The organism is Streptomyces sp. CA-181903 (assembly GCF_050937075.1).
In the GTDB taxonomy this organism is placed as follows: Bacteria; Actinomycetota; Actinomycetes; order Streptomycetales; family Streptomycetaceae; genus Streptomyces.
Genome location: NZ_JBNJLY010000002.1, coordinates 1 through 55,228, shown reverse-complemented (window position 1 = coordinate 55,228; position 55,228 = coordinate 1). Strand labels below are relative to the sequence as shown.

57 protein-coding genes and 3 pseudogenes (1 of these 60 cut by a window edge) are annotated in these 55,228 nt (G+C 72.2%); 30 read left to right on the top strand and 30 right to left on the bottom strand.

Going from position 1 to position 55,228, the window contains the following annotated elements:
• The 3 genes in view from ACQEVS_RS33165 to ACQEVS_RS33155 are tightly spaced (each overlapping or abutting the next) and all read left to right on the top strand, a layout consistent with a single transcriptional unit that may run on beyond the window.
• Positions 1 to 203 carry the 3' portion of an XRE family transcriptional regulator gene (locus tag ACQEVS_RS33165; protein WP_433028414.1) on the top strand. Its footprint begins 82 nt before the window's first position, so the window shows 203 of its 285 coding nt (coding positions 83-285); its start codon lies beyond the left edge, outside the window; its stop codon occupies positions 201 to 203.
• Entirely contained in the window at positions 200 to 1,987 is a 1,788-nt protein-coding gene (locus ACQEVS_RS33160; RefSeq protein ID WP_433028411.1) for a helix-turn-helix domain-containing protein, read from the top strand. Before ACQEVS_RS33165 ends, ACQEVS_RS33160 begins: the two co-directional genes overlap by 4 nt.
• Positions 1,987 to 2,559, top strand: coding sequence for a transcriptional regulator (locus ACQEVS_RS33155; protein ID WP_433028408.1), 573 nt, complete (start codon positions 1,987 to 1,989; stop codon positions 2,557 to 2,559). Before ACQEVS_RS33160 ends, ACQEVS_RS33155 begins: the two co-directional genes overlap by 1 nt.
• A gap of 238 nt (positions 2,560 to 2,797) precedes the next feature.
• On the opposite strand, the gene ACQEVS_RS33150 is transcribed toward ACQEVS_RS33155, so the two are convergent.
• Entirely contained in the window at positions 2,798 to 3,784 is a 987-nt protein-coding gene (locus tag ACQEVS_RS33150) for an alpha/beta fold hydrolase (protein WP_433028405.1), read from the bottom strand.
• Between the two features lie 145 nt (positions 3,785 to 3,929).
• On the opposite strand from ACQEVS_RS33150, the gene ACQEVS_RS33145 reads away from it, so the two are divergent.
• Positions 3,930 to 4,559, top strand: coding sequence for a helix-turn-helix domain-containing protein (locus tag ACQEVS_RS33145; RefSeq protein WP_433028402.1), 630 nt, complete (start codon positions 3,930 to 3,932; stop codon positions 4,557 to 4,559).
• Between the two features lie 198 nt (positions 4,560 to 4,757).
• Here ACQEVS_RS33145 and ACQEVS_RS33140 read toward each other — a convergent pair whose 3' ends face one another.
• From ACQEVS_RS33140 to ACQEVS_RS33130, 3 genes are all read right to left on the bottom strand, one after another.
• Complete coding sequence (locus tag ACQEVS_RS33140; protein WP_433028399.1) at positions 4,758 to 5,339, bottom strand: hypothetical protein; 582 nt, start codon at positions 5,337 to 5,339, stop codon at positions 4,758 to 4,760.
• Between the two features lie 175 nt (positions 5,340 to 5,514).
• Positions 5,515 to 5,643 (bottom strand): hypothetical protein, encoded by a 129-nt coding sequence (locus tag ACQEVS_RS33135; RefSeq protein ID WP_433028397.1) that lies wholly within the window; start codon positions 5,641 to 5,643, stop codon positions 5,515 to 5,517.
• The gene (locus tag ACQEVS_RS33130) at positions 5,609 to 6,976 is read right to left on the bottom strand and encodes a Helicase associated domain protein (RefSeq protein ID WP_433028394.1); all 1,368 of its coding nucleotides are present in this window, start codon (positions 6,974 to 6,976) and stop codon (positions 5,609 to 5,611) included. The genes ACQEVS_RS33135 and ACQEVS_RS33130 overlap by 35 nt, the downstream gene beginning before the upstream one ends.
• Positions 6,977 to 7,138: 162 nt before the next feature.
• On the opposite strand from ACQEVS_RS33130, the pseudogene ACQEVS_RS33125 reads away from it, so the two are divergent.
• From ACQEVS_RS33125 to ACQEVS_RS33115, 3 genes and pseudogenes are all read left to right on the top strand, one after another.
• Positions 7,139 to 10,269, top strand: a pseudogene (locus ACQEVS_RS33125) (Tn3 family transposase).
• A 293-nt stretch (positions 10,270 to 10,562) separates the two neighbouring features.
• Positions 10,563 to 11,240 (top strand): hypothetical protein, encoded by a 678-nt coding sequence (locus ACQEVS_RS33120; protein WP_433028392.1) that lies wholly within the window; start codon positions 10,563 to 10,565, stop codon positions 11,238 to 11,240.
• Positions 11,237 to 12,388: a terpene synthase family protein gene (locus ACQEVS_RS33115; RefSeq protein ID WP_433028389.1), complete on the top strand. Its 1,152-nt coding sequence runs from the start codon at positions 11,237 to 11,239 to the stop codon at positions 12,386 to 12,388. The genes ACQEVS_RS33120 and ACQEVS_RS33115 overlap by 4 nt, the downstream gene beginning before the upstream one ends.
• 51 nt (positions 12,389 to 12,439) lie before the next feature.
• On the opposite strand, the gene ACQEVS_RS33110 is transcribed toward ACQEVS_RS33115, so the two are convergent.
• Entirely contained in the window at positions 12,440 to 13,762 is a 1,323-nt protein-coding gene (locus ACQEVS_RS33110; RefSeq protein ID WP_433028386.1) for a cytochrome P450, read from the bottom strand.
• A 301-nt stretch (positions 13,763 to 14,063) separates the two neighbouring features.
• Here ACQEVS_RS33110 and ACQEVS_RS33105 point away from each other — a divergent pair, with 301 nt between their 5' ends.
• The 3 genes from ACQEVS_RS33105 (at position 14,064) to ACQEVS_RS33095 (ending at position 17,599) form a co-directional block, all read left to right on the top strand.
• Complete coding sequence (locus tag ACQEVS_RS33105; RefSeq protein WP_433028383.1) at positions 14,064 to 14,435, top strand: recombinase family protein; 372 nt, start codon at positions 14,064 to 14,066, stop codon at positions 14,433 to 14,435.
• Between the two features lie 123 nt (positions 14,436 to 14,558).
• Positions 14,559 to 16,331, top strand: a complete 1,773-nt coding sequence (locus ACQEVS_RS33100) for a DUF4158 domain-containing protein (protein WP_433028380.1) — start codon at positions 14,559 to 14,561, stop codon at positions 16,329 to 16,331.
• Complete coding sequence (locus tag ACQEVS_RS33095; protein WP_433028377.1) at positions 16,223 to 17,599, top strand: transposase; 1,377 nt, start codon at positions 16,223 to 16,225, stop codon at positions 17,597 to 17,599. Before ACQEVS_RS33100 ends, ACQEVS_RS33095 begins: the two co-directional genes overlap by 109 nt.
• 85 nt (positions 17,600 to 17,684) lie before the next feature.
• On the opposite strand, the gene ACQEVS_RS33090 is transcribed toward ACQEVS_RS33095, so the two are convergent.
• From ACQEVS_RS33090 to ACQEVS_RS33050, 9 genes are all read right to left on the bottom strand, one after another.
• A complete protein-coding gene (locus ACQEVS_RS33090) occupies positions 17,685 to 18,698 on the bottom strand; it encodes a protein-L-isoaspartate O-methyltransferase family protein (protein WP_433028374.1) in 1,014 nt (337 codons plus the stop codon).
• 83 nt (positions 18,699 to 18,781) lie between these two features.
• Positions 18,782 to 19,195, bottom strand: coding sequence for a lasso peptide biosynthesis B2 protein (locus ACQEVS_RS33085; protein WP_433028466.1), 414 nt, complete (start codon positions 19,193 to 19,195; stop codon positions 18,782 to 18,784).
• A gap of 5 nt (positions 19,196 to 19,200) precedes the next feature.
• A complete protein-coding gene (locus ACQEVS_RS33080) occupies positions 19,201 to 19,503 on the bottom strand; it encodes a PqqD family peptide modification chaperone (RefSeq protein ID WP_433028371.1) in 303 nt (100 codons plus the stop codon).
• The gene (locus ACQEVS_RS33075) at positions 19,487 to 21,325 is read right to left on the bottom strand and encodes an albusnodin/ikarugamycin family macrolactam cyclase (RefSeq protein ID WP_433028368.1); all 1,839 of its coding nucleotides are present in this window, start codon (positions 21,323 to 21,325) and stop codon (positions 19,487 to 19,489) included. The genes ACQEVS_RS33080 and ACQEVS_RS33075 overlap by 17 nt, the downstream gene beginning before the upstream one ends.
• A gap of 162 nt (positions 21,326 to 21,487) precedes the next feature.
• Positions 21,488 to 21,622 (bottom strand): hypothetical protein, encoded by a 135-nt coding sequence (locus tag ACQEVS_RS33070; RefSeq protein WP_433028365.1) that lies wholly within the window; start codon positions 21,620 to 21,622, stop codon positions 21,488 to 21,490.
• A 1,622-nt stretch (positions 21,623 to 23,244) separates the two neighbouring features.
• Positions 23,245 to 24,633 carry a hypothetical protein gene (locus tag ACQEVS_RS33065; RefSeq protein ID WP_433028362.1) on the bottom strand — a complete coding sequence of 463 codons (1,389 nt, stop codon included), beginning with the start codon at positions 24,631 to 24,633 and terminating at the stop codon, positions 23,245 to 23,247.
• 649 nt (positions 24,634 to 25,282) lie between these two features.
• Positions 25,283 to 26,407, bottom strand: a complete 1,125-nt coding sequence (locus tag ACQEVS_RS33060; RefSeq protein ID WP_433028359.1) for a hypothetical protein — start codon at positions 26,405 to 26,407, stop codon at positions 25,283 to 25,285.
• Positions 26,408 to 26,456: 49 nt separating this feature from the next.
• Entirely contained in the window at positions 26,457 to 26,783 is a 327-nt protein-coding gene (locus ACQEVS_RS33055; protein WP_433028356.1) for a hypothetical protein, read from the bottom strand.
• A gap of 575 nt (positions 26,784 to 27,358) precedes the next feature.
• A complete protein-coding gene (locus ACQEVS_RS33050; RefSeq protein WP_433028353.1) occupies positions 27,359 to 27,508 on the bottom strand; it encodes a hypothetical protein in 150 nt (49 codons plus the stop codon).
• 1,225 nt (positions 27,509 to 28,733) lie between these two features.
• On the opposite strand from ACQEVS_RS33050, the gene ACQEVS_RS33045 reads away from it, so the two are divergent.
• The gene (locus ACQEVS_RS33045) at positions 28,734 to 29,024 is read left to right on the top strand and encodes a hypothetical protein (protein WP_433028350.1); all 291 of its coding nucleotides are present in this window, start codon (positions 28,734 to 28,736) and stop codon (positions 29,022 to 29,024) included.
• Between the two features lie 137 nt (positions 29,025 to 29,161).
• On the opposite strand, the pseudogene ACQEVS_RS33040 reads toward ACQEVS_RS33045, so the two are convergent.
• The 10 genes and pseudogenes from ACQEVS_RS33040 to ACQEVS_RS32995 all read right to left on the bottom strand — a co-directional run bounded on the left by ACQEVS_RS33040 (position 29,162) and on the right by ACQEVS_RS32995 (position 36,699).
• Positions 29,162 to 30,615, bottom strand: a pseudogene (locus ACQEVS_RS33040) (DUF2637 domain-containing protein).
• A gap of 576 nt (positions 30,616 to 31,191) precedes the next feature.
• Complete coding sequence (locus ACQEVS_RS33035; protein ID WP_433028347.1) at positions 31,192 to 31,398, bottom strand: hypothetical protein; 207 nt, start codon at positions 31,396 to 31,398, stop codon at positions 31,192 to 31,194.
• 11 nt (positions 31,399 to 31,409) lie between these two features.
• On the bottom strand, positions 31,410 to 31,652 hold the full coding sequence (locus ACQEVS_RS33030; RefSeq protein ID WP_433028344.1) for a hypothetical protein: 243 nt from the start codon (positions 31,650 to 31,652) through the stop codon (positions 31,410 to 31,412).
• A gap of 526 nt (positions 31,653 to 32,178) precedes the next feature.
• Positions 32,179 to 32,601: a hypothetical protein gene (locus tag ACQEVS_RS33025; RefSeq protein WP_433028341.1), complete on the bottom strand. Its 423-nt coding sequence runs from the start codon at positions 32,599 to 32,601 to the stop codon at positions 32,179 to 32,181.
• Between the two features lie 32 nt (positions 32,602 to 32,633).
• Positions 32,634 to 34,739 (bottom strand): FtsK/SpoIIIE domain-containing protein, encoded by a 2,106-nt coding sequence (locus tag ACQEVS_RS33020; protein ID WP_433028338.1) that lies wholly within the window; start codon positions 34,737 to 34,739, stop codon positions 32,634 to 32,636.
• Positions 34,739 to 34,927, bottom strand: coding sequence for a hypothetical protein (locus ACQEVS_RS33015; protein ID WP_433028335.1), 189 nt, complete (start codon positions 34,925 to 34,927; stop codon positions 34,739 to 34,741). The genes ACQEVS_RS33020 and ACQEVS_RS33015 overlap by 1 nt, the downstream gene beginning before the upstream one ends.
• A gap of 1 nt (position 34,928) precedes the next feature.
• Positions 34,929 to 35,681 (bottom strand): hypothetical protein, encoded by a 753-nt coding sequence (locus tag ACQEVS_RS33010; protein WP_433028332.1) that lies wholly within the window; start codon positions 35,679 to 35,681, stop codon positions 34,929 to 34,931.
• Positions 35,678 to 35,953, bottom strand: a complete 276-nt coding sequence (locus ACQEVS_RS33005) for a hypothetical protein (RefSeq protein WP_433028329.1) — start codon at positions 35,951 to 35,953, stop codon at positions 35,678 to 35,680. The genes ACQEVS_RS33010 and ACQEVS_RS33005 overlap by 4 nt, the downstream gene beginning before the upstream one ends.
• Before the next feature lie 84 nt (positions 35,954 to 36,037).
• Positions 36,038 to 36,166, bottom strand: a complete 129-nt coding sequence (locus ACQEVS_RS33000) for a hypothetical protein (protein ID WP_433028326.1) — start codon at positions 36,164 to 36,166, stop codon at positions 36,038 to 36,040.
• The gene (locus ACQEVS_RS32995; protein ID WP_433028323.1) at positions 36,163 to 36,699 is read right to left on the bottom strand and encodes a hypothetical protein; all 537 of its coding nucleotides are present in this window, start codon (positions 36,697 to 36,699) and stop codon (positions 36,163 to 36,165) included. Before ACQEVS_RS32995 ends, ACQEVS_RS33000 begins: the two co-directional genes overlap by 4 nt.
• A 212-nt stretch (positions 36,700 to 36,911) precedes the next feature.
• On the opposite strand from ACQEVS_RS32995, the gene ACQEVS_RS32990 reads away from it, so the two are divergent.
• The 7 genes and pseudogenes from ACQEVS_RS32990 to ACQEVS_RS32960 all read left to right on the top strand — a co-directional run bounded on the left by ACQEVS_RS32990 (position 36,912) and on the right by ACQEVS_RS32960 (position 42,175).
• On the top strand, positions 36,912 to 37,160 hold the full coding sequence (locus ACQEVS_RS32990) for a winged helix-turn-helix domain-containing protein (RefSeq protein ID WP_433028320.1): 249 nt from the start codon (positions 36,912 to 36,914) through the stop codon (positions 37,158 to 37,160).
• Positions 37,157 to 37,642, top strand: coding sequence for a UTRA domain-containing protein (locus tag ACQEVS_RS32985; protein ID WP_433028463.1), 486 nt, complete (start codon positions 37,157 to 37,159; stop codon positions 37,640 to 37,642). The genes ACQEVS_RS32990 and ACQEVS_RS32985 overlap by 4 nt, the downstream gene beginning before the upstream one ends.
• Before the next feature lie 1,049 nt (positions 37,643 to 38,691).
• On the top strand, positions 38,692 to 39,096 hold the full coding sequence (locus ACQEVS_RS32980; RefSeq protein ID WP_433028317.1) for a hypothetical protein: 405 nt from the start codon (positions 38,692 to 38,694) through the stop codon (positions 39,094 to 39,096).
• Positions 39,068 to 40,485: pseudogene (gene dnaB, locus ACQEVS_RS32975) on the top strand (replicative DNA helicase). Before ACQEVS_RS32980 ends, dnaB begins: the two are co-directional and overlap by 29 nt.
• 417 nt (positions 40,486 to 40,902) lie before the next feature.
• Complete coding sequence (locus tag ACQEVS_RS32970; RefSeq protein ID WP_433028314.1) at positions 40,903 to 41,076, top strand: hypothetical protein; 174 nt, start codon at positions 40,903 to 40,905, stop codon at positions 41,074 to 41,076.
• A gap of 209 nt (positions 41,077 to 41,285) precedes the next feature.
• Entirely contained in the window at positions 41,286 to 41,615 is a 330-nt protein-coding gene (locus ACQEVS_RS32965) for a hypothetical protein (RefSeq protein WP_433028311.1), read from the top strand.
• Between the two features lie 347 nt (positions 41,616 to 41,962).
• Entirely contained in the window at positions 41,963 to 42,175 is a 213-nt protein-coding gene (locus ACQEVS_RS32960; protein WP_433028308.1) for a hypothetical protein, read from the top strand.
• Positions 42,176 to 42,263: 88 nt separating this feature from the next.
• On the opposite strand, the gene ACQEVS_RS32955 is transcribed toward ACQEVS_RS32960, so the two are convergent.
• Complete coding sequence (locus tag ACQEVS_RS32955) at positions 42,264 to 42,689, bottom strand: NUDIX domain-containing protein (protein ID WP_433028305.1); 426 nt, start codon at positions 42,687 to 42,689, stop codon at positions 42,264 to 42,266.
• Positions 42,690 to 42,719: 30 nt separating this feature from the next.
• A complete protein-coding gene (locus tag ACQEVS_RS32950; protein WP_433028302.1) occupies positions 42,720 to 43,463 on the bottom strand; it encodes an NUDIX domain-containing protein in 744 nt (247 codons plus the stop codon).
• Between the two features lie 204 nt (positions 43,464 to 43,667).
• On the opposite strand from ACQEVS_RS32950, the gene ACQEVS_RS32945 reads away from it, so the two are divergent.
• The gene (locus ACQEVS_RS32945; RefSeq protein ID WP_433028299.1) at positions 43,668 to 44,177 is read left to right on the top strand and encodes a hypothetical protein; all 510 of its coding nucleotides are present in this window, start codon (positions 43,668 to 43,670) and stop codon (positions 44,175 to 44,177) included.
• Between the two features lie 358 nt (positions 44,178 to 44,535).
• Complete coding sequence (locus ACQEVS_RS32940; protein ID WP_433028296.1) at positions 44,536 to 44,913, top strand: hypothetical protein; 378 nt, start codon at positions 44,536 to 44,538, stop codon at positions 44,911 to 44,913.
• Between the two features lie 101 nt (positions 44,914 to 45,014).
• Here the strand turns inward: ACQEVS_RS32940 and ACQEVS_RS32935 are convergent, their stop codons facing one another.
• Complete coding sequence (locus tag ACQEVS_RS32935; protein ID WP_433028293.1) at positions 45,015 to 45,386, bottom strand: DUF6415 family natural product biosynthesis protein; 372 nt, start codon at positions 45,384 to 45,386, stop codon at positions 45,015 to 45,017.
• A gap of 251 nt (positions 45,387 to 45,637) precedes the next feature.
• Here ACQEVS_RS32935 and ACQEVS_RS32930 point away from each other — a divergent pair, with 251 nt between their 5' ends.
• Together ACQEVS_RS32930 and ACQEVS_RS32925 are read left to right on the top strand one after the other, a co-directional pair.
• Positions 45,638 to 46,924, top strand: coding sequence for a Tat pathway signal protein (locus ACQEVS_RS32930; protein ID WP_433028290.1), 1,287 nt, complete (start codon positions 45,638 to 45,640; stop codon positions 46,922 to 46,924).
• On the top strand, positions 46,921 to 47,469 hold the full coding sequence (locus tag ACQEVS_RS32925; protein WP_433028287.1) for an N-acetyltransferase family protein: 549 nt from the start codon (positions 46,921 to 46,923) through the stop codon (positions 47,467 to 47,469). The genes ACQEVS_RS32930 and ACQEVS_RS32925 overlap by 4 nt, the downstream gene beginning before the upstream one ends.
• Before the next feature lie 69 nt (positions 47,470 to 47,538).
• Here ACQEVS_RS32925 and ACQEVS_RS32920 read toward each other — a convergent pair whose 3' ends face one another.
• Together ACQEVS_RS32920 and ACQEVS_RS32915 are read right to left on the bottom strand one after the other, a co-directional pair.
• Positions 47,539 to 47,781 carry a hypothetical protein gene (locus tag ACQEVS_RS32920; protein ID WP_433028284.1) on the bottom strand — a complete coding sequence of 81 codons (243 nt, stop codon included), beginning with the start codon at positions 47,779 to 47,781 and terminating at the stop codon, positions 47,539 to 47,541.
• Complete coding sequence (locus ACQEVS_RS32915) at positions 47,778 to 47,960, bottom strand: hypothetical protein (RefSeq protein ID WP_433028281.1); 183 nt, start codon at positions 47,958 to 47,960, stop codon at positions 47,778 to 47,780. The genes ACQEVS_RS32920 and ACQEVS_RS32915 overlap by 4 nt, the downstream gene beginning before the upstream one ends.
• A gap of 288 nt (positions 47,961 to 48,248) precedes the next feature.
• Between ACQEVS_RS32915 and ACQEVS_RS32910 the strand changes: the two genes are divergently transcribed.
• The 4 genes from ACQEVS_RS32910 to ACQEVS_RS32895 all read left to right on the top strand — a co-directional run bounded on the left by ACQEVS_RS32910 (position 48,249) and on the right by ACQEVS_RS32895 (position 50,521).
• On the top strand, positions 48,249 to 49,400 hold the full coding sequence (locus tag ACQEVS_RS32910) for a hypothetical protein (RefSeq protein WP_433028278.1): 1,152 nt from the start codon (positions 48,249 to 48,251) through the stop codon (positions 49,398 to 49,400).
• 75 nt (positions 49,401 to 49,475) lie between these two features.
• Positions 49,476 to 49,934, top strand: coding sequence for a protein kilB (locus ACQEVS_RS32905; RefSeq protein WP_433028275.1), 459 nt, complete (start codon positions 49,476 to 49,478; stop codon positions 49,932 to 49,934).
• Between the two features lie 116 nt (positions 49,935 to 50,050).
• Positions 50,051 to 50,281: a hypothetical protein gene (locus ACQEVS_RS32900; protein ID WP_433028272.1), complete on the top strand. Its 231-nt coding sequence runs from the start codon at positions 50,051 to 50,053 to the stop codon at positions 50,279 to 50,281.
• A gap of 51 nt (positions 50,282 to 50,332) precedes the next feature.
• Positions 50,333 to 50,521, top strand: a complete 189-nt coding sequence (locus ACQEVS_RS32895) for a DUF6233 domain-containing protein (protein WP_433028269.1) — start codon at positions 50,333 to 50,335, stop codon at positions 50,519 to 50,521.
• A 196-nt stretch (positions 50,522 to 50,717) separates the two neighbouring features.
• Here the strand turns inward: ACQEVS_RS32895 and ACQEVS_RS32890 are convergent, their stop codons facing one another.
• Positions 50,718 to 50,855 carry a hypothetical protein gene (locus ACQEVS_RS32890; protein WP_433028266.1) on the bottom strand — a complete coding sequence of 46 codons (138 nt, stop codon included), beginning with the start codon at positions 50,853 to 50,855 and terminating at the stop codon, positions 50,718 to 50,720.
• Between the two features lie 260 nt (positions 50,856 to 51,115).
• Here ACQEVS_RS32890 and ACQEVS_RS32885 point away from each other — a divergent pair, with 260 nt between their 5' ends.
• The 4 genes from ACQEVS_RS32885 (at position 51,116) to ACQEVS_RS32870 (ending at position 53,593) form a co-directional block, all read left to right on the top strand.
• Positions 51,116 to 51,460 carry a hypothetical protein gene (locus ACQEVS_RS32885; protein ID WP_433028264.1) on the top strand — a complete coding sequence of 115 codons (345 nt, stop codon included), beginning with the start codon at positions 51,116 to 51,118 and terminating at the stop codon, positions 51,458 to 51,460.
• Positions 51,461 to 51,533: 73 nt separating this feature from the next.
• Positions 51,534 to 51,779: a hypothetical protein gene (locus ACQEVS_RS32880; protein ID WP_433028261.1), complete on the top strand. Its 246-nt coding sequence runs from the start codon at positions 51,534 to 51,536 to the stop codon at positions 51,777 to 51,779.
• A 560-nt stretch (positions 51,780 to 52,339) separates the two neighbouring features.
• The gene (locus ACQEVS_RS32875) at positions 52,340 to 52,477 is read left to right on the top strand and encodes a hypothetical protein (RefSeq protein ID WP_433028258.1); all 138 of its coding nucleotides are present in this window, start codon (positions 52,340 to 52,342) and stop codon (positions 52,475 to 52,477) included.
• A gap of 507 nt (positions 52,478 to 52,984) precedes the next feature.
• Entirely contained in the window at positions 52,985 to 53,593 is a 609-nt protein-coding gene (locus ACQEVS_RS32870) for a hypothetical protein (RefSeq protein WP_433028255.1), read from the top strand.
• Positions 53,594 to 55,228 lie beyond the last annotated feature (1,635 nt).

The window sequence follows — 55,228 nt, the reverse complement described above, 5'->3', positions numbered from 1 at the left end:
CCGTGGTGTTGGGCCTGACGCAGACGCAGATCTCGCGTCGGCAGTCCGGGGTCACCTCGTGGACGCTGCGTGATGTCGAGGTCCTGGCCGGGTACTACCAGATCGCCGTGCTGGATCTGTTGGCGGGCCCGGTCCGGGCATGCGAGACGCTGCCCGCCGCCCGGTGGCGCAACACCAACGCCGGGAAGGGAGCAGGCCGGTGAGTGATTTCGAGGCGGTCGACTCGCTGCTCGCTGTCGTCGGTCCGGAAGCCGGGCTCCCTTCTCCCCGGGTGCGCCAGGACTTGCGGGAGCGGGCTCGTTTGTCCAAGGCGCAGGTGGCCCGGGCTCTCGGGGTGAGTCCGTCCACGGTTGCCGCTTGGGAGGGCGGCCGCGACCCGGTCGGGGAGATCCGGACCAAGTACGCCTACCTCCTGGACGGACTGGCCGTCAAATTCGCCCCCGGCACGGGCTCCGGCTCCGCCCCCGGCTCGGGCTCCGGCGCCGTCCCGGTCATGCCGTCTGCCGCGGAGCAGGCCGTGGCCCGGACCCCTGCCGCGGCGGACATCCCTCCGTCGTCCCCGGCGCCCGGACAAGGCGGTGACGGTGATGAGGTGGAGGTCCTCGCCGTGTCCGAGCCGTGTGTGCTGTGTGGGCAGCCGGCCGGGACCCGGGTGGCAGGTTTCGCCCAGCACCTCCCCCCGGCCGACTGCCAGCCCACCACCGTTACGCCCGCCACCGCCCAGCCCATCACCGCCCAGCCCATCACTGCCACGCCCGCCACCGTCACGCCCGCCACGGTCACGCCCGGCAAGCCCACGCCCGCCCAGCCCGCCACCGCCATGCCCGCCACGGTCACGCCCGGCAAACTCACCACTGCCACGCCCGGCAAGAAGGTCCCCGTGTCGCCCGCCCAGCCCGTCACCGCGTCCGCCCGGATCAGGGCTGCTGCGGCCGTCGAGCCGGTGGCCCGCACCTCGTATACGGCGACGCGTCCCGCCGAGCGTGCCAAGGGCCCGGCCCGGCGCGCGTTTCAGGAGCCTTCCGGCCCCGGGGGCCTGATCGCCCGGTCGGTGCAGGCCGTGCTCGCCGAGTATCACGGTGACGTGGAGGCAGCCACGGCCGTACTGCTGAAGCGGGCGATCCCGGATGCGATGCGGTTGCTGGACGAGACCCGCAAGGGTGCCCGCTACGACATCGTCGCCCACCCCTGGATCCCGGACATCCTCAAAAAGCAGTCATCCCGCGGTGCGGACCAGATCTGGGAGGCCCGCCCGAAGTGGACCCGCCACGAACTGCCGCCGGGGAAGCATGAGGTGACGGCGCTGGACATCAACGGCGCCTACCTCTCCGCCCTCAAAACCCACCTCCCCCTCGGCCGGCTCGAACACTCCGCCGGCCTCCCGCACGACCGCCGCCGCGCCGGCGTCCACCTGATCACCCCACCTGCCTGGGAGCACGAAGCGGTCCTGCCGAATCCGATCGGCCGGCGCGACGAGCCGGGCCCCCTGTGGGTCACCGAACCGACCCTGCGCCTGCTGCTGCGCCTGTCGGGTCCGAAACACCGGCTGTGCGCGCCGCCGGAGATCCACGAGTCCTACACCTCCGGCGCCACGGAGAACCTGCTGGAGAAGTTCCGCATCGCCCTGAAAGACGCCCGCGATGCGGCGATCGCCGAGGGCGACGAGGTGACGCTGGAGTATGTGAAGGCGATGTACTCCAAGTTCGTCTCGACGATGGGGGAGTCGCACTACAACCGGGAGCTCTACCGCCCGGACTGGATGCACATCATCCGCTCCCAGGCGTTCGCCAACCTCTGGCTGAAAGCGCTCAAGGCCCACGACGAGGGCCTGGCGGTCGTGCGCGCCATGGGCACCGACGAACTCCACGTCCTCGGCGACTGGCGGCGTGTCTTCCCCGAAGGCCGCGGCGTTACCGAGGTCAAGGTCAAGGACACCTACACCGCCGGCACTGAGCACACGGACACGCAAGGGGAGGGAGAGGAGTAGTGCCGCAGAAGAACCTCGACTTCGGGAAGTTCGGCGCCCGGGGCATCAAGGGCAGCGATGCCGTCGCCCGCAAGCTCGACGAGCTCGCCGGCGGCATCGCCACCCCGGTGACCGCCCGGCGCGGCTGGATGGCGCGCCTGCACTACCTGACAAGGTCGGCCAAGAGCCGTCAGGCCGCGCGGGAGGCCGGGCTGACGGTCACCGACCGCACCCTGAAGGCATGGCTGGAGGGCAAGAGAACACCGTCGAAGGCCAGCCTGGCCCGCATCGATGCCGCCTACCGGGCGGTGCGCCGGCTCAACGTCGCCCGGCACCTGCTCAGGCGTCTGAACCGGGAGGGGCGCGGGACGAGGGTGGAGATCCACCCCCTGAACCAGTCGCAGGTCCCGCGCCCGCTGCAGCGGGTGGTGGAGTACCGCACTCTGAACGTGCGCCGCTGGGACAAGATCGTCGGCTCCTGGGCGGCCGGCGACCACCAGGGCCTGGATGCGGCCTGGGACGACACGATCGTCGACCTGGGCTCGCAGTGGGGCCAGTACGAGTACGTCACCAACGTCGGGTTCGCCGCGTAGAAGACCCCCACAAAGGGCGCCCGGATCCACAGAGGTTCTGAGCCGAAGCACGGCAGATGTCACCCAGGACGCTTGCCGTCACCGGCGTCAGGGAGCACGAGCGGTGCGGCTGCTCGGCATCACCGAACAGACCGGCCCTCCCTCGCCGCGGCCCACCCGCACCGCACTGCCACGCACCGCACCGCCACGCACCGCCACGCACCGCAATGCACCGCCACGCCGCCCCCGTAGTGCCTGTTCAGCCCTGAATGGTGGCGAGCCAGTCGGTCAGTAGGCTGTTGACCTCGTCGGGGCGTTCCTGCTGGGTCCAGTGGCCGCAGCCGTCCAGGAGGTGGGAGGCGGACAGGGCAGGGAGGGTGGTGGGGTAGGCGTCGATGGCGTCGGCCATCCAGGTGGTGGAGGCGTCCAGTGCGCCGCCGATGAACAAGGCGGGCTGTTTGACCGGGGCTCCGCGGTGGGGCGCGAGGTCTTCCCAGTCGCGGTCCATGCAGCGGTAGCGGTTGAGGGCGCCGGTCAGGCCGGTGCGCTCGAACTCTCCGGCGTAGACGTCGAGGTCCTCCTCGTTCAGCCAGGCCGGGAGCGGGCCGGCGGGGAAACGGTCGCGCAGCCGGCCGCCCGGGGTGACGAAGTGCGGGTCGGGCTCGCTCTCGGCCGGCATGGTGTCGCCGGACAGGGCCGCGTAGAAGCCTGCGAGCCAGCCCCGGACGTCGGGCTCGATCTCCGCCTCGGCGCGGCCGGGCTTCTGGAAGTAGGAGACGTAGAACTCCTGCCCGGGGCCGCCGATTTGGCCGAAGACGTCGGTGGGCCGGGGGCCGCCGGGCGGCGTGTAGGGGACGCTCAGCAAGCCGACCGCGCGGAAGACTTCGGGGTGGAGCAGGGCGGAGACGGCGGCGATGGGGGAGCCCCAGTCGTGGCCGACGATCACCGCGCTGTCCTCGCCGAGGGCGCGCACGACGGCCACGTTGTCCTGCACCAGGTCGAGCATCCGGTAGGCGTCGGCCGCGGCGGGCTTGGAGGAGCGGCCGTAGCCGCGTACGTCGATCGCCACGGCCCGGTAGCCGGCCGCGGCGAGGGCGGGGAGCTGGCGGCGCCAGGAGTACCAGGACTCGGGGAAGCCGTGCACGAGCAGGACCAGCGGTCCGGTGCCCTGCTCTACCAGGTGCAGGCGCCCGGCAGGGGCCGCGACGGTGCGGTGGCGCAGTGCGGCGGTCGGCGTTGATCGCATGGGGACTTCTCCTCGGTTCGCGCTCGGCCGGCGGGTACTCGTCGATCATGCGGTGCGGCGGCCACTCGACGCGATCAGCCTTGCCATTCTGGCAAGCTTGCGGGAGAAGGCGGTGAAGCGGCGCGGTGGGAAGGAACGGCCAACGGTGGCAGGTGACGACGTGGCCCGGACGCCGGCGGCGATCGGGCCGCGGCTGCGGGCCGTGCGCGAGCGCCGTGACGTCACACTGGCCGAGGTCAGCCGCGCGACCGGTATCTCGCCCAGTACGCTGTCGCGGATCGAGACCGGCCGGCGCAAGCCCACCCTGGAGGTGGTGCTGCAACTGGCAAAGGAATACCGGCTCTCCCTGGACGAACTGGTCGGCAGCGCACCCGTCCCTGCGGCCGGGCCCCGCGGCACGACGCCGCACAGTCTCGGCCACGACAAGGCGGTGCTGCCGCTCACCCGCTACGTCGGCGGCCTGCACGCCCACAAGCACCTCCTGCCTGCCGTCGCGCAGCCGCCCGGGCGCCCCCGGCAGCTGTCCCACGAGGGCTACGAGTGGCTGTGCGTCCTGTACGGGCGGCTGTGGCTCGCCCTCGGCAGCCAGGACCTCGTCTTGACTGCCGGGGACGTCGTCGAGTTCGACACCCGCCTCCCCCACGGGGTCGCGAACGCCGGATCCGACGGCCCGGTGGAATACCTGGTCATGTTCGGGCCCCAGGGAGAACGTCCACGGCCGCGCACCCTGCCGACCGCCGCTCGCGCAACGGATGACAGCAAGACTGCGGAATGAGCAGGGGTGACAAGCCGCCTGCCCCGGCCGGTGACCACCACGCTGCTTCGTCCGGTTGCCTTCACCACGTCATCCGGCTCTGCCGGTGACAACGACCGAGCCTTCGGCTCAGCCCTGCCACCTGCCGACCGCCAGTCAAACCCGGCTCGGCCACTGACCTTGTGAAACCTGCGCGCTTACGGCCCCCCCGTCGCCGGGTCAGGGCCTGCCCTGCCCCGCGATGCGCAGCGCGATCGCGATATGGCTGTACCCGGGGACAGGCGACCCGCCGGCCTTCTCGTAGCGCACAGCGTCGGCGATCCCGAGCTTCTCGCCCGTCGAAAGGGTTCTGTTCGCCGTCCACAGAAGCATACGCAGGTGTTCGTTCCGGACGCCAAGGAGCGAGGCGGCAGAGTCCAGCGGCACGCCGGTGCGAACCCGCCAGTCCGCCACCGCGGCCCAAAAAGCGGTGACGGTGTCCCAGCAGATCGCGCTTCGAGGCCCGAGCAGCAGGCGGACCTCGTCGGCAGACCGAAGCGCCTCAAGGCCGTGGGTCACGAGGTTTTGCAGGTTCTCCAGGAACGTGACGACGAACTCGTACTCGGCCTCGTCTTCCAGCAGCTCCTCGACGACCGCCAGAACCTCAGCGGTCGCACCGTGACCCCGTCGGGCCACCCGAAAGGCGACGTACCGACAGACCTCCAGGTCGTCGGTGTCGTCAACCGATCCGGGCTTGATACCCACAATGTCGAGGAGCCGCCGCGACCGCCCGGCCGGCCGTCGGCGCCATGGGATGCGCATGACTTCTCTTTCCGCTCGCAACGATGACGATCAAGGTCGACCGCAATCGGCCAGCATGACACGGGCTTCCGAGCAGGCCGACCCCGGGGATCGACGCCAGCGCGATCTTCGGACGACCCAGCACCACCAGATCTGCGACAGAACCGAAACGGCTGACGGCCGACACTGGCCGCCCCTACCGCCGGCTCCTGCCGGCTGCGGCGGCTGACCAGCGCATGCCGAGGGCGTCGAGGTCGGTGCGGCGCTGCTCGGTGAGCTTGCCGGCCCGTCTACGGATGTTGTCCAGGACCATGCCGAGCTTCACCGCCAAAAGCTCCTCGGCACCGTCCTGCCGGCCCGCCTTCCGGTTCCAGGTGCTCGATGTGCTTGCGGGGCACGTTGAGGTGTCCTTCACGGGCACGGTACTGGCGTGCTGCCCGGAGGTTGAGCGCCCACCTGTCTTCCTGTGTGCGTTGTACGGGCCGTTCGTCTTCCCCGGCCGGGGTGAGACCGAGGACGTTCTCGAGAAGCCACTGCTGGACCGGCAGCAGGTCATCCCAGCCAAGGCGGCAGCCGGTCACCCAGCGTCCGAGGTCTTCGCCCTGCACGATCACCTCACCCGCCACTGTCGGAACCGCCCCGCCACCCTCGACACGAGCCTGAGCGAGGCGGAAACAGCGCTGCCACCCCAGATCCCACACCGGGCACCATCCGGGATCGATCTCCTCCAGTGCCTCGCGCCGCGCCCGGGTGGGTGCCGTGGCGCTGGATTCGACACAGAGGCCGGCCGCGCGCCGCTCGGCGATGGTGTCCGCGAGCCGAGCCGCGGTCCGCTGATTCTTCGCCCAGGTCCCCACCGGATACCCGCCCCAGACGGCGGTGGCCGGCGGCAGGAAATGCCCGTGCACCGCAGCCCACCCGCGGGCGGCGGCGAGCCCTTCCTCGAAAGCGACGTCCTGGTGCGACCAGACCATCCCGAGCCCGTCGAGCTCGGCGACACGGACCGAGGCCAGACGCCCGGCCTTGCGAAAGCGCCGCTGACCGGCCAGCCACGTCCCCAGCGGAAACCCCGCAGGCGACCACTCCGGCGGGGTGACCAAGTCATACGGCACCCGCAACTGCACGACGCCGCTCTCCTTCCCATACCGCACGCACGCTTCGATCCCGCGCCGCCAAAAGCTGTTCTCCGGCTCAAGCACCCGCAACTTCACAAACCGAGCCAGCTGCACCGGATCCCGCGGCACGGAGAACCTCAGCAGCTCCCGAGCGGGCACACCCGGCCCCAAAACACCCTCCTCCCGCTGCTCCTGACTCTCTTCACCGGTCCCGGCCATCTCCTCGGGCTCGTAACTGCCGCTGCGCACACGGGGGTCGGCGAGAGCTTCGATGGTGTCGGTGTCGTGAGCGCGGAGCGCTTCGAGGATCTTCGCCAGGGTGCTGTAGGCCGGAGAGGTCAGCATTTCGTCCGGCGTCTCACCAGGCGCGAAGAATACCGGAACGATCAGGGACGCGAACTTCCCTTCCCCAAGTCTCATCCGAAGTGCCCGGCCGACCATTTGCACGATATCGATCATCGACGCCCGCGCATCACAAAAAGCGACGGAATCACAATTCGCTGTATCGACCCCTTCGCCGAGCACCTTCACGGAACTCAGCACGCGCAGAGCGGCCGGCCGCAGCCCGTCTTCGGGTGTGAGTAGTCGAGGTACAGGAAATCCCGGTGAGAACGATCATGGTCGTTTAGCACACCCGCTGGGGCGCTCGCGGATGTTCGCGGAAAGGCCGCCGATCGGGCGTCGGTGCTGGTTACGGTCCGCCTCGTGCCGGTGGAGTTCTTAACTGATGAGCAGGCCGAGGCGTACGGGACGTTCCGTGAGATGCCCACGCGTCCAGAGCTGGAGCGGTTCTTCTTCCTCGACGATGACGACCACGACCTGATCGCGCTGCGGCGTACGGACGTGCACCGGCTGGGGGTGGCGGTACAGATCTGCACGGTGCGCTACGTCGGCCGGTTCCTGGGTGAGGACCCGCTCGCGGTGCCGTGGGAGGTCGTGGAGTTCCTGGCCGGCGAGCTGGGGATCGCGGACGCCTCGTGTGTGAAGCGGTACGCCGAGCGCCGGTCGACGGTCTATGAGCACGCGGACCAGATCCAGGAGCGGTTCAAGTACCGCGACTTCACCGATCGGAAGTAGGGGCGGGAGTTCCGCCGGTTCTTGTACGGGCGGGCGTGGACGCACGCGGAGGGGCCGGTGGCGCTGTTCCACCACGCGGTGATCTGGCTGCGGAAGATCCGGGTGCTGCTGCCGGGGGTCTCGGTGCTGGCGCGGCAGGTGTCGGAGGCCCGTACGGCGGCCGAGCGGCGGCTGTACCAGGCGGTGGCGCGGGCCGCCTACCGGGCTGACCCGTCGCTCGCGCCGGCCTTGGCGACCCAGTTGGTGGTGCCGGAGGGTAAACGGGTCTCGGAGCTGGAGCGGCTGCGGACGCCGCCGGTGACGTCGACGGGCACGGCGATGAAGCGGGCGATGGAGCGGGTGGAGGGGCTGGCCGCATTCGGGCTGGGGCGGGTGAACCTGGCCACGGTGCCGGTGAACCGGCTCTCGACGCTGGCGCGCTACGGGCAACTGAGCAAGGCGCAGACGATCGAGCGGGCACCGGAGCCGCGGCGCACCGCCTTGCTGACGGCGGTGGTGCGGCAACTGGAGGCCCACGCGGTCGACGACGCGCTGGACCTCTTCGCGGTGCTGATGGCGAACCGGCTGATCAGCCCCGCGCGGCGGGCCTCGGCCAAGGAGCGCCTGGCGATGCTGCCGCAGTTGGAGAAGGCCGCCCGCATCCTGGCGAAGGCGTCGAAGATCCTCACCCAGGAGCTGGACCTGGTGGGCGAGGCCGGCACCGACCTGGACGTGGCCGCGTGGTGGGCGGCGGTGGAGGAGGCCGTGCCGAAGGCGGCGGTGTCCTCGGCGGTGGTGATGGCCGAGGCCCTGGTGCCGGAGGACGACGGCAGCGCGGAGGCCGCGCTGCGCGAGAAGCCGGCCCTGCGCTACAACACCGTCCGCCCCTTCCTGGCCCTGCTGGGCGAGTCCAGCGCCCTCGGCGCCGCCCCGGCCGGCCGCCGGATCCTGAAGGCGGTGCGCCGGCTGCCGGCGCTCGCGCGGCGCCGCCCCAAGGAGCGGCCGGTGCTGCCGCGGGAGATCGACGTGGAGCTGGTGCCGCCGATGTGGCGGCGCGCGGTGTTCACCGGCGCCGAGCTGCCGCAGGGCGCGGTCGACCGGGACGCGTACGTGGTGTGCGTGTTGGAACTCCTGCACCGCGCCTTGAACCGGCGGGATGTGTTCGCGACGCCGTCGAACCGGTGGGCGGACCGCGCGCCCGCCTGCTGGACGGCCTGCGCTGGGAGACGATGAAACCCGACGTCCTGGCCGGCCTGTCGCTGACCGAGGACGTCGGCGAGCACCTGGCCCGCCTCACCCGCGGACTGGACGCGGCCTGGCGGCAGATGGCCGACCCCCTCGCCGAAGCCGGCGACGAAGCGAAGGTGGAGATCGCCGTCCCCGACGGCGGCGGCCGCGCCCGCCTGTCAGTCGACAAGCTCGGCGCCGTCGGCGAGCCGGAGTCGCTGACCTGGCTGAAGCAGACCACCGAGGCGATGCTCCCGCGCGTCGACCTGCCGGACCTGCTCTTCGAGGTCCACTCCTGGACCGGCTTCCTCGACGCCTTCACCCACGGCTCCGGCCGCACCGCCCGCATGGAGGGCCTGCTCGTCTCCCTCGTGGCGCTGCTGGTCGCCGAGAGCTGCAACATCGGCCGCACCCCGGTCATCGGCCCGGGCCAGGTCGCGCTGACGCGCTCGCGGCTGTCGCACGTGGACCAGAACTACCTGCGCGCCCACACCCTCTCCGCCGGAAACGCCGCGCTCATCGCCGCACAGAGCGGCATCGGGCTGGCCCAGATGGGGGGCGGCGGGCTGCTCGCCTCCGTCGACGGCCTGCGCTTCGTCGTCCCCGTCAAAAGCATCAACACCGGCCCCTCACCCAAATATTACGGGTACAAACGCGGCCTGACCTGGCTAAATGTGGTCAATGACCAGGTGGCGGGGGTCGGTGCGATGGTCGTGCGCGGCACCCCGCGCGACAGCCTGTTCACCCTCGACACCCTCCTCAACCTCGACGGCGGCGTCCGCCCGGAGATGATCACCACCGACCACGCCTCGTACTCGGACATGGCCTTCGGCCTGTACAAGATGCTCGGCTTCCGCTTCGCCCCGCGCTTCCGCGACCTGGCCGACCAGCGGTTCTGGCGCGCCGACCTCCCCGACGACGACGAAGGGGCGGCCCGCGGGTACGGGCCGCTGGAGGCCATCGCCCGCCACAAGATCAACCTGAAGCGGATCGTCACCCACTGGCCGGACATGCTCCGGGTCGCCGGTTCGCTGATCACGAACCAGGTCCGCGCCTACGATCTGCTGCGGATGCTCGGCCGCGAGGGCCATCCCACCCCGCTGGGGGCCGCGTTCGCCGAGTACGGGCGCATCGACAAGACCCTGCACCTGCTCGCTCTCGTCGACCCCGTCGACGACACCTACCGGCGGCTGATGAACCGCCAGCTCACCGTCCAGGAATCCCGCCACCGCCTGGCCCGCGCGATCTGCCACGGCGGCCGCGGCCAGATCCGCCAGGCCTACCGCGACGGCCAGGAAGACCCGCTCGCCGCCCTCGGCCTGGTCCTCAACGCCATCGTCCTGTGGAACACCCGCTACCTCGACGCCGCCCTCGCCCAGCTCCGCGCCCAGGGCCACGACATCACGGACGAGGACGCAGCCCGCCTCTCCCCGCTCAAGGACCGGCACATCAACTTCCTGGGCCGCTACCAGTTCAACATCACCACCAGCGGCCCCGGCCAGGGCCTGCGCCCCTTCCGGGACCCGGACGCCGTCGAGGACGAGGAGGACTGACATCGAGCTCCACCGGGCTTCCGTGGCCTTCCCTGAACCGTCACGTGGCGGAGTGCGGTGCGCGTACGCTGCGCGCCGGGCGGACACACCGGTCGAGCGCCGCCTCGGGACGGTCTCGCGCGCCGGCCTCCGCGGCCGTGCCCCGTCACTCCGGTGGCCGTCTGCGGTAGTCCCCGGGTCGGCGGCGTGGTGGCCTGAAGGCGTGGAGGAAGGCGTCGGCGCGTCCCGGACGGGCAGCCAGCCGCCGGAGCGCAGTGCGCCGACGATCCGCGCGTACGTCGACAGGAGTGGCCATGTCCTTGCCGGGGAGCCGTGTCCTTGCGGCGTGCGCGGTGGCCGCCGGGGGCTGCGTGCTGTCCTGGGCCGGCGCGGCGGCGGGGCTCACACCCGGCGTGCTGCCCGCTCCGCAGCTGAAGGTCGCCAAGGCGCAGGCGGACCTGTGCCCGACGGATGCCGTCACCAAGGCGCTGGGCGGTCAGAGGGTGACGCTCGGGGCCGAAAGCCCGGCGGTCCTGTCCCACGTCGACAGCCGGACCTGCGTGCGCCTGCCGATCACGCGGGGCGAGTTCGCGATGGACCTCAGCGCGGGATCGGTACCGGCCGACGGCGGCATCACCTTCACGGACTCCACGGGCCGAGGCGTGACGTTCACGGATGTCACATTCGACTTCGGCGGGCGGGTTGCCACCGGGACCGCGACCACCCAGGGCGCCGCGGCCGGCAGGGCGTCCCGCCGGCAGTCGGACGGTCTGTTCACCCTGGACTTCCGGCTGGACAAGACCGAGATCGACCTCACCAGGGGAACCGCGGAGGGCGCGGCGACCCTGGGCCTCGGGCAGGGCGCGGACGCCGGGCTGAAGGAAGCCTTCGGCAGCGACCCGCTGGCCGGCCAGGGCGCGGTGTTCGACGCCACTGCCGGCGGTGACGTGAGCCAGGCGGTGCTGGCGCTCACCCGCGCCCTGCTGCCGTGACCGGCACGGGCGTCCTCGCCCCGGCGGCGGCCGGAAGCACCCCCGCCGGCGGGGAACGGGCCGCGGTCGGCATCCGGGTGGAGATCCCGCCGCGATACTGTCCCCTGCCCTGCGCCGAGCACCCGGACGCCGGCCGCCTCAACGCCGCCGCGGCGGCCTGGATGAACGGCTACGGCCTGTGCCGGAACGGGGCCCAGCGGGCCCGCGTAACCGGCAACGACTGCGCGGGCTTCTACGGACGGATCATGCCGCGGGCGCCGTCCGGCCGGCTGCGGATCGCCGTCGACTGGTGCGTGCTGATGTTCGCCTTCGACGACCTGTACTGCGACGAGGGACCCGCCGGCATGGGCACCGGCGACTTCACCGCCCTCGCCACGCGCCTGCTGCGCGTCCTGGAAGAACCCGGGACACCGGCACCGGACGGATCCGGGGACGCCTTCCTCGCGGCGGCGGGCGACCTGGCGGCGCGCTGCCGAGCCCAGGGGACGCCGACACAGGTCCGCCGCATGGTGGCCGGACACCGCGCCTGGTTCCACGGCGTGGCGTGGGAGTTCGATCACCGCCTGCGAGACCGCACACCGCGGCTCGACGACTACGCACGCATGCGGCAGCACACCGCGGCCGGCGCGGCGACCTTCAGCTGGACGGAGATCGTCGACGGCGAGGAGCTCCCGGAGCGCGACATGGCGTCGCCGGCCGTCCGGGCCCTGCAGGAACTGGCCTTCACCACCGCGGCCTTCGACGACGACCTGTTCTCCTACGGCAAGGAGCGGTGGCTGGCCGCCCGGAACGGGCGCGGCGACGGGTGCCGGCTGAACCTGGTGGACATCCTGATCGAGGAGCGGTCCCTGTCCCTGACAGAGGCCCTGGCGGAGGCGGTGGCGCTGAACAACCGCCTCACCGCCCGGTTCCTGCATCTGCGCGACCGGGTGCTGCCCAGGGCGAGCGCACCGCTGCGCCGGCATCTGGGACATCTGTCGGCGCTGATCAGGGGCAACCTGGAGTGGGGACTCAAGGCGGCGCGCTACACCGACCCCGACGGCTGCCACCCCGGCGCCGTGGCCACCACCTGCTCCTTCACCGAGACGGCCCCGCCGGCGGGACCGCCGGGAATCCCGTCCGTGGCGTGGTGGTGGGACCGGCTGTAGGACGGCGGGAGGGCCCTTCGAACGGCAAGGACGCGCCGGGGCGGACGGCCTTCACCGTCCGCGAGGGGTGAGGCTCAGCCCGACGCGGCCGCGCGGCGGCAGCGCCACAGCCAGGCGCGGGCAGGGATCGCCGGACACGTGGACCTCGTAGCGGCTCAGCACGGTGGCCAGGACGAGCACCGACTCCATGACGAAGAACGCCCGCCCGACGCACTGATGGGCGCCATCCCCGAAGGGCAAGTAGGCCAGCGGGTGCCGCTCGCGCACGGCCCGCCGCTCGAAGCGCCCGGGATCGAAGCGCAGCGGATCGGGCCAGAACTCGGCCAGCCGGTGGGTGAGATAGGGGGAGAGGACCAGCGTGGTGCCGGCCGGGACGGGAACCCGGCCGACCACATCGTCCGCCCGGGCGACCCGGGGAACGGCCCAGGCCATCGAGTACAGCCGCATCACCTCGGCCAGCACCTGCCGCGTGAACACCAGCTGCCGTACGTGCTCGGGCCGCGGTGGGCCGCCGGCCAGTACCCGGTCCGCCTCCCGGCGCACCTCGGCCGCGACGGCCGGATGCCGGGCCAGCACCACCCAGGCCCAGGTGAGCGTGAGTGCGCTGGACTCCGAGCCGGCCACGAACAGCGCCACGATGTCGCGGCGGACGTGCTCGTCGTCGAGCGGCCGGCCGTCGGGCCCGCGGCCCCGCAGCAGACGGCTCATCAAATCCGCACCGTCACCACCCTGCCGGCGGGCCCGGCCGACGACCGGCACGAGCGTCCGGTCGATGGCGCGGGTCGCCCGCAGGAACGCCCGGTCGCCGGGCATCGGCACCCGGTGGGGGACGAACGGCATCGCCATGCGCCACAGCAGCGAGTCCAGGGCCGCGGCCACGTCCCGACCCAGCCGGTCGCACCGCTCGGCGCCGATCCGGGAACCGAAGAAGACGGGATCGACGACCCGGTGCACCAACCGCGTCATCTCCCCCACCGCGTCCGCCGACCGCCCCCGCGCCCGGCCGGCCAGCTCCTCCACGGCCCCGTCGACCGAGACGGCGACGACCTCTCCCGTCCGCCGCAGACATCCCCCCGACATCCCCTCACGGAGGACGTCCCGACTGGCCGCCCACCCCGGGCCCTCTCCCGCGATGCCCCGGCCGGTCAGCCGCCCCAGCGCGTCCCACATCGCGGCCCCACGGACGTAGTTCTCCGCACCGTCCCGCAACACGTGCCGCACGTGGTCGGGGTGGGTGACCAGCAACGGCCGGAACGGCCCAAGCCCCAGCCGCACCACCGCCCCCCGCGCCTGCCGGCCAACCTCCTCCACCAGCCCCAGCGGCCCCCCGTGCGCCAACTGCAGCAGAACGCGGTGCAGCGGAACGTCACGCATGCGGTCAGCGGTAGGTGAGGGCATCGGCATCCGCCTTTGGCTCCGGAAACACCGGTCGGGTATACGCCTGACAACCAGTCAAGCAATCACGGTACGTGCTGTACCGCGATAGATTCCGCCCGGCACAACCTGGCCATAACCGGAGAGCGCGCCGTCGGGCGGCTGCGCGGTGCCTTGCGGCACCTCCTCGGGGTGCCGTTAACGAGCGGCGAACCAGGTGACAAGTAGCCGAGCGTGATGCTTGGGCCTGCGCGTGCGGGGGCGGTCGCGAGGCCGAAGGCGTTCAAAAAACCAACGTTTAATGAAGATCACCGGACGGGCCGCCGGAAGGACCCCAGGGCCTTCAAAACTCCCTCAAAAACCTGGGTGGTTCAAGAACCTCGGAGCACCGTTTTCTGACAGGATTCCCGGCGCGACCACGCCCCTGGAGCCCGACGGTTTCGAACTGCTGGCCGCCGAGCCCGCCGTCCGCACCGAGATCCGCATCGGATACGCCCGCGTGTCCACCGGCGGACAGAAACTCGACCGGCAGCTCAACGCCCTCAAATCAGCCGGATGCCGGAAGATCTTCGCGGACAAGAAGTCCGGCAAGAACGACCTGCGCCCCGAACTCAAGGCGTGCCACGCCTTCCTCGACGCCGGGGACACCCTGGTCGGCCCTGTTCTCGTATAGCTACGGCCAGGTGGCGTGTAGCTCTGAGTAACCTTCTGGCAACGGTTTGAGTCTTCTGATCTTGAATCTGTCCCCTGCTCGCCACGATGTGATGATCCAACTGGCTGGCTCAAGGGAGTACGGGTGCGGCAGGAGTGGGAGCCGGAGGACCTGATCGAGGTCTGGACGCTGCTCGAAGACGACATGAAGAGGGTGCGGAACAAGTCCGGGGCGACCAGGCTCGGCTTCGCGCTGCTGCTGAAATTTTTCGAGGTGGAGGCCCGGTTCCCGGAGTCCGCCAAGGAGATGCCGACCGCCGCGGTGGAGTACGTGGCCCAGCAGGTGAAGGTCCCGGCACAGGCGTGGGCGTCCTACGACTGGCAGGGCGACCGGATCAAGCGGCACCGCAAGGAGATCCGGGAGGCGTACGGGTTCAGGGCGAATACCGAGGAGGACCAGGAGCGGTTGGCGCAGTGGCTGGCCGCGGAGCTGTGTCCGGTGGAGCTCTCGCGCGAGCGGCTGGCGGCGGCGGTGGTGGCCCGGTGCCGCAACGATCACATCGAGCCGCCGGCCCCGAAGCAGGTGGGGCGGCTGGTGGGCAGGGCGGTCAAGGACTTCGAGGCGCGGTTTTGCCGCAGCACGCTGGAGCGCCTGACGCACGCGACCCGTTCGCGGCTGGAGGATCTGGTCGCGGGCGGCGAGGAGACGGACGAGGGAGTCGACGGTGACGGGGCTGTGGCCGGTGGCGGGCGGTCGCACTTCGCCGAGCTGAAGACGGACCCCGGGGCGCCGGGGCTGGAGAGTCTGCTGGCGGAGGTGAACAAGCTCCAGCGGGTGCGGAAGCTTCAGCTGCCGGCGGACCTGTTCGCGGATGTGTCGGAGAAGCTGGTGGACGCCTGGCGGGCGCGGGCGTCGAAGGAGTACCCGGCGAACCTGGAGCGGATGAAGCCGCCGCGGCGTCTGACGCTGCTGGCCGCGCTGTGCCATGTGCGGCAGACGGAGATCACCGACTCGCTGGTGGACCTGTTCATCCAGCTGGTGCTGAAGATCAATACGCGGGCGGAGCGGAGGGTCGAGAAGGAGCTGGGGGCGGAGCTGAAGAAGGTCCGCGGCAAGGAGGCGATGCTGCTGCGGGTCGCGGAGGCGGCGCTGTCGGAGCCGGCCGGGACGGTGCGGCGGGTGATCTTCCCGGTGGTCGGCGGGGAGAAGACGCTCAAGGCCCTCGCCGCGGAGGCCGCGGCGAACGAGGCCCGTTACAAGGCCCGGGTCCGCACGGTGCTGCGCTCGTCGTACTCGGCGCACTGGCGGCGGATGCTCTCGCCGCTGCTGAAGGCGCTGGAGCTGAAGTGCAACAACACCGCCTACCGTCCGGTGATGGACGCGATCGACCTGCTCAAGCGGTATCTGGAGCAGCCGCTGAAGGAGGGGGCGTTCTTCGATGAGGCGGAGACGGTGCCGCTGGAGGGGGTGGTGCCCGATCAGTGGCGGGCGGCGGTGGTGGACGACAAGGGCCGCGTCGAGCGCATCCCGTACGAGCTGTGCGTGCTGGTGTCGCTGCGGGACGCGCTGCGGCGGCGGGAGATCTGGGTGGTGGGGGCGAACCGGTGGCGCAACCCGGAGGATGACCTGCCGGCGGACTTCGAGGACAACCGGGACGTGCACTACGCCGCGATCCGCCAGCCGCAGGACGCCGGGGAGTTCATCGACGCCCTGCAGGGCAAGCTCCGGACCTCGCTGGACCGCTTCGAGCGGGCCCTGGCGGAGGGCACCACGGGCGGGGTGGCGATCGTGAAGAAGCGCGGCGAGCCGTGGATCCGCGTCTCCCCCGGGAGAAGCAGGAGGAGCCGGAGTCGCTGGTGGCGATCAAGGGGGAGATCGAGCGGCGGTGGGGCACCATCGACCTGCTGGACATCTTGAAGTACGCGGAGTTCGACACGGACTTCATCGCCGAGTTCACCTCGGTCGCCACCAGAGAGAACCTGTCCAAGGACGTACTGCGGCGCCGCCTGCTGCTCGTTCTGTTCGGTCTGGGTACGAACATGGGGATCAAGCGGGTCGCGGTGACCGGCAAGCACGGCGAGAGCGAGGCGACCCTGCGGCGGGTGCGGCACCTGTTCGTCAACCGGGCCAACATGCGCGCGGCCCTGCGGAAGCTGGTGAACGCCACCTTCGCCGCCCGGGACGAGATGTGGTGGGGCACCGGCACGGCGTGCGCCTCCGACAGCCGCAAGTTCGGCTCCTGGTCCTCGAACCTGATGACCGAGTGGCACCAGCGTTACCGGGGCCCCGGCGTGATGATTTATTGGCATGTGGAACGAAAGTCCGTTTGTATCTACAGCCAGCTGAAGTCCTGTTCGGCCTCCGAGGTCGCCTCGATGATCGAGGGCGTGCTGCGGCACTGCACCGAGATGGTCGTCGACCGGCAGTACACCGACACGCACGGCGCCTCGATCGTCGGGTTCGCCTTCGCGCACATGCTGGACTTCAAGCTGATGCCGAGACTGAAGAACATCGGCTCGGCGAAGCTGTACCGCCCGGCCGCCGGGGAGGACGACAACTGGCCGCACCTGGCACCGGTGCTGTCCACCAAGACGATCAACTGGGACCTGATCCGCCAGCAGTACGACCAGATCGTGAAGTACACCACCGCCCTGCGTCTGGGCACCGCGGAGGCCGAGCAGGTCCTGCGCCGCTTCACCCGCGGCGGCCCCAAGCACCCCACCTACCAGGCGATCGAGGAGCTGGGGCGCGCGGTACGTACGGCGTTCATCTGCGACTATCTCGCGGATGTCGAGATGCGCCAGGAGATCCACGAGGGGCTGCAGGTGGTGGAGAACTGGAACTCCGCGAACAAGGACCTCTTCTACGGCAAGGACGGCGACCTGGCCGGTGCGGACAAGGAGAGCCAGGAGGTGTCCATGCTCGCCCTGCACCTGCTCCAGTCCGCGTTGGTGCACGTCAACACGCTGCTGATGCAGCAGGTCCTCGCCGATCCGAAATGGGCGGACCAACTCACCGAGGCGGACCGGCGGGCCTTGTCTCCGCTGTTCTGGACGCACGTGAATCCGTACGGCCGCTTCGAGCTGGACATGAACCGCCGCCTGGACCTGGACCTGACCGCCACGGCGGTGACGGTGCCCGGCCCCCGCAGTGGGCAGGACGAGCCGGCCGCGGCACCGGCCTGACGGATGGACACCGGGGCCGGCTGCCGCATGACCGGGCGCCCGGGCCGGGGAGGCTAATCGCCTTCCGGCCCGGGCGCCTGCGGGTCTACCGGGACAGGTGCAGGTCCCAGCCGCCTGTGGTGCGGGTGAGGGCGGGGGTGTAGGTCTCGGGCGCCGGGCGTCCGGCGTTCTCCCAGGCGGCCAGCCAGCTGTGCAGGACCGAAAGGGAGGGGGAGTCGGACCGGTCGGCGAGGATGGTGCCGTCCTGCTGGATGACGGCGGCCGTCGTCTCGGTGGAGTGGCCGATGGCCCACAGATCCGGGCGGAGCCCGGCCATGGTCAGGTGCCCGTCGCCGAGACAGGCGGCGAAGGTCCGCCAGGACGGCCAGTCCACATCTGCCTGGCCGTACGGCTCGGTGTGCGCGTTCCTGGTCAGGCGGTCGAGGACGGTGCGGGCGCCGGTGTGCAGGTGGTCGTCGCTCTCGCGCCAGGCGAGGGAGACCCAGGACGGGGCGGGGAGGCGGTTTTCCCAGTCGACCCACCGGCCGGGCAGGTCCAGGTTGTCCTTGGGTGAGGCGGTCGCCTCGATGTAGCCGCCGGTGAACACGGCCTCCACCACCGGCGCCCCGTCGCGCACGCGGATCTTGGCGACCACGGTCATGTTGGGCACGGGCGCGATCGGCAGCGGCGCGACGATCAGACCGCCGTCGACGACCTGGTCCACCCACGCCTGGGGCAGGCGGGGCGGGGTGCACCAGGCCACCATCCGGTCGTACGGGGCTCGCTCGGCGAAGCCGGCCGTGCCGTCGGCGCTGTGGCAGTGCACGTTGGTGACGCCTCGTTCGTGGTGGATGAGCTGGGCCCAGCGCACCAGGTAGGCGTCGATGTCCAGGCTGGTCACCGTGCCGGTGGGGCCGACGAGCTGGGCGAGCAGGGCGCCGGAGTAGCCGGAGCCGGTGCCGTGCTCGGCGACGTTCATACCCGCCCGGACGTCGAGGGTGGTCAGCTCGCGGTGGATGACCACGGGGTTGGAGCGGTGCGGGGTGGGGCCGCGGCCGTCGTGGTGGGTGTAGTGGCGTTCGGGAACGGTCTCGGCGGCCTGGGCGACGGCGGTGGTCACTGCTCACTCCTTCGAGGGGTGCGGGGCACTCGCATTCGGTCAACTGCTCCGGGCGGGTGAAGGACACGCCCGGCGGGACGGGGTCAGATCGTCAGGGCGGTGTGGTGGTGCCAGCCGGCGGCCGTGTACTCGCCGACGGGGCCGTGGCCGGGCAGGTCGGCCCAGGCGTGGTACTCCACCGGGGGCGGGGCGAAGCGGGCCCCCAGGTGCCATTCCAGGCGTCGGCCGAGGAGGGCTGCGGCGAGGACGGCGCCCAGTGAGGTCTCCATGCAGGCCGCGCGGCCCGGCCAGCGCCGGGCGGTGTGCCGTACGGCTTCCACCAGGGCTTCGGCCCGCGCCGCGTCGAGCGGCCGGCGGCCGAAGCGACGGGCCAGGCGGGCGGCGCGGGTGGTGTGGCGGAACGGCAGGTGCAGCAGTACGAGGGCGAGCGCGAGGCCCGCGGTGGCGGCCAGGCGCTCGGCCAGGGTGCCGGTGCGGGTGGTGGAGTACGCCTCCATGCTGGTCACCGCCACCACCCCCGTCGATGGCGGCGCACAGCGGCCGGGGTGTCGCCGGTGGCCACCAGGCCCTGGGCGGCGAGCGCGTCGGCGACCGCCCGCACGTCGGCGGCGGCCTGTTCGGCGGGGATGCCGTAGTGCACGGCGAACAGGGCCTGCGCCTGCTCGGTGGTGGCGGAGGCGAGCAGAAGCATCACCGCGGCGGACGCGGACGGGGTGAGCTGGGTCCACCGGCCGGTGCGCTCGTCGAGGATCGCGCCGCCTTCGTCGGTGAGGACCGGGTGGGCGCTCTCACACAGCCGCCACACGGCCGTTCACCTCCTCCCACCACCGCACGGGTGCCTGGGCGAGCTGGCGCAGCCACACCTCGGCGGCCACCACCAGGTGCAGGGCGCCCTGGGCCGTGGGCTGCCCGGCGGCGGCCCGCTCCAGCGCCGCGTGGACCGGCTCCTCGGTGACCAGCCCGAGGGCGGCCAGGCGCGACGGCGCGCCGAGCAGGTCCCGCAGGACAGGAGCGTGTCCGCGCAGGCCGGCGTAGGCGAGGGCGTTGAAGCCGCCCTTGGTGGTGCGGGCGAGCACGAAGGGCGGCAGCACGCCGCTGCCGGTGAACGCCGCCTCCAGCAGCGGCTTGTACCGTCCCGGTGCCCCGCGCTGGTCGGCGGGGACGGCGAGGCAGGCCCGGATCACCTCGTTGTCCAGGAACGGGGCGGCCAGCTCGATGCCGTGGTCGGCCAGCGCCAGCTCCCGCCACCCGGCGGTGTTCGTGCCGACGCGCACCAGGTCCTGCCGGTCCGACCAGTCCGCCAGCCGCCCCGGCGCGTCGGTGAGTTCGCCGGCGGCCGTCTCCAGGGCCTCGGCGAGGTGGTGGCGGACATCGGCGGTCATCCAGTCCGCCGAGGCCAGCAGCGGCGTCCAGGCGACGGGCCGCTGGGCCTGCGGTACCCAGTCGCGGGCCGGGCGCCGGAGTTCGGCGGCCGTCTGCCGCCACGCCGTGGCCAGGTCCGTGCGGGAGGCGGGCTTGGCGCGGGCGAGCACGGCGAAGGCGGAGGAGTGCCGCAGCCGGGCGTGGACCAGCGCATGCTGCCAGGCCCGGCGCCGCTGTCCCTCGCGCAGGAGGTCGGCGAGGTAGGAGGAGGGTGCGGAGAGCACCGCGTCGCCGGCCGCGCCGGTGAAGTGCACCCCCGGCTCGGTCGTCCGCTCGGCGACCGCGGCGAGCACGGTCCGTTTGATGGAGGCGGTGACCGCGTACGGGTTCGGCGCGTCGGTTACCGGCAGGCGGCCCAGGTCGTCGAGCCCGGCGTAGTACACGGTGTCCTCGGCGCCGGGAACCGTCAGGTGATCCAGGCCCGGCACGGTGGCCGCGGTGCGGACCGCGTACGCCAGGTCGTCGTCACGCAGGCGTGCGTCGGCGAACGTCACCGCGGCCACCTCGGTGTGCTGGGCGGCCAGGCAGGCGAGCGTGGTGGAGTCCAGCCCGGCGAAATCCGCGCTGACGGGCCGGTCGTCGAGCCGGGCGGCCACGGCCTCGGCGAGCGCGGCCCGCACCACCGGCGCCTGCTGCCGCAGCCCGGCCGGCGGATAGGCGGCTGGCTCGTACCGCTCGACCCGGACGCCGTCGGGGCCGATCAGCAGCAGGTGGCCGGGTGGCACCCGCCGCACCGTGCGGAACAGGCTGTGCTCGGCGAGGACATCGCTTTGTCCGAAGGCCAGGCGGGCGGCGAGCGCGGTGACGTCCACCGGTGCCCCGTCCAGCGCGGCCAGCGCGGACGCCGCACTCGCCCACCAGGTCCCGGCCGCGTCCGCGCGCCAGTAGATGGGGTGCTGCCCGGCGAGGTCGCCGATCACCGCCAGGTCCGGGCCGCTGCGGGCGAGCGTGAGGTAGGAGCCGGGCCAGCGGGTCAGCGCCCGCCACCCCTTCGCCCGCACCACCGGCAGCGCATCGTGCAGCCGGCGCTCATCCGCGCCGCACTCGCCGATCACCGCCAGGGCCGCCGGGCCGCCGCCGACGCAGCGGACCCGTCCCGCCGGCCAGTCGCACGTCCACGTCGTATCCAGGCCGGGTACCGCCCGGCCCCCGGCGGGCCGCCGGTCGTGCCCGGTGCCGCCGTACCATCCCGCGCTCCACCTCATCGGTGCCTTCTCCCTCATCCCTTGCGCACGGTTGGTGCTGGTCAAAGGCGAAGGCGCCGGGCCGCCCGCTTCGTGCCCCAGCACGAGAAGCAGGCCCGGCGCCTTCTGTTCACCGGGGCCGGCCGCGGCGCTTCATGACGGCCGGGCCCGGCAGATCACGGGTTACGCGTTCTTGTACTCGGTGTCGTCGGCGGTGTCGAAGGTGTTGGTGCCGAGCGTCACCTCGACGGCCTTGCCCGCCTCCAGCACGACGGGCTCCTCGTAGACGGGGGCGGTGGTCTGCATGGTCTGCTCCATGGCCTTCTCCTTCTTCATTCGGCCGCCCGGCCGGCGGGGAGTTGATGCCGCCGGGCTTGTGACCAACAGTCAACGCCGGTACACGCATCGGCAGTAGAGTCCGAGGCGGGCCAAGCGGTATATCGGGTATACGAGGGCAGGACCGATGACCTCACGCACACCGAACCACCAGCTCAAGGCACTGATCGACGAGTCCGGGCTGCCACCCACGCACCGACCAACCGTCAAACGCCACCCATCACCCACACCACACTGGACACCCCGTCCAAGAAACCCTCCCGCGCTACTGGTTCTGACACTCTCAGACCCTCCCGGCACCCACCGAAGAGCCAGCAGCCGAGGGCACCCGACCACCGCACCACGCCCCCGGCGGCTCCCCGACCCACCCAGCAGACCACCCCACCACCCACCCACAACAGCCCCCTGACCAGCCAAACACCCCAACCGACACCCGAGCGGCCCACGACACCGCCCAGCCGCACACTTCCGCAACAGACCCTCAACACCACCCACCCCCAACCTGACACACCATCAGAACCCAAAACCCCCCACCAACCCCCACCGAACCAACCCCCACCCCAAATGCAAAAAACCGAATACCAAAACCCGGCCCCACAACAAGACCGGAAATTCCAAAAACGCATACCCCACGCTGAAGAGGCCCACCCTAAAACAGAGCGGACCCCTTCAGCGTCAGATTGCGTCCACGTAAGCCTGGTAATGACCGGGAAGGTAAGAGAGCTCCTCCCAGCCACGAGCGGATCGGCGGGATCTTGCCGAGGGTTCCTTTCGTACGAGGAAACCGGTTTGGATGAGCCGGTCCTCTGCGGCGTCTGGATCGAACTTTTCCCATTGATGGAGATCAACGATTCGACAAACCCGCCCTGTCTCCAGGTCTCGAACCACGATTACCCAATGCCATCTTCTGCGGATCGAGTGAAATACGCCTGTGCGGTGGGCTCCATTGCTATTTCCCGTAGAAACTGCCCACGAGAACACCGATCAGCACCACGAACATTAGGAACTTGATTCTCGGCATGATTCCTCCTTTGTGTCATGGGTTGTGCCGCGCGGTGGGCCGGCTGCCGGGGGCGGCTCGGCGGTGGTCGCGCGGCCTCGGGCGGGTGGCCGGGCCGGCGCGGCCTCGGCCAGGGCGGTCTCCCGGCCGCGGCCAGCCGCTCGGCATAGGGCGTCGTCGGCCGTAACGGCGCGCGCCGTCCGGTCGGTGGTCGGGCGGAGGGTGGTGTCGGTGTTCACCGGCTCCTGGAGCTGGCGGGCGCGGATCGCGCGGTGTCTGCGGCGGCGGTTGGGTGGAGCGGCGGAACGGTCGGCATGTCACTCTCCGTGGATGTGGGGGTGTTGCAACAGGCAACAGGCAACACCCCCTGGGAGGGGGGTCGGCATCCCGGGGGTCGTCGACCGGCCCTTTCGGGTGTTGCCACGTGCAACAGGCAACACCCGGGGTGACTCTTTGTGATCAGGCGGGCTTGTAGTTCTGGGTGGTGACGTAGACGACGACCGCCGGATCCGCGCTCTACGCGGACGACGTGCCCGTACGGCCGCCCAGCGCGGGAGCCACCGGTGGAGGGTGCTTCGGTCGCGTCCGTGGCCCGGTTCCGCCTTCAGCGCGCGTTCCAGGGCGCTGACGCCGAGGCCGTCCGTGCCGGCCGCGTCGATGAGCTCCCAGGGCGCGCCGCTGTGGGGGTCGGTGATGGCCATGGCGGTGGCCGGTACGGGGGCCAGGGTCGGCCGTTGGGTCGGCTCGGCCGGGGTCGGGGTCGGTTCCGTGGCGGTGGCGTCGTCCAGCACCTTTTGGAACTCCACTCCGACGGACGGCGCTTCCGGGGCGGTAGGGGTGTGGGGGCTTTGCTCGGGGATGGCGGCGGTGGAGGGCGGTGGTACGGGCTTTTTCTCCGGGTGGGGAAAAGGGCGTCCAGGTCCAGGCCGGGAATTCCGTTGTTTTCGCTGGGGGTGGGTGTTGGGGTGGGGGCTGGTGTCGTGGTGTCCAGGATTTTTTTTGCTGCGGCGGACAACACGTTTGTGTCGGTGTAGAGGAGTGGGAGGGTGCGTGCCCACCGCTCGCGGTAGAACTGGACGCTGGGGATTTTTAGGCTTACCTCATCGAGTCGCGGGCGGAACAGTGCGACTTCTTGGGAGATTCCGGAGATCCGCTTTGGCTTCAGCCGGTATGCCTTGAAAGGCCGTGCCTTTTCCGTTCCCAGCTCGATAAATCCGCTTCCCTTGTACGGGGCGTCTTCCTTCTTGAGTCCTCGGAAATCGGAGAAAATGTGCTGGTACTCGGATTCGTCGCTGACGCGCATGGCGATTCGCAGGCGGGTCATTTCTTTCATGGCGGGTGAGGCCATTTCCCGGGTTGCGCGGAGCGCACAGTTGACGGCCCGGACGCCGGAGGCTCGGCCGGTGTTGATGACGGTGTCCAGTCCCTTTTGGACGCTGAGCGGGAGCTGGGCTACCTCGTCGGCGACGATGATGATTTCGGGGACGGAGTCGTCCACCGGGATTTTGTCGTCGTCGGCGTCGAACATGCGGTCCTGGTATTCGCGCTTGCGGACCGCGATGATTTCCTCGGCGACCTGGAGCATCACCAGCGCTTCGTCCACGGTGCTGGCCGCCCAGTCGACCACCGGGGCGATGGCCGAGCCGTCGCGGGCCCAGGAGCGCAGCCAGGGGAGTGTGACGCCGGCTCCGGTGACGTCGATGTGCCACAGCAGCACGTCCGAGCACTGCGCCAACTCGGCGTTGATCACGTTCAGGAGGTTGGTCTTGCCGCCCTCGGGTTGGCCGATGACCAGGCCGCAGTGGAACCGCAGCAGGTCCGTTGTCGCTTTCGAGCTGTCCTTGAACTTGCCGAAGGTCAGTCCGGCGTTGATGGACTTTCGGCGGAGCTTGCGGGGGTAGGGGATGACGGCGGCGAGTGCGTTTCGGGTGGAGACACGGATGATCGCGGTGCCGTAGTCGCGACCGGTGGTGATCTCCAGCCCGCACCCCATCGGAGGCGCAGGTCGGCGCGTAGCGCTTCGTCGTGGACCTGGATGTGCCCGACCGTCTTGCCCGCGGGCAAGACGACTTCCAGGGTGTAGCCGGCCGGTTCCCGGGAGGGGGCTTCTCCTTCCTCCAGGTCCTCCTCCAGGAGGTCGTCGACGTCGTCGTCGGTCTCCCACTCCTGCACCCCGATGACCTGGCAGCCGGCCACCCCGCAGATGCGCTCCAGCCGGGCCTCCCAGTCGTCGCGGGCGGCCTCCCGGCGGGCCTGGGCCTCCAGTTCCCGGCGGCGCTCGGGGGCACTGGCTTCGTATGCCTGGAAGGCGGCGTTGCAGCCCCAGCCGAGGACGGCGCCGCCGACGAGGGCGGCGCCCGGCCACCAGCTCGACCACGGGCCGGCGTGGAGGGCCAGGCGGTCCAGCCGCCGGCCAGGAGCCATGCGGTGGCCCGGTAGACGCGGTTGGGGTGGACCACCGGCGGTGGGTGGCCACGGCCACCGAGGCCACCGCGCCGGCCGCTCCTTCGGCCAGGCCGAGGTAGGGCGGCATGTCGGCGAGGTGGCCGGCGGCGGCCGTCAGGGCCGCGACGCCGGCGGCGTTGGTGGCCGCCCAGGCGGGCGGGTGGGGCGCGGCCCAGTCCAGCCGCCCCTGCTTGCGCTTAGCCATTGCTTGTCACCCCTCGTTCAGACGTTCCACATGGCCTCGGCCTGGGGGCCGTTGCGGGGTGCTTCGTGGCGGGAGAGGTCGGTGGCGTGCGCGCGCCGGAAGACCGGCAGGACGTCGGCGGCGGCGGACTCGGCGTGGCGAGGAGGGTGCAGACCCCGGCCACCATTTCGGCGATCACGGGCTCCACGGGGTAGGAGTCGGCGGAGTGCACCGCCAGGGACTGCACGGCGGCTTTCAGGTGCCCGATGCCGGTGGAGAGGCTGGCGTACTCCTCCTGGACCTCGGTCATCACGGCCGGTTCGTAGCGGGCGTAGACGCCGGCGACCGCGTCGCAGGATCGGGCGAACACCGACTCGCGTCCCGGGCTGTTGTCACCGGGCCGGCCGCCGATGTTCCACATCACCTCACCCGAGAAGCCGTTGCGGGGTGCTTCGTGGCGCGCCAGGTCGTCGGCGTGGACCTGGCGGAAGGTGGTGTGGATTTCGTCGGCGCGGGTGGCGGCGTCCAGCAGCCGCATGTAGACCGCTGAGACGGCCTCGGCCACGACCCGGTGCGCGGGGTAGACCTCGGCGGTGTTCAGGGCCAGGTGCCGGATCGCGGAGGCGGCCGAGCGCAGGCCCTCGGGCAGGCCCTGGTACTCCGCGGCCACCGCCATCATCGCGGGCGGGCTGTAGGAGGCGTAGGCCGTCGCGACCTGTTCGGCGGCCCGAGCGAATACGGCTGAGTTCATGGTCCCCTCCGGGGCGGACTTCCCGCCCTGACGTGATGTGGTGCGGCCGGCGTGGCCGGGGTCGTCGACGGTCGCCTTCACCGGCGGCCGTGCCTCGGCGGCCGCGGCCGCCGCTTCCTTGTCCCGCTGCGCGTCCTCCTTCGGCCGGACGCGGTTCGCGCGCCAGTTCCACATCCGGATCGCGGCGGCTTTCCCCGACCCCCACCGCCAGGGCCGGGTGGCCTTGCCGAGGATCCCGGCGACGGCCGCCAGGACGAGGGTGGTGCCCACGCGCCGGGCGTAGCGCAGCTTGGCGCGGGCGGCGCGGCGGGTGGAGCGGGAGGCGGTCCAGGCGCGGGCCGTGCCCTGTCCGAGGCGGGTGAGCTGGGCGGGGAAGCCGGTGCGCACCCGCCCCAGGGTGCGCCCGACACCGCCCCGGCCTTGCGGACCCCGGTCTTCACCTGGGGGAGGCGGCGCCGGCCCACCGCAGCGCGCGGCCGGCCCCGGCGCCTGCCTGCCGGACCTGGCCCGTCATCCGGCCCAGGGTGCGGCGCTGGGCGGCGGCGGTGGTCTGTGCAGCTGCTCCGGAGCGTCGGGCGCCGGCGTCGACCGCGCCGCCGCGGCCGGCCCGGCGGCCCCATCGCGGGCCCGTCCGGCCGCCGGCGGCCGGGGCCGCACCGGTGCCTCCGGCCGCACCGCCCCGGCGTGCCGGCGGCCCCACCGCCGCCCGGCCGACGCCGAGACCGGGGACGCGGTCGACGTCGTGCCGCTCGCCCCGGACCACCGGGCACCGCGCCGGCCCCGCCCGCCGGAGACCGTTCCGGCCGTCCCGCCCAGGCCGGGCGACGCGGATGGCACGGCGGAGGCGGCGGTGGCGGGTCGTCGGCCGAACCGGCGCCGGGGCGCGCCGGCCGCGCCCTCGGCCGGCGCCGCGGTGGCCGTCCCGGCGGCACGACGGCCGCGCCGTCGACCTGTTCCCGAGGCGGGTGCCAGTCCGGTGGAGCCGAGGCCGCCGCGGTGCCCGCTCGGCGCCCCCACCCCCACCGGCCGCCGAACCCGACGCCGGCTCCGGCACCGCCGGCGGTGCGGCGTCCACCCGTCGCCGAAGCGCTGCCCCACCGGGAGGGCGCGCCGCCGTAGCCGGCGGCCCGGCGGAAGCCGAACCGTCGCCCGAACCCGCCGTATCCGTAGCCGTATCCGTAGCGGCGGCCGTAGCCGCGGGAGACCCGCCGGAACGCGTACGCGGTCGCCACTCCGCCGCCGAGGGCGACCACGCCGCCGGCCGCCACCACCCGGCCGTTCCCGCCGCGTAGTACGAGCCCGTCGCCAGCAGGCCGCCGGCGTTGACGATGGACAGCATCAGCGGTCCCCGGGCACCCGGTCCGACCGCTCCGGCGCCACCTGCGGGTCACCGGCATCGTGCTCCAGGCCGGCTTCGGCGCCCGGCGCGATGTAGGGGGCGTACTCCGGCCGCGGCGGCACCACCACGGCGCCCGGCACCGTAGGCATCGTGGGATCCGGGGCGGGGCCTGCGGTGCGGACACGTGCTGTGCCCGCGGCTGGGAATGGCCGGTCGCCAGGGCGGTGGTTTGTGTGTTGCTGGGCGTGCTCGACATGCTGTGCCTGCCTCCTGATGGCCTGTCAGGGGTGAGGGAGGTAGGGGCCCGGCCCGGGTTAGGTCCGGCGCCGGGCCCCGTTGGGCCGTGCGGTCGTGCGGTGATCTCACGATCACGTGAAGTGAGGGTACGCCGCAGCGCTGACAGGCGCTGCCAAAAATCACCGCGAATGTGGCCAGGCGCCCCAGGTCGCTGACGTCCGTTCATGCGCGGGTCGGCCTCGGCTGCCGCCGACCGGCCGGGGATGATGACCGTATGACCGACCGTCCGGAGCCTCCGAGCACCCGCCCGGCGCTGACACAGCGGGAGGTGGAGGCCGCCTCCGACGTGAGCCGGACCACGATCCGCCGCCGCCGGGAGGCGGGGGAGTTTCCCAATGCCTTTGTCGACGCCAAGGGCACCTGGCGCATCCCCGTCGATGACCTGTTGGCCGCCGGGATCCGGTTGCACGCCCCCGCCCGCCCGACCCCGGCCACATGGGAGCCACGGCCGGGCCACCCCGGCCGACGCCCAGGGCCACGGCGGCCAGGGCGAGGGAGTCGCGGCGCTGCGCGCGGAACGCGACCGGCTGGAGGCCGAACTCAGGATCGCCGCAGCAGAGAAGGCGCAAGCCCTGGCCGAGGCCCGCGCGGAGCATCTGAAGCGGGAGCTGGAGGCCAAGGACGCCCATATCGGGGATCTCCAGCGGATGCTCCAGGCCCTGACCCCGGCCACGGAACGAGCGGCGATCCCGCCGCCGGCCGCCCCGGCCAACCCCCCGGCCCGGCCCCGGCCGCCGCGGTCCCCACCGACCCGCCGGCCAAGGATGGCGAGCGGGAGGGCACCGGGCGGCGCCGTCGGCTCGGGTGGGGGTGGGGAACCCGTTCCTGACGACGGGCCAGGGACCGGGTCGTGGAGGGGGGCGTGGGGAAGTTGTCGGCGCGCGGCCGGGCCCGATCGCTGCCCCTTGACCAGCAGGTCAGACCCCTTGACCAGCGGGAGCCTGCCACGACGGCCGGGGCAACTCGTAGGGCGACCTGTAGGGCAACTCGTAGCAACACTCGTAGGGCGACTCGTAGGGCGACTCGTAGAGCAACCCCGGCGGCGGCCTGCGGTCCGGCTGGCCTAGGGTGCCGCGCATGGATACCCGGCCCCGCGTCTACGGCAGCGACGCCGACGACTCCGACCCCTACGCCCGGCCCGGTCGCACCTACGTGGCGCTCGAGGGCGGGCCGCTGGACGGGCTCCTGGCGGACGCGACCGGGTGGTCGGCCGCGGAGGTCGCGGAGGGGGCGGCGTTGATCGCCGAGCACGGCGGATACGGGGCCGGCGGCCGGGCGCTGTACGGGCCCGCGACGGCGGACCCGCCGACGTGTGGGCGTGGGAAGGCGACACCCTTGACGGGTGACCAAAAGTTCAGGATTTCTTGACTTTTGATGCTCTATCGCACGGAAAGTCCAGTATGGCTTGACTTTGCGTGTCCGTCAGCGCACACGACAGTGGGGCGGCACCCGTGACAGGTGCCGCCCCACTGTCGTTGATCGCGGTGTGAGCGTGACCGGCCGGACTACCCCCGGTACCCCTCCTTGATCAGGAGGGCGGCGTCCTTCCGCCGGTCGCTGGCGGTGGTCTGGCTGGCCTTCAACACCGGCATGATCTCCTCCAGCGGCACCAGCGGCACGATCGCCTCCGGCTTCATGGCGGCCAGGTCCGCTTCGGAGATCCCGGCGGCCTCGGCGGCGGCCAGGAGCATCCGCGCCACCCGCCGGGCCGCGCGCTCGGTCTTGCTCAGCCGCGCTTCGTCCTCGGCGGCGACCGCGGCCAGCTCCGCTTCGGCCGCACGGCGCCGCGCTTCGGCTACGCGCGCCGCCGCTTCGGCAGCACGCCTTTCCGCTTCGGCCGCCTCGGCCGCAGCGCGCTTCTTCTCCTTCTCGGCGTCCTTTGCCGCCGCCTCGTCCTCCGCCGCCTTACGGTTCTTCGCGGCGGCGCGGCGCCGGGTTTCGGCGGCGGCCTCCGCCATTTCGGCGGCCTCCTTCTCGGCTGCGGCTGCCTGCTTATTCGCTTCGGCCTCCCGGGCGCTCTCCTCTGCCTGAGCCTCCCGTTCCGCTTGCCGCTCCGCCGCCGTGGTGATCCGGTCCGCCTCCCGCCGGGCGCGCTCCGCTTCCGCGCGGGCGACCGCCGTGGCCGCCTCGGCCTCCGCGCTGGAGGTGCCCTTGAGCGCGGTCAGTTTGCTCTGTGCCTGCGCAACGCGGCCTTCCGCCTCGAGGCGCTGGATCTCCTCCTCGGCCGCCTTGACCTTGGCGCGGGTCTCCGCCTCCAGTGCCGCCGCGCGGGCCCGCTCCGCGGCCTCCTCCTGGCGCTGCCGGTCCTCTTCCCGTCGGCGTTCTTCCTCGGCCGCCCACTTCGCCGGCAGGGCCAGGGCCTCCGCGACGGTGTAGCCATGTGGCGCCATGGTCATGGGCAGGAGTTCGGTCTCCGAGGCCCGGCCGAGGTCGCCGGCGTGCTGCTGGAGCAGCCAGACCCGGTAGCCCTCCAGGTCCTTGTCCCGCTGCTGCATCTCCCGGTAGGAGGGGATGCCGGCCAGCCGCATCCGCCGGTACATCGTCCACGCCTGCCAGGGGGCCAGCATCCAGCGGTGCAGCGGGACGCCCTCGATCAGGGTGCCGTCCGCCTCCCGGGCGGCCTGGAGCAGGTCGTGGCGGATGGCCTCCACCCCGATGATGAACAGCACCGGCATCACGGCGTGAGCGGCGGCTCGTACGGGGTCGTCCAGGACGGCGCCGCCGGCCGAGGCGTTGAAGGCGATCGTGCACAACGTCATCAGGTGCGCGCCCAGGCGCAGCACGGGCCAGGGGTGCGCCGCCAGGTCTTGACCAGGTCCAGGGCGAGGAAGCCGAGGATGGCGCCGTCCACGCCGATGGGGAACGCTTTCGAAAGGATCTCGCCGAACCCGTTGCGTTGCGCGAACCCTTGCAGCGTGCTGTAGCTGGCGGCGAACCCGATCACGCCGACGACCGTCATGGCGACGGCGGCCAGCCGCACGACCCGTCCCATGATCCTGTCCAGCGCCGCCCGCCGGTCCGCCGCGGACGACTCGTCAGCAGTCGGAGCGCCGTTCGGCGTAGCCGGAGTGGCCGGGCCGGTGGCCGGGGTGGCCCCGGCCGCCTCCGGAGCGGCCCCGGCCGTGGCCGGGGGGTGGCGGAGCGGCCCGGCCACCGGAGGCCACCCAGGCGCCCCTTGGCCGGAACGCCGCCCCGCGCATCCGGAACGGCCGGGCCGGTGGCCGGAGTGGCCCCGACCGCCTCCGGAGCGGCCCCGGCCACGGCCTCCCCCGGGCGGGGGACAGATGATCGGTCAGCGTGTCACTCATCCGGGCATCCTCTCCCGTCCGGACCGTGTCCGGAGCAGCGACCCGCGCGTTCGGAGCGATCCGGGCCGCGTCCGGAACGGCGTCCCGGCCGTCCGGAACGAGTCGGCCGGTGCCGCCGGAGCGGTCGGTTGGGTAGGTTGACGTGCGCTTCACGGATGCAGGCATTCCTTTCCGGGAGCACCGCGCGGCCGGGAGTTCGCCCTCCCGGCCGCGTATCTGTTGGGGGGTCAGTCGGACGTGGTGCGGCGGTCCCGGATGCGGTCGGCCTCCAGCGCCTCCGCCAGGGCGCGGCCGGCCGTGAGCGGCACGTGCCGCTCCTCGCACTCCTCGGCCCACGTCTGGTGGGTCCAGCAGGTCCGGCGGTCGTCCGCCGGCATCCCGGCGGCCTCGGCCGCGTCGTCCCGCCGCAGCGCGTCGGCAAGCTTCTTCGTCATCGGATGCCTCCTCAGTGGTGGGTGGTGCTGGTGTTCCGGCCCCACCATGACGCGGACTGCGTGATCGTCGTGGTGGAGTGCGTGATGTGGGTGGTGGAGCGGCGGGTGCCGCCGGCCAGCCGCAGGACGACCGCGGCCAGGCAGACGGCCCACAGGGCGCTGCCGGCGCCGGCCGCCGCCAGGGGCGCGACGACTTGGCCCAGGCCCCAGCCGAGGCCGGCCGCGGCGGCGCCCGTCCCGACGCCAGCGGCCACGACGACCTGGGCGCGGGGTCGATGAGCGGTTGGGGCGTCAGGTCGCGCGGCACGGTGGCGGGGACGGCGGCGCGCAGCGCCTGGGCCTGCGAGCGCAGGACGGGCACCATCCGGCCGTAGGCGTCGGGGACGTACACGACCGGCTCGGCGCGCTCCAGCGGGCAGGGCACGGCGGCGTCCTGGGCGTCGCGGACGTCCAGGACGTCGAACGCGGCGCCGGCCGGGGCGTAGGCCGAGGGCCAGACGGCGGCCGGGTACACCGCCGCCGAGGCCGCCGTCACCGGGGCCGGCGCGGTCTCCGGGCGGGGATGCGGGGGCGTGATCATGCCAAACTCTCCGTCACATTCCGTTACTGTCAGGGAAGATGTCAGGGGGTGGGGTCTGACAGTCAGACGGGGCTGTCAGGCGGTGTCAGGGCCGGTAGCGCCTGACTCTCCTATAGGCCCCGCCGACCCTGACCGTCAGATGTCAGGGCCGACCGTGACTGTCAGACCGTTACTCTCCGTGGGCGTTGTGGAGATCGGACTCAGGCGTCCCAGCGGTGGCCGCAGGCGGTCCGGGTGTGGCGCCAGTCCTGACGCGCGCCGATGATCCCCTCCGCCCAGGTCATGGCCGCCTCCGCGTCCCGGTCGAAGTCGCCGGGGTGGCTGTGGTCGCCGGCGGCACCCTCCAGCCTCCAGCCCCGCACCTCCACTTCCAGGCGCGCCGGGTAGAGGGTGTAGCGCGCCACGGTTCCCTTGGACGCGTCCAGGGCGGTCATCAGGTTGATGCCGATCTCCTCGGCCTTGGCCGTGGCACGGCGCGCCTCGGCCACCGCGGTGCACCAGGCCGGGTCGTCGCGGTGGTCACGGCCTCGGGCGTGGCTGACCACCGCGGACTGGCGAGCGGTTGCCATGGCGGTGGCCGCATCGGCCAGGACCCGCCGGGTGAGCCAGGTCGGGTGGGACATGAGCGCTCCTCCGTTCGTCGGGACGTGGGCCGCTACGCGGACACCAGCGGGGACTCGGTGATCGTGTAGGAGCCGTAGGAGTCGTGCCGCAGCACGCCCGACTCCGTGAGCCTTTTGAGCTCCCCCATCAGCCAGGACCGGGTGCGGCCGGCCGCCACCGCCGCCGGGATCAGGTCCGCCGGCTCGAACTCCAGCCGACCGCCGCGGACCCAGCCGTCCAGCTCCACGGCGACGATGTGCCGCGCCTCCTCCGTCGACGGCCGCGCCGCCGGCTCGAACTCCATCTCGCCGTCGGGGTCGACGTCGGGCACGTCGTCCTCCAGACGCAGGTGGGCGTACGGCGCGTCCGGCTCCGGATCGCCCGGGATGGCCCCCATCACCTCGGCGTAGGCGTCCTCGATCTCCATGGCCACGGCCTCCTCGGCGTCGTCGTCCACCCCGTCCTCCAGCTCCTTGACGTCCCTCTCGACGGCCGCGGAGACGGCGGCCGGGGCCACCGAGGTGGAGACGGCCGGGGTCGCGCCCTCGGCGACGCCGGCGGTCAGGCGGTTGGTGCCCCGGTGGGCGCGCTGCGCGTACGCCTGGCCCAGCGCGGCGGCCGTCACCTCGTCCAGCGGGTCGCGGACCGCCGCCGCAGCCTCCACCAGCGCGGACACAACGTCGCGTTCGCCCATGCCGGAACGCGCCTCCGTCGTCCAGCGCTCCTGCGGAATGCCCATGCCGGTCGCGAACGCGTACCCCGGGCGGTCGGCACCCCACGCGGGGATCGCGCCGGCGTCGGTCACCCGGTCCGGCAGGCAGAAGGTGGCATCGGCCGCTTCGTTCACGCCGAAACAGGCGCTGGCCTGCAAATTCGCGCGGACGTCGGTGGACAGGTTGCTCCAGGTGGCGCGCTGGAGACTGATCACCAGCCACATGCCCACCGACCGGGCCGCCCGCGCGATCTTGTCCAGCTCCTCGAAATCCACCAAATCGGCGGCTTCCTCCAGCCACACGCACACCGCCGACAGCGACGACCGCGGCGACCACTCGTCCAACCCCTCGTCCGCCAGGTGGTCGGCCCGCGCCTTGATCGCGGCAGGCAACGCCTTGACCAGCCGCTTGGCCTCCCGCGCCTCCGTGACGAACCAGTCCAGCCCGTCCTTGATGTGCCCCATGGACTGCCGCCCCTTGGCGACGTCCACCAGGAAGATCGCCATCTGGCGACGGCACATCAGGTGCACCAGCAGCCCCCGGGCGAACTCGCTCTTCCCGGCGCCGGTCACGCCCATCACCAGCAGGTGCTGGAGGATCTCGGCGGCGAACGGGTTGATCGTCCAGGGCTCCCCGTCGGCGTACAGCCCGACCGGGACCGGCTCCGTCGGCAGCATCCCCAGCCGCTGCGGCGGCACGAACGGCACGCCGTCCCTGAGCAGATCGGCCACCCGCAGCGACAGCCGACCGCGCCCGGCGTCCTCCGGATCCGGGGTCACGATCACCCCGGCCGGCGGCACACGCAGCGCCGCCGCCAGCCGCGGCGCGCCCTGCTGCGCCACCTCCACCGTCGCCCCCGGCTCAACCTCCACCAACGCCGACACCGTGCCCTTTCCGGACCCACGCGCGTCCTTGACCTTGACCTTCTCCCAGCCGATGGCCTCGGCCAGACGCCCCAGACCACCGCTGGTTGCGTCCTCGGTCTCGTCGTGGGCGTTGCGCATGAGCTGGCGCACGTTCCAGGACGCGGCGAACAGCCCGCCGCCCAGCAACCAGGCGTCCAGCATCGGGTGGCCGAACGGGCCGGCCGCCGTCGCGCAGGTCAGCCAGCCCATGCCGGCCGCCACACTCGCCGTCGCCTGCAACCGCCGGAACTTGCGGAACGCGTTGTTTCCGCCGGCGACCTTCCACGTCACCGTGCTCAACGCCGCCCCGCCGACCGCCAACGCGGCCGACGCCAGACCGGCGGACATCGGCGCGCCGCCCCACATGGTGTTCGTCGCCCATCCGGCAGCCGGCGGGAACGCCGCCGCCCCGACCCAGGGGGAGAGGTAGGGCACGGCCCGCCCGGCCCAGTGCCCGAACGCTCCCCGGCCCACCGGCACGATCTCCGCCGCCGTCGCGGTGTTCACCGGCCGCGCGGCGGACTGCTTGCGCGCCGCCATCACCACACCTCCTCGTCGTCGAAGTCGTCGGCGTCGGCCGCCTCACACGCGGCGTTGCAGTACGGGAACCCGCCCGGCGCGCCGCACAGCCGGCACTCGCACCCGGGCGGCGGGCAGTACGGGGAGCACCCTGGGGCCTCGCAGCGCCGGCAGGCGCCCGTCTCGACCGTCTCCGTCACCTCGGCCACGTCAGTCCTCCTCAACCACGGAGAACGTGCGCGGCTTCTTGGCGCCCTGCCCCCGCTGCCGGCGGGCCTCCTGCTCCGGCTGGACGAAGTGGCGGTTGTAGGCGTGGGCCATTTTCAGCGCCCCGACGCCGAGCGCCTTGGCTGCCTCGGCGGAGACCTTCAGGTGCGCCGAGACCAGCCGGGCCCTGACCTTGCTGGAGGCCCCGAAGGTGTACCACTTGCCTCGGTATGTACTGAGTACGCCGTTCAGTTCCTCGGCGCGCATCCCCAGGATCAAGTGCAACTCGCGCCCCAGGTGGTTGATCGCCCTGGCCAGGGCCTGAATATCGCTGGTCCCCCGGAACTCGATCCGCTCGATCTGGTGAATCAGCTGGTCGCCCTGGTGCCGGTCCGCGCCGGCCGCCGAGGACGCCGCCCCCGCACCGCCACCGGACGAACCGCCCCGGCCGCCGCCGGAACCCGCGGCCCCGGCGCCGCCGACGTTGATGTTGTACGTCTTCGACTTCGTGTTCGTGCGGTTCGTCGTCCGGTCCCGGCCGCTCGTCCCGCTCGGCACGCCCACCCAACGGCCGGCGCCGTCCAGGATGAAGTTCGAGGACGCCCCGGAGCCGGAGCTTGCCGAGCGGGCCCGGCCGTTCGCCGCACCCGGCGCCGCACCGGCGCGCCGCGGCGCCGACGGCTGCGACGGGGGCTGCGACGGGCCCCAGCCCTTGTCCTTGGCCCAGTCGTACGGGCCGCTACCGGCGGTGCTCATCGCGTCTCCTCGTCCAGGGTGCGCCCGCCGAACCAGAGCGGCTGACGGATGTGGATGATCTCGATCTCGGCGTCCTCGGCCGCCATCACGGCGGCCCGCTCGATCAGCTCGTGCGCCGCCAGGAACTGCGCCGTGCAGGCGGCGGCGTACAGGTCGGTGGGACCGCAGCGCGTCCGGCTCGCCAGCCGGACGAACAACCGCCCCAGACGGGCGAGTCGGGCGGCGGCGTGCACCGCCCGGTCCACCACGGATATGCGGGTGGAGCCGTACATGGGTCCTCCCAGGGATGCGAGCCGGCCGGATGCCGGCCCCTCCGCCGCCCCCACCCGAGGTGGGGACGACAGGGGAACCGGCCGTCAGTCCGTCCCCGCCAGCAGCCGGCGCAGCCTCTCCGCCGCCTCCCGCGCCGCCTCCAGATCCGCCGCGGCCCGCTCGCGCGCCGCCTCCAGGTCCGCCTCAGCGGCCCGGCGCTCCGCCTCGGTCATGCCTGACCAGAGCCCCGGCACACCGAGCACCGCCGCCACACGCTGATCTGCTGGCCGCCCTCGATCGCGGTCTCCGTGGTGCCACCGGACCCGCCGCACGCCGAGCAGTTCCGGGGCGTACCCGGGCCCGCCACCACCGGCACGGCCGACTCCGGCCCGTACTCCGGCACGGCCAGGACGTCGACGTCCAGCAAGTGCCGCTGCTCCGCGAACTGACCGTCCGCCAGCGGGTGCACCACCTGGAGCTCCCGGAACAGCCGCTCCACCGGCCCCGGGGCCGTGTTGTGCCCGTGCTGCGCCACACCGATTAGCCACCACGTCCGGCAGGCGTCCCGCACCCGCCGCAGCACTTCCGCGCCGTCCACGCCCGGCTCGTCCACCGAGCCGGCGGCGTCCGCCAGGTCGCCCAGGAAACCGGTCAGGTCCTCCTCGTCCAGGAGGCCCGCCCAGGGCAGAGCGTCGAACTGACCCGCGTTTCCACCCGAGAACAGCAACGGCACCGTCGCCGCGTCCGTTCGCGCTAGGGTCCTCATGTCGAAACCACCTCTCAACCAGGGGGTTTTCGGCGGGAAGCCCCGGGCCACCACCCGGGGCTTCTTCCGTTTCAACCACGAAGGTAGGGACCTCATGACTGAGTGTCAAGATGGTTGCCAACCTTCTTGACTGACGTCAAGATGAAGGGGTTTACGCTTGACATCGCTAGCCTGGACACACGGCGTACGGATCGAAGGAGGATGTGGGGGAGATGACGACAAGCCTGATAGTGGCTGACATCCGAAAGGGCATTGCCGCAGGTCAGTACCGCTACGGAACGCGCTTGCCTAGCGTCCGTGACCTGGCGGACCGATACGGAGTCAGTCAGCAGACCGCAGCGGCGGCCTACGCGGTGCTGTCCGCCCTCGGACTGACGCGCACAGAGCGCGGAAGCGGGACCACTGTGGCGGCCGGCCCCAGCGCCGACGCTCACCTCGGCACGTTCACCCCCCGGACCTGACAGCCGCTCAGCCGTGGCGCCCGGGGACTGACGGCGAGGGGAGCGAGGAGACGACGCTCGTTCGGCAGCTGTCGGCTCCTGAGTCGATGGCCGAATGGGGGATCGCGGCCGGCACTCAGGTCGTGGAACGGACCCGCGTGAGGTACGTCTCGGGGATCCCGGTCCAGCACAAAACGACCGTGCTGCCGTACGAGGTTGCCGCCCGCATGCCCTCCGGGTACGAGGGCGTGCCACCGATGCTGGCCCCCGTCGGAGCCGACGCGGTGAGCCCCCCTCGCGGAACCCGGTTCGCAGACTGGCTCGGGTGGGACGTGGCAGGCACGGAGTGCGCGATCACAGCCGAACCGATGACCGCTGAGGCGTGCGCCGCGCTGCAAATGCCCGAAGGTTCCCCGGGGTTCCGCGTCGTCGCTGTCACCCGGAACTCCGAGGGGGCACGGTGTACGTCACCACGACCAACGCCCCGCTGCATCACCGCGTGACCCTGGACATCGTCGGATAGATCGTTGTTGGGTCTGACCAGCAGGAATCAGGCCCGAGAACGCAACGGGCCCCGCCGATACGACGGGGCCCGCACGTCCACCCGGGGTCGAGACCGGGCGGAGAAGCACCTTTCAACCACGCAAATGGAGGTGCGCTCCCATGAGCGTACGAGAAGACCGTGGTCGTAGACCACTCCTGGGCTGTCCGCCGGTCGGGCGCCGCCGCGTATTGGTGAGGCGGGGGCGCGGTCAGTGAGCACGAAGCACACCAGAACGGGTTACACCGGTCAGATCCGGCGGGGGCCGATGGCGGCCGACGTGATCGGCCGGAACTTCACGATGATCTGCAACGCGGCGGCGCGGGACCGTCGGCTGTCGCGCCGGGCGCGGGGGCTGTTGCTGGAGATCCTCAGCCACCGGGACGGGTTCGGGATCTCGGAGGCATCGCTGATCGCGAATGGTCCGGAGGGGCGGGACGCGATCCGTACGGCGCTGCGGGAGCTGGAGCGCTACGGCTACCTCCACCGGGAGCAGGATCGCGACGAGAAGGGGCGTCTCGGGGAGGCGATCTTCCGCGTCACGGACATGCCGGAGGGGCTGGAGCTGTTCGCTCCCGCGCCGTGGGAGCCGTCCTCCGAGGTCCCGCCGGAGTGCCCGGAGGAGGACTCCGGGGCCGGTTCGGAGGGTTCCGAGGCCCCTCAGGAGGCGTCGGAGGAAAACCGCAGGTCGAAGCCGTCGCCTGAAAATCCGTCGACGGTGGCCGCTGAGGAAAACCGCAGGTCAGAACCGTTGACTGAAAAACCGTCGACGGCTGAACCGTCGACGGCTGATCCGCAGCATAAGAAGACCAATTCCTCCTCCTCCGGAGGAGGAGAAGATCATCTCTCTCGTCCGGCCGGTGGGTCGGCTGCGGCTGCGGAGGGAGAAGAGAGAGAAACGCCGACGACTCCGCGGGGGGCTGACGCCGCGTCCTCAGATGCGGGCGAGACCCCGGAGGCAGAGCCCGCCGGATCGTCGGCGGCTGCCTCGGCTCCGGGGAGCCGGCGGACGTGGTGGTCGCCGCGTACGAGGCGGCGGCCGGGTGGCCGCTGGTGGCGTCGCGGCGCGCGGTGCTCCGCGAGCAGGCTCAGGCGGTCCTGGCGACGGGGCGGCCGGTGGAGTGGGTGGCGGCCCGCGCGGCGGAGATGCCGGCGAAGAACTGGACGGATCTGCTGGTGCACTGCCAGAAGTCGCCCGTGCCGGTCCCGGGAGCCGCTTCCCCCGCGGCTGCGCCGTTTCGGCGCGAGAACTGCCCGTTGCCGGGCCACGGGGCCTTTCCGGCTGACGCGTGCTCGGAATGCGAAGTGGACGCCATCCGCCGGGAGACTCGTCGGGTCGATTTCGACCCCCAGGCCCTGATCAGGCAGATGCGGAAGAAGACTGCGGATGCCGCGGCGGCGCGTCGTGGCCGGTGAGGGGGCTCGGATGGAACTGACGACGCGTCTGCCGGCTCCGGCGGCCTCTCCGGAGGACGACTGCGACGAGCGGCTGGGACGGACGCAACCGCACGACGTCGACGCCGAGCGGTGCGCGCTGGGCTCCATGCTGCTGTCGCAGGACGCCGTAGCCGAGGTCACCGAGATCGTCACGGCCCGGGACTTCTACCTCCCGGCGCACGCAGTGATCTTCGTGGTGGTCCTGGAGCTCTACGCGGCCGGGGAACCGACCGACCCGGTGACGGTCGCCAGGGCGCTGCGCCAGCGGGGTGACCTGGCGCGGGTCGGCGGGGCAGCGGCGTTGCACGCGTTGGTGGAGGCGGTGCCGACGGTCGGGAACGCCGGGTACTACGCCGAGTTCGTCCGCGAACAGGCGGTGTTGCGGCGGATGGTGGAGGCCGGTACGCGCATCGCGCACCTGGGCTACGCCGGGGAGGGGAGCTGGACGAGATCGTCAACGCCGCCCAGGCCGAGATGTTCGCGGTCACGGAGGACCGGGCCGCGGCGGAGCCGGGGAGCTCCATTGCCGCGATCCTGGAGCGGGCCGTGGACCAGGTGGGCGCCTGCCGGGAGGGCGAGCTGACCGGCCTCACGACCGGTTTCACCGACCTGGACCGCCTCACGCACGGTTGGCAGCCGGGCCAGCTCATCGTGGTGGCGGGGCGGCCGGCCATGGGCAAATCGACCTTGGCCCTGGACTTCGTGCGGGCCGCGACGTTGCGGGCCGGCCGGTCGGCGGCGTTCTACTCGCTGGAGATGAGCGAGGACGAAATCGGCATGCGGGTGTTGTCGGCGGAGGCGAAGGTGCCCCTGCACCACCTGCGGTCGGGCATGGTGTCGGAGGACGGGTGGGCGCGCATTGCCCAGCGCGTTCCCGAGATCAGCGCGGCGCGGCTGCACGTGGACGAATCACCGGGGCTGACCCTGGCCGACATCCGCACGCGCACCCGCCGGATCGCCAGCCGCGACGGGCTGGACCTGGTGGTCATCGACTATCTCCAGTTGGTGACCGCCCTCGGCCGGCGCGGCTCCTCCCGGCAGGAGGACGTGGCCGCAATCTCGCGCGGGCTCAAGCTCCTGGCGAAGGAGTTGGGCGTGCCGGTGATCGCGCTGTCCCAGCTCAACCGCGGGTCCGAATACCGTCAGGACAAGCGTCCCCAGGTGTCGGACCTGCGCGAGTCCGGCGCCATCGAGAACGACGCCGACATCGTGCTCCTGGTCCACCGGGAGGACGCCTACGAGAAGGAGTCCCCGCGGGCAGGTGAAGGCGAACTGATCATCGGCAAGCATCGCGGCGGGCCGACGGCCACGATCACGGTGGCGTTCCAGGGCCATTACTCGCGCTTCGTGGACATGGCGCAGACTTGAACAGGGCCGTCGTGCGGCCTGTGCGGCCCCGTGATCGCCGAACAGGTCGCTCTGGCCCCCTTGGCTGCCCGGCCTCCTGAAAGGCGCTCAGGCGGCCTTCTGTGGCCCTTGGTTCAGAGGTGGATGAGGTGACGCGCATCGTCAGGTTGTGCGCTGCGTATCCGCAGCGCTACGGCGGGCGCTACCGGAGTCCGTCGCGGTGGCTTTCTGTGCTACAGGACTACCAGCGTGGAAGAGGTCCCAGTCCAGCCAATCACTGCTGGTCAGCGCCGAGTTACCAGTAAGTACACGAGCTCTGGGAGCCAGCGGCGTCCTGTCCGGTCCACCGCCTTGGGGCGTAATGGCTGGTGAGCGTGCACGCTCCGCCGTCCACCACCGCGCCCGGGTACGCCCGAGCGCCTCATCCCGAGGGGGAACATGTCCACGCTCTTTCTGCTGGTGCTGCTGCTCCTGGTCGTCGTCGTGATCCTGCTGGCCGCGGGTGCCGCCTACGTCGTGCACCGCCACCCGTCCTGGAGCCAGCCGCTTACCGCCGCCTTCAGCGCCGTGACGCTCATGGGCGTTCTCGTCGGCCTGATCCTCACCCGGTGACCGAATCGGCGTACTGCGGCGGACGAGGGGGACTTGAACTCCCACCCCCGTTCTGGGGCCGGGGCCGCGCCCGCAGCCGGACGGGCGTGGAGGCCGGCTGCGGGCGCGGTTCATCATCACGGCCCGACCGGTGAACCGGTCGGGCCGACACGCGCGCGTACGGGCGCGCCGACGGCAGAACCGGCGTCGGCGCCGAGGAGGGGAGAGACGTGTACGGCCTGATGGTGGAGCTGGTGACGGTTCAGCGGCTGGGCGTCCTGGCGGAGGAGGAGCCCGAGCGCCGGCGGGAGTTCCTGGTGCGGCGTGCCGCGGCGGCGGACCGGTACATCGACGCCGACGTCCCGGACGTCGCCGACCGGGAGGCCGACGTGGTGCTTGACGCCGTCCACTACGCCCGCGCGCTGCTGGAGTACGACCGGGCGCACGGCACCGGTCTCGGCCCGGTCGCGGCCGGCGCGGCGTGCTGGCAGGAGGACGCGCGCGGCTACGCCCGCCAGGAGCACCGGGCGTGGGCCGAAAAAGACGCCGAGGCGCCGTGAGGGAAAAGCCGCCGGGGCGCGGGGAGTTCCCGGGCCCGAGGGGTGCTGGAGAGAAGTAGTCGGCAATCGCCGCTAGCTCTGCAGACGGCATCAGCCCAGGTCAGGGCCGGTGATGGTCTGGCCCGGTGCTGCGGGGCGGCACAACCTGAAAACCAACCTGAGAAACCACCTGAAAAGCGACCTGAGAAACACCCTGACACGCAACCTGACGCGCAACTCGAATTGACGGGGTTTCAGCCGTCGGCGCCGTGACGGTGCGCACGCTGAGTACAAATGCGGATGCTGAGTGTCAGACCCTGGTCGTACTCTCGGCGGTCTCTGCGACGTGTGATCGATGGGGAGGCCAGATGGACGACATGGACGACCGGGGCACCCGCGCACTCTCGATACAGGTGGGACTCCTGCTGGCCGCCGGCGGCCCCCTCGTCCTGGCCGCGGCCATCGGCCCGGTGCTGGCGTTCGGGGTGGTGGCCGCGCCGGTCCTCGGCTGCGCCGCCGGCCCGGTGGTGGCCCGGTGGGTGGCGGTGCGCCGGCTGCGGCGGTGGCTGCGCCGGCTCTAGGGCGGCGCGCGGGCGGCCGGGGCCGGGGCAGCGCCGGGGAAGGGGGCCCGCACACGAGTGCGGGCCCCCTCCCTGGTGGGGTGTGGTGTCACGGCGTCATGGCGCGGGCGTCGGCCAGGATCTGCGCGTGGTCGAACGCCAAGTCGGGGAGGGCGGTGATCGGGACCCATCGGGTGTCGGTGGCGTCGTCCCCGGCCCGGTCGTGGGTGTCCTCGGGGACGGCCGCCCGGTAGGCGACGGACACGTACCGTGCGCGGGGGTCGCGGTCGGGCCGGTCGTACACGCCGATGAGCGTCAGGTCGGCGGCGGCGACGTGCACGCCGGTTTCCTCTTCCAACTCTCGGGCGGCGGCGTCGACCGCCCGTTCGCCGCGGTCCACGTGACCGCCGGGCAGAGCCCACAGGCCCTGGTAGGGGTCGTACTTCCTCCGGATGAGCAGGACGCGGCCGGACGGGGTGACGGCGACGATGTCGGCGGCATAGCGGATCGTCTCGAACGTCTCGGTGTCGCTCACGGTGTGCCCCTTCTCGTGGCTGTCGGAGTGTCAGGAGAACCGGCGGGTGGAGGCGACGATCTCGTCGTGGGTGGGGACCAGGACGTACGTCTCGTCAAGAGGGAGCCACCGGACCTCGGCGGCGCCGTCCCCGGCGGTGGCGACGGTATGGGCGGGGACCCGGGTGTAGTAGGCGGTGGTGTTGTCGACGGCGTTCGGGTCGCGGCCGGGGGTGGACCACACTCCGGCCTCCATGAGTGCGGGGGGCGCGACCTGTACGCCGGTCTCCGTCTCCAGCTCACGGGCGGCGGCGACGAGAGGGGAGTCGCAGGGGCCGACGTGCCCGCCGGGCAGTGTCCACCGGGCGTCGGGCTCCTCGCCGCGCCGGACCGCCAGCACGTATCCGTCATCGCGGCGGCACACCACGTGGACGGTCGCGCGGAGCTGCCGCATGCCGGCGTCGTAGGTCGACCTGGCGGTGCTGCGGGCGTGCGAGGAGCCCGTCAGGGTGGACGCCAGGGTGCCCCAGGTCATGCCGTCCACGTTGCGGGCGATCACGGTCATGTAGCGGATACGGCGGGTGAGTTCGGCATGCAGGGCGGCGGCGGCACGCAGGATCTTCGCCCGCTCGAACTGGTCGACGGAGGCAAGATCCGCGGCGGGAACCCCGAGGGCGGTCAGGGCCTCGGCGAGTCCGGCGTCGAGCGTCTGGGCGATCCGGCCCTCAGGGTCGTCGGCAGGCTCCCAGACGACGGTGGCAGCAGTTCCGGTGGTGCGGGACACGGACACGGGCATGGTCGGTCCTCTCAAGGTGTGCGGAAAGCGCACACCTACTGTGTGGAACACACACACCCCCGTCAAGGGGTCAGACGACGCTCGGACGCGCATTTCCGGTCGCGCGCATCGCTTGTCTGCGGCCAGGGGCGGCCGGGAACCTGGAGGTAGACGGCCGGGGCGATCCGCGCGGGCGCGGTTCCCGGCCGGGCGGAAGGGGTGAGCATGATGGCGCGGCGCTACTGCCGGGGCCCGGGGTGTACGCGGCTGCTGCCCGAGGCGGGCACCGCCGGCGGGCGGCCCCGGCTGTACTGCTCCGACCGGTGCCGCTCCCGCGACCGCCGGCTGCGTGAGCGCATCGACCGCGGTCTGGACCGGCGGGAGGCGCGACTGGAGGAGACGGCCGAGGACCGGCACCGGCTGACCGCGGCGGCCTACGCGGTCGCCCGGGAGGCCCGGCACCTGGCCGCGGCCCTGGACACCGAGGCCGAGCAGCCGGACTGGCGTCAGCCGGCGTGGTGGAACCGCCCGGAACCAGACCTCGGCCGGCCCGGCGCCCCCTACACCCGCGCCACCCTGGCCCTCGTGGAGGCCGCACAGCAAGCCGTCGCCGCCGCAGTGGCCGCCGACCGCGCGGCCGGCGACGGCTGGGCCGAGATCGGCGCGGCCCTGGGCGTCAGCGCGGACACCGCCGCCCGCCGCTACTCGCGTCCCGCCCCGCCGGCCGCGACGTGAACCGCGCCGCGAAGGCGAAACGACGGTCTGTCAAGCCCTCGCGAATCCCTTGAATGTGAGGTCAGCAAGGTCAACACTGGCGGCGGCACCCGCGGCGTCGACTGCGTCGCCCCCTCCCTTTCACCCAGGCCCTCGGCAAGCTCATTGCCGGGGGCCTACGCATGCTGCCCCGAAGCCAAGCCCTTGCGAGTCGGTGAACCCCCGTAGGCGCCGCGCCCATTGGGAGGGGGCGCACGCATTTTCGCGACCGCTTGCCGGGCTAGGGGGTCAGTGGGCGAGGGTGTCGCCGCCCTCCCCGACCGGGGCCGGGCCCACCACCGCGCCGCCAGCCGGCGCCGATTTCGACAGGAGAACCAACATGAGCACGCTCGTTCCGCAGCCGGCCCCGCACCCGCCGGCCTCCGCCTCGGCACCGGTTCCCGGGCCCGCGGGGGACGGCGGTGCGGCCGGCCCGGCCGGGGCACCGCCGCAGCCGATATCCCCCGCCCCGGCTCCGACGGTCCCCGACCCGGGCGATACGGCCGCGCTGCGCCGCCAGATCGGCCGGCTGCACCGGGCGGTGGTGGGCGTCGCCGTCGCCCTGGCCGCGCTGCTCGCGGTGGCGCTGCTGTACCTCCTGGTGTGCCACCCGCGGCTGGTCGGCCCGCTCGGGGCATGGGGCAGCCTCATCGGCGGCCTCGGCGGCGTGGTGGTCGCCGCCGTGGCGGTCATGGCCGGCCGTCGCACGCAGGACTGAACGACTCCCGTGTACGCGAAAGCCCCGCTGGCGGCGGGTTATGACGTCCTGTCACCGCTAGCGGGGCTTGTCCAGGGGAAATATCGCGATGTCAGCTACGGTCAGTGTTCGTCGAGGCAGTCGGCGAGGTGGCGGGCGGTGCGGGCGAGGATCTGCATGTACGTCACGGCCGTCCACGGCTGCGGGCCGGGCGACGCGGCCAAGTCGCTTTCGACGCGGGTGATCACACAGTTCCAGCGGTGCCAGGCCACCGTGGTGCGCTCCAGGGCGTCGCGGCGTGCCTCGGCGTCGGAGCGCATTTCCTCCAGGTGTCCGCGGAGCGTGGTGGTCAGGTCGCGTACCTCGCGCATCGGCGGGAGGGCGGTCCGCTCTTGGAGGGCGCGGCGGACGGTCGCCCGGATCGTGGTCAGGTCCAGGGGCGGGGTGTCACCGGTGAGCATGGGGTCGACCTCGGCGGGGCGGGGGTGGGTCACGGGTCCTCCCGGGACGGCGGGCGGGAACGACGGCGCGGCCGGGCCCCGACGGGGGCGGGGTCCGGCCGCGCCGGCACCACCCGGGAGGGCGGGTTAGGTCCGCCGGAGCCCCGGGTGGTGCCGACTCCCAGATAACGGCGGGAGCGGGTGGGGCGGAAGGGCGGAAAGCCAGGTTCGTGCGTGCAGGGCACCGGGCGAATTGACCTCGGCTTTATCTGATGAGGGGTGGGCTCCGGTCCTACGGTGAAGGGGTGAAGGCGCCCAATGCCCCGCTGGCGGACTGGCTGGCCCAGGTGGGTATGTCGCAGGTGGAGTTAGCCGACGCGGTCAACGATCGGATGCAGGCGACGGGCGGGCGCGGGGGCGTGACGGACCGGACGGTGCGCCGGTGGCTGTCCGGCGAAGTCCGCAGCCCGCAGGCGAGGCAGGCGCGGGCCTTGGCCGAGGTCGCCGAACGGCCGTTGAGCGCCCTCGGGTTCGTGCCGCGTCGGCGCCGGGTGCAGGAGGTGATGGACCCCGTGAAACGTCGACAATTCGTGATCACGACGGGCGTGGTGACGGCCGTCTCCGTCGCCGGGGTTGGTCCGGCCGCGGCTGGTGGCGCTCCGGCCGTGCCCGCGGCGCGGGGGCCGCGGCCGCGGGTGGGAATGAGCGACGTCGACCGGCTGACGGCCCGGCTGGCGGATTTGGTGGCGGCGGACGACCGGTTCGGCGGTACCGCTCGCCTGGAGGCCCGCGCCGTCGCCCTGGCCCAGCAGGCGCTGGCCCTCCAGGAGCACGCCACTGTGTCCACCCGTGTGAGGAACCGGCTCTATGCCCTGGCAGCCAGCTTCACCTCGTCCGCCCTGTGGGTGGCCACGGACGGCGGCCGGCTGGAGGCCGCGCAGCGCCACCGCGACCGCGCGGTGATGCTCGCTGGCCTCTCCGGCGACGGCGCCGAGATGTTCCGGGCATGGGGGCACGCCGCCGCCCTGGCCCGGCACTTGGGGTGCCCCGGGGACGCCCTGGCCGCGGACGACGCCGCCCGCAGCGTCGCGATCACCCGCCGCGACCCGCTGTTCGCCTCACTCGTCCACGCCCGCACCGCCGTCCACCACGCCGACACCGGTGCCACCACCGCCGCCCTGCGCAGCCTCGGCCACGCCGAGGACTCCCTGACCCGCGCGCAGCCGGCGCCGCGGCCGCCGTGGGTCGCCTTCTACGACGCCGCGGAGCTGGAGCTGTTGGCCGCCACCGCGCACGGTGCGTTGGGCCGGTGGGCGGACGCCGAGGCCCACGCCCGTGCCGCCCTGGCCCAGCTGCGCCCCCACCTGCTGCGCAACGCCGCGCTGACCCGCGCTCACCTGGCCCGCGCCCAGCTCGAACAGGGCGCCCTCGAAGAGGCGGTGGCGACGGCGGGCGCGGTGCCGCCGGCGGCTCGCCACGGACGCACCGGCCGACTCCTGGAGACGTTCTCCGCCCGGCTGGAGTCCCTGGCGCCGGGCACGCCCGAGGCCCGCGCCTGGGCCGCCGACACCCGACAGAAGGGCCGCGCATGAGCGTGGAGATAAAGAGCTATACCGATGTGAAGGCCGTCCGGGAGACGCTGCTGGAGGTGTTCGCCGACGTCTACGCGGCCGAGGCCGACGCGTTCCACTCCGTCGACCGGTTCGCCGAACGGCTGGACATGCACGCCTCCCGGCCCGGTTGGGAGGCCGTCGTGGCCTACGACGGGCGGGAGCCGGCGGGGTTCGCGTACGGCGTCCCGCTCGCCGCCGGCGGCCGGTGGTGGAGCCACATGATCACCCCGCTCCCCGACGGCTACGACCGGGAGGACGGTCGGCGCACCCTGGCCTTCAACGAGCTCATGATCCGTCAGCCGTGGCGCGGTACCGGTCTGTCCACCCGCCTCCACGACGCGCTGCTGTCGGGGCGGACGGAGGAGAGGGTGACACTGCTGGTGGACCCTAAGCACCCGGGGGTGGTGAAGCTGTACCGCTCCTGGGGATACGAGGAAGTGGGATCGCAACGCCCGTTCCCCGACAGCCCCGTCTTCCTCTGCATGACCCGCCCGCTGCGCCTGGACAGCGAAGCCGGCGCCTGAGACGACCGCATGGTGAAGGACCGCACGCAGGTGCGGTCCTTCACCATGCCTGCGCGACGAGTTCTGATCTTAGGGAAGGTCGTTGCGCTCCAGGGAGAAGAAGAGGGTGTTCGCGCGTGTCAGGAGCGGGTCGGCCTTCTCGGCCTCGGCGCGCACCAGTTGGTACATGTCGTGGCGGGTGGCGCCGGGCGGGGGCGTGAGGGTGCCGGAGAGGGTGTAGGAGACGGCGGTGGCTCCGGACAGGCTGGAGGCCGGGGTCTCCAGAGTGATCACGAAGTGGTGGCTGCCCTGGGCCTGCTGGCGGGATGTCACCGGATCTCCCAGGTGTCGCCGGTCTTGCGGAGGGTGCCGGCGCCGGGGGTGGTGAGTCGGCCCGTGGTGGGGCCGAGGCCGAGCGCGTCGATCTCAGAGAGGAGCGCGGCGACCTGGACGGCCCGGTCGCGGGCCTGCCGCTCGCGGTCGGCGTACTCAACGGGGGGCCCGGTGAACATCGGTCTCTCCTGTCTGCGGTGGCCTCGGTGGGGCGGGGCCTGATGATCGGCCGTACAGCCCATCTTGATGTCGACTCACTCGACATGTCGAGTGAGTCGACATGACTTGTCCGGAAGTCGCGTCCGGCGCGTTGAGGGCGTCCACTCCTCGGACCGGCGATCGCCGCAGATGGGCCGCGGTTTCGGGGTGTCGGCCCGGTGTGCGTCGAGAAGAGGCCGGGGTTTTCTTCCAGCCGAGTTGTGTCGAGTGACTCGACATGTCGAACGACTCGACATGAGGATGGGGTCATGAACACCGACGACAACACCGCCGACGCCCTCTCCGGCCGGACCCGGGCCCTGCTGGACCTGGGGGGCTGGCCGGTCCGCCGCGACCGTCTCGCCGCGGAGCGCGTCGCCCTGGTGGTGGCCGCGTGGCAGGCCGGCGCCCGCAACGTCGCAGAGCTGGCGCGGGCGGCGGACGTCTCCCGGGACGTGATCTATGACGACTTGCGCAGGTCCGGCATCAACCCGAGCGACCCCCAGACGAAGAAGGAGTCCGTCATGCCCGCAACGACTCAGCAGGTGAGCGCCCGCCGCCGACTGCTCCAGCAGGTGAAGACCCTGCTCGACAGCGACCGCGGCCTGGGCGCGCTGGTGGAGTTCAACGGCCGGCCCGACCTCGGCGACACCGAGAAGGCCGTCCAGATGGCATGGTCGCGGGCCCTGGTGGCCCTGCACGGTCGGGATCGCGCCGCCAGGGTCTACAGCGGCTACGCCCGCGACCGGCAGCGCGACGTGGCCCGTTCCGGGCTCACGCTCACCTCGTGGGACTCCCTCGTCCTGGACACCAAACCCGTGGGCGACTGGACCCGCGACATCCACGGGTTCCTGTGCGTCGTCTGCGGCGGCACCTTCCCCTCCGTGCTCATCGAAGGTCTCGACCCCGCGTGCCAGCGGTGCGCCCGTGAGAACACGGAGTCCCCGGAGGAGGCCGCGCCGCTGTGGCGCGCGTACAGCCACCACGCCTTCGTGTTCCCCGGCGCGCTGCGGGAGGAATTGCCCAAGGGGGAGAGCACCGTCACCGTGCGTTTCGACACCGAGGAGCACCGGGAGTACACCACCGGTGACGTCGGCTTGTTCTTCTCCGACGTCACCAGCCTGCCGGGGTACGTGCAGCACTCCACCCAGGTGTTCGGCGAGAACCGCGACGCCCCCACCGCCGTCATCGAAGCGCACACCGAGCACGACGGCCGCGGGTTCGACATCACCGCCACGTTCACTTACGACCCGCTCCCCGAGGCCGGTGAGCCGCACCCGTACGGGTTCCGGTTCACCGCGGCCCGCCTGACGCCCACTCACCCGGCCCCCGGCGCCCCGGCGGAGTACACCGACGTCTACGCCATGCTCGACGCCCTGATCAACGGCCTGCACGGCGACGCCGGCACCACCACGAAGTAGCCGACCGACCGCCCCCGGTGCCGCGGCCTCGGGCCGCGGCACCGCCACACACGACCCCAACACCGCGGAGGACCCATGTGGGACGCGATCATCGCCGTTGCCGGCACGCTCCTGGGCGGCATCGTCACCGGCACGCTCCAGCACCGCCACGCCGCCGCCGCGCGCGCCGAGGACCGGGCCGAGGCCCGCCGCCAGTCCGTGACCGACGCCGTGGCCACCGTGGCCGCGGCGCTGGCCGCCCACCGCCGCGCCATGTGGGTCCGCGAAGACGCCCGTCTCCGGGGCGCCCCGGAGGCCGAGGTCACAGCCGCCCGCGCCGAGTCCCACATCACCCGCGCGGCGATCACCGCCCCGCTCACCCGCCTTGCCGTTCTCGCACCGCAGCTTGCCGACGCCGCCCAGGACGCCGCCCACACCACGTACGCGCTGCGCGCCGCCCCCGACGCCCAGACCCTCAGCGCCCGACGAGAATCCGCGCTCACCGCCGCCGACCACCTCGTTGCCACCGCCGGCCGGATACTGGCCGCCCTGTAACCGACCACCCTTCCACTGGCGCAGCCCTCCCGGCTGCGGCACCAGCACGTAGGCGGGCGCAGCGGTACGCAGACACGGAATCGCAGTTGACCTGCGGTGATGACTACGCTGACGGGGTGGACGAGGAGGTAGAGCAGGAGGGCCGACGCCCGCACGTGCTGGTGTTCCTGCCCGACGGGCAGACGGTGGAGGCCGCCGTCCTGCGCCGGCGGCGGGACCGCGCCGGGCGCTGGTGGTACGACTGCGCCCTTGAGGTACCGGACCGCATCGACCTTCCCCACGGCCCCCGCCCCACGTCCAGGCGATCGAGTTCTCCGCGCTCTACCCCGACCACGTCGCCCCGTTGACCGGGGAGGACTACAGCGTGCTCGATCCGCCCCGCCGGCCGAACGGAAGCGGTGGCGGATCGAACGACCGGTGGGCAGCGGGCGGACTACGTCATCCACCGGGCCGACTGCGCCTCCGGCACCCACTCACCCGTCCTGGCTACCGACCAGGAGGCGCTCCAGCTCTTGGCCGGGCCGGACGAAACGCTGACATGCGCGGTCTGCAAGCCCGAGGCCCTGCTACGCCACTACGGAGCCTGACCGCTGATGTGACGGTGGGAAAGCAGCGCAGTCTGCTCGCGCCGGGGTACGTTGGAGTGTGACACCGGCGAGGCAGCCGGAGGTCACGGGTCCGTCGGTCGGCGGACGCGGCGGAGCCCACCACCGGGGGCACGGTGGCGGACTCCTGGAAGAACCACCTGCTGTGGGGTCCCTCGCCAATACGTCTGGCGAGGGGCTACAGCGTGTGCCTCACCTCCAGCCACCACCGGAGGACCGCGACGGCGGCGGCGCCCAAGGGCGGAGCCACCCAGCGGTAGATCCGGTAGAGCCGGGCCCGCAGATGAGGCCAGTTCTTCTTCTTGCGATGGCGCACGTGCTGCGCCTTTCTCCCGGGGTGGGCAGTCGCCCACCGGTCATCCCTCTCGCGGAGGGCTGACCATGGGCGCGGCCACCCGGGTGGCCCCCGGGGTGGCCGCGCCCCAAACAGCCCCCGTGGGGTGGCTGACCGTTGCGGGCGCCCCGGAGAGACCGGCGTCACGTCGTCATCACGCGGGAGCATAGCCGTGATCCGCATCACTCCGCGGTGGAACGGGCGACGGGCGACCGACGGCGGCCACCGTCGTTGGACTGGGCATGACGGCCTCCTCCACCGGCGCGCACCAACTGGCGCTTCCCGCGGTCTCGGCCGGCGGCCGACGCCGCGTCACCCACATCACCGCCCGACTCCTCGGCGCTCTCACCCCTCACGTGCGGGCCGGCTGCGCGGCCGAGCGCGCCGCGGCCCTGGCCTCCCTGGTGGCCCTGGTGACGGACGTCGACGCCGAGGGCCAGGGCGTCGCCGAGCCCCATCTCACCGGCGGCGCGGCGATCGACTGCGCGATCGTGCCGGCGCTCGGCGAGGGGGTCCGGCTCCACCCGCTCGCCGGCGGCGGCATGCTCGCCGCGTTCGCGGACGAGAGTGCGCTCACCCTGACCTGAGTGCCTGTCGGCGGACCCTCGGCAAGCGGGACCAGCGGTCGGTGGCGCCCGACGGGTGCGAAAGGATGGAGGGATGACCACACCGTCCCGCGCCCTGGGGCAGGGAGTCGCCTCCCTCATCCCCGCGCCCGCCGACTCCCTCTCGGCCGCGGCCCGAGCCCGCGCCGCCCTGGCCGCCGTCCAGACCGCGAGCATCCCGATCGTCGTCCTGGACGGCGTGGCCGCGCTCCTGGAGGAGCTGGAGCACAGCACGGAGGACGAGGAGATCCGCGACGCCGCCCGAGACGCCACGGCCTACCTTCGCCGCGCGGCATCCTGACACCCCGCGAAGCCAGGCGCGTTCGGTCTAGGCTCCGGCCATGCCGATTTGTGGAGTGGCCGACCCCAAGCGGGCGGTGCTGTGTGAGCGCGTCTCGATGCACGACGGCGACCACCAGGCCGATGAACGGGCCTGGCCGCGCACCGAGTGCTGGGCCCTACGCCTCCCGGCCTCGCGCTCAGGTGCGTACAGGACCTGGGACACGACGGCTCGCACGTCGGTACCGCCTGGCGTTCCACCGGGCCGACACAGAGCCGGAGGCGGTGCGGATCGAGTGGGGCGCCCACGGCGTCACCTGGCTGTCCGGCGAGCCGCTTCCCCGGCCGGCCTGGACTCCGAATCCCCTCGCGTCGACCGGCCCGTAGGCGGTCACCTGCGCAGACCACCCGATCCGCCTCCACCGCACCCTGGCGAGCCCTGGGCCGGTAGCCGGTTGATCACGATGGCCAGAGGGCCCGTACCCATATCCCGGGTACGGGCCCTCTGGCGTATCCAGAATCTCAAAGGCTCTTTCAGCAAACAGCATGCGGAAACAGCATGCAGATTGGTAGGGTTGGGCCATGACGACCTTGAGCACGGAAGCGCTGCTGCGCCTCACGGTCGCGGCCCTGATGGCCCACACCGGAGAACGCCAGATCGACCTGGCCGCCGGCGTCGGACTCTCTCAGACCCAGGTCAGCCGCAAACAGAAGGGCTGATGCACTGGTCCCTGGACGACGTCGACCGACTGGCCGCGCACTACGGCATGCCGGTCCTCGACCTCCTGGCCGGCCCGACCCACGCCGCCGCCACCCTCCCCCAGGACCGCACGACGGGAGCCGGCCGCGCCGGCGTGCAGACCTCCCTGCCCCTCCCCAACCTCCTACTCCGGCCCCGGCCCCGGCGGCGCCGGCCCAACCCGAGCGACCGCCGAGGCGACTGGCGCGCCGCCCGCCTCCGCAGCCGCCGAGACACCCACTCCCAACCCGGACACCACCGTCCCGCCGGCCGCGGACACCACCCACAACACCCCGCAGCACCCCACCGACGAACGCCCCGCAGCCAGCGCCGGAACCCGCGCCGCCCGCCGCCCGGCCGGCCCGGCCGCCGGACGGGACGAGCTGGTCGACGCGATCGCACAATCGGCGGCGGACGCACTGATCGCAGCGGAGGGGGACGCGGAAGCGGCCCAGGCCGCCCTGATCAAGCGTGCGATCCCCGACGTCATGGACCTCTTTCGTCGGTCCCGTATCGGTGGCCGATACGAGCACTCGGAGTTCCCGCCCACCGCCGACATCCTCAAGAAGCGGTCCCAGAAGGGCGCGGACGACATCTGGGAAGGCCGGCCGAAGTGGCGCAACACCGCGTGGCTCAAGGCGGCCCGGGTCGCCGCAGAGCCCGTCACGGTGCACGTCCTGGACGTCAACGCCGCCTACCTCAGCGCCATGACCACCCACCTGCCGATCGGTCAGCTCCAGCACGACACATCCGGCGTCCACAACACCAAGCGCGCCGGCGTCCACCGGATCGAACCGCCGGCGTGGGACCGCGCCGACCTCCCCAACCCCCTCGGCGCCCGCCAGGAGCCCGGCCCGCTGTGGGTCACGGAACCGACGCTCCGTCTGCTGCTGCGCTGCGCACGGGAAGAGCTGTGCGACGCCCCGGTCATCCTGGAGTCCTGGACGTCCGGCAGCACCGAGGCACTTTTGAAGAAATTCCGGGAAGGGCTCCGGGACGCTCGTAAAGAGGCCATCGATAATAAAGACGAACTGACCCTTGAATACGTGAAATCCATGTATTCTAAGTTCGTGTCCACCATCGGCGAGTCCACATGAACCGGGAAATCCGCCGCCCCGACTGGATGCACATCATCCGCTCTCAGGCATTCGCCAACCTGTGGCTGAAAGCCGTAAGGCGAGCGCGGCCGGACTCACCATTGTGGAAATGTCTGGAACTGACGAACTCCAAGTCGTCGGCGACTGGCGGACGGTGTTCCCCGAAGCCGGGGGCTTGCGGAAATGAAGGAAAAGAAGGACAAAACCTACATCCTCGGGGGCAGTAAATGGCCGGTCGATGGAACCAGTTCGGCTTCTACGGCGCCCAGGGCCTGGCCGGGAAAGACGCCCTGTCACAGCAGCTCCAGGAGCTGGTGCGCGCCGGCGGCATCAAGAGCCCGTGGACAGCCCGCGCGGCCTGGCCGCCCGCCTGCGCTACCTCGACAGCCCCCGCGGCCGAGAGGCCCTGCGAGAGGCCGGCATCAAGGCCCGCCCCAGCGTCGTCAAGGCGTGGCGAGAAGGTAATCGCCAACCCCGCGCCGCCACCTCGACCGCATCCAGCACGCCTACCTCGAACACCGCGCCGCCAACCTCGTCCGTAGCGGCGCACTCGCACGCCACCTCGACAACAACGGCCGGGGAACCCGAGTTGAGATTTACCCGGTCGACCAGCGACACGTGCAAGAGGGCGAAAGCGCGACATCCCCCAGCGCAGCATCACCGTTCGCTATGTCTGGGAAGACATGGTAAATGCCTGGGCGGCCGGAGATGAGGGGACGCTGGATGAAATTTGGGACGACATCATCTGTGACCTGGATTCCGAGTACGACGCCTACACCTACGTAAGCGCCGTGGGATTCGCGTAACCCCAACCGTAGCGCCGGTCGCGCCCGCCTTTCTGGGCTGGGTGTGACCGGCGCTTTCGTATGCGTTTTGGCTATCGGCTTTGGGTTCCTTGTTGGGTTTTGGTATTCGGTTTTTGCATTTGGGGTGGGGTTGGTTCGGTGGGGGTTGGGTGGGGGGTTTTGGGTTCTGATGGTGTGTCAGGTTGGGGGTGGGGTGGTGTTGAGGGTCTGTGTGCGGAAGTGTGCGGCTGGCGGGTTTCGGTGGGAGCGCTCGGGTGTCGGTTGGGGTGTTTTGGCTGGTCAGGGGGCTGTTGTGGGTGGTGGTGGGGTGGTCTGCTGGGTGGGTCGGGGAGCCGGCCGGGGCGTGGTGCGGTGGTCGGGTGCCCTCGGCTGGCTCTTCGGTGGGTGCGGGAGGGTGTGAGAGGTGTAGACCAGTAGCCGGGGGGTTTCTGTCGGGGTGTCAGGTGGTGTGGGGTGTGGGGTGGGTTGACGGTGGTCGGTGGTGGGTGCAGACTGTAATGGTCGGGAGCGCGTCAGGGTTCCTGGTGGTCGAGCCGGCCGGAGGCCGGCCCCTGGTGGTCGACCGCCGCCGAAGGTGGCGGGCCCCTCGCTCGGACCCGCACACGCGCAGCAACTTCGCAGGCTAGAAGGGTAGTTGGAGGAGGAGCCGGTCGAGCCCGGCCGGGAAGAGAAGGCCGAGACCCCCCTCCCCGTAGCCAGCCCGTCCGCAACGCCGGCAACGGCGCCGCACCACCCCGCCGTCACCGAAGGTGACGGCCCGGCCCGGCACTCGACTGGGCGGTGCGGAGCACCGCGGGCCCGCTTGACGGGCCGAAGACCGTCGCGTCGT

Coding starts and splice junctions, on each gene's coding strand:
- ACQEVS_RS32910 (WP_433028278.1), top strand. CDS start 48,249: ATGAACACCGACGACAACACCGCCGACGCCCTCTCCGGCCGGACCCGG.
- ACQEVS_RS33035 (WP_433028347.1), bottom strand. CDS start 31,398: ATGACGAAGAAGCTTGCCGACGCGCTGCGGCGGGACGACGCGGCCGAG.
- ACQEVS_RS32950 (WP_433028302.1), bottom strand. CDS start 43,463: ATGCCCGTGTCCGTGTCCCGCACCACCGGAACTGCTGCCACCGTCGTC.
- ACQEVS_RS32990 (WP_433028320.1), top strand. CDS start 36,912: ATGACGACAAGCCTGATAGTGGCTGACATCCGAAAGGGCATTGCCGCA.
- ACQEVS_RS33105 (WP_433028383.1), top strand. CDS start 14,064: ATGAAGATCACCGGACGGGCCGCCGGAAGGACCCCAGGGCCTTCAAAA.
- ACQEVS_RS33000 (WP_433028326.1), bottom strand. CDS start 36,166: ATGACCGAGGCGGAGCGCCGGGCCGCTGAGGCGGACCTGGAGGCGGCG.
- ACQEVS_RS32940 (WP_433028296.1), top strand. CDS start 44,536: ATGAGCACGCTCGTTCCGCAGCCGGCCCCGCACCCGCCGGCCTCCGCC.
- ACQEVS_RS33085 (WP_433028466.1), bottom strand. CDS start 19,195: ATGGAGGCGTACTCCACCACCCGCACCGGCACCCTGGCCGAGCGCCTG.
- ACQEVS_RS32960 (WP_433028308.1), top strand. CDS start 41,963: ATGGACGACATGGACGACCGGGGCACCCGCGCACTCTCGATACAGGTG.
- ACQEVS_RS33005 (WP_433028329.1), bottom strand. CDS start 35,953: ATGTACGGCTCCACCCGCATATCCGTGGTGGACCGGGCGGTGCACGCC.
- ACQEVS_RS33065 (WP_433028362.1), bottom strand. CDS start 24,633: ATGGGGTGCGGGCTGGAGATCACCACCGGTCGCGACTACGGCACCGCG.
- ACQEVS_RS32905 (WP_433028275.1), top strand. CDS start 49,476: ATGTGGGACGCGATCATCGCCGTTGCCGGCACGCTCCTGGGCGGCATC.
- ACQEVS_RS33020 (WP_433028338.1), bottom strand. CDS start 34,739: ATGGCGGCGCGCAAGCAGTCCGCCGCGCGGCCGGTGAACACCGCGACG.
- ACQEVS_RS33120 (WP_433028392.1), top strand. CDS start 10,563: ATGTCCTTGCCGGGGAGCCGTGTCCTTGCGGCGTGCGCGGTGGCCGCC.
- ACQEVS_RS32915 (WP_433028281.1), bottom strand. CDS start 47,960: ATGTTCACCGGGCCCCCCGTTGAGTACGCCGACCGCGAGCGGCAGGCC.
- ACQEVS_RS32925 (WP_433028287.1), top strand. CDS start 46,921: ATGAGCGTGGAGATAAAGAGCTATACCGATGTGAAGGCCGTCCGGGAG.
- ACQEVS_RS33010 (WP_433028332.1), bottom strand. CDS start 35,681: ATGAGCACCGCCGGTAGCGGCCCGTACGACTGGGCCAAGGACAAGGGC.
- ACQEVS_RS33110 (WP_433028386.1), bottom strand. CDS start 13,762: ATGCGTGACGTTCCGCTGCACCGCGTTCTGCTGCAGTTGGCGCACGGG.
- ACQEVS_RS33050 (WP_433028353.1), bottom strand. CDS start 27,508: ATGCCTACGGTGCCGGGCGCCGTGGTGGTGCCGCCGCGGCCGGAGTAC.
- ACQEVS_RS33150 (WP_433028405.1), bottom strand. CDS start 3,784: ATGCGATCAACGCCGACCGCCGCACTGCGCCACCGCACCGTCGCGGCC.
- ACQEVS_RS33025 (WP_433028341.1), bottom strand. CDS start 32,601: ATGTCCCACCCGACCTGGCTCACCCGGCGGGTCCTGGCCGATGCGGCC.
- ACQEVS_RS32875 (WP_433028258.1), top strand. CDS start 52,340: ATGACGACCTTGAGCACGGAAGCGCTGCTGCGCCTCACGGTCGCGGCC.
- ACQEVS_RS33045 (WP_433028350.1), top strand. CDS start 28,734: ATGGATACCCGGCCCCGCGTCTACGGCAGCGACGCCGACGACTCCGAC.
- ACQEVS_RS32880 (WP_433028261.1), top strand. CDS start 51,534: ATGACCACACCGTCCCGCGCCCTGGGGCAGGGAGTCGCCTCCCTCATC.
- ACQEVS_RS32870 (WP_433028255.1), top strand. CDS start 52,985: ATGGACCTCTTTCGTCGGTCCCGTATCGGTGGCCGATACGAGCACTCG.
- ACQEVS_RS33075 (WP_433028368.1), bottom strand. CDS start 21,325: ATGAGGTGGAGCGCGGGATGGTACGGCGGCACCGGGCACGACCGGCGG.
- ACQEVS_RS32970 (WP_433028314.1), top strand. CDS start 40,903: ATGTCCACGCTCTTTCTGCTGGTGCTGCTGCTCCTGGTCGTCGTCGTG.
- ACQEVS_RS33070 (WP_433028365.1), bottom strand. CDS start 21,622: ATGGAGCAGACCATGCAGACCACCGCCCCCGTCTACGAGGAGCCCGTC.
- ACQEVS_RS32945 (WP_433028299.1), top strand. CDS start 43,668: ATGATGGCGCGGCGCTACTGCCGGGGCCCGGGGTGTACGCGGCTGCTG.
- ACQEVS_RS33140 (WP_433028399.1), bottom strand. CDS start 5,339: ATGCGCATCCCATGGCGCCGACGGCCGGCCGGGCGGTCGCGGCGGCTC.
- ACQEVS_RS32885 (WP_433028264.1), top strand. CDS start 51,116: ATGACGGCCTCCTCCACCGGCGCGCACCAACTGGCGCTTCCCGCGGTC.
- ACQEVS_RS32995 (WP_433028323.1), bottom strand. CDS start 36,699: ATGAGGACCCTAGCGCGAACGGACGCGGCGACGGTGCCGTTGCTGTTC.